Raw genomic sequence first — 57,671 nt, 5'->3', positions numbered from 1 at the left:
AATGGCGAAATACGAACTAAACGATGTACACCTACCTCAGCTTTACAATAGCCATAAGCATATGGACCTGTAAACTTAAAGGTAACATGCTTGATTCCCACTACCTCTCCATCTAAGCGATCCACTTCTTCTACTGCCCAACCTCTTGAATGCGCCCACCGGGTATACATACGCACAAGCATCATAGCCCAGTCACATGACTCTGTTCCACCTGCTCCCGCATTGATATTCAAAAAACAATTCGATGCATCTGATGGTCCTGATAACATCTTTTTGATTTCTACTAATTCTAATTTTTTATCTGCTTTATTAAGAAGATCGTCTAGTGCAGCACATAAATCTTCATCCCCTTCAGATAAAGCTTCGTCTAACAAAGAAGCCACATCTTCTATAATAACTTTAACTTCTTGATATGGGACTAGCCATTCTTTAAAAGAATTAGATTCAGCAATGACCTTCCTTGCATTTTCTGGGTCTTCCCAAAAATCAGGAGCCTCAGTAAGAATAGTGGTCTTTTCTAATAATATTTGCTTATTAGCTAAGTCAAAGATACTCCCACATATGTTGTAATCTTTTAGATAATAATTGTAATTTTTCTTTTAAATCATCTTTCATATCTACACATTTCCATATAATAACACTAAATATTGAGATTTTTTTCTCATCAGAAAAACTTTACCTTTCAAAAATCAAAAAGTCAAATAACAGAAATTTCTAAAATGTAAATTAAAAAAAATTCATACTTCAACTATCTGGAAATCTTTCTACCAGAAAAACTTCTGCTTGTTTCTCATCAAAAAAACCCAATTAGCTTTTTGAATTTGTTGCTTTTTATCAAGTATTTATTTAAAAATATTGCCTTTATCCACTAAATCTTTTAGTAAATGACAGTATTGTAGGATTTCTTTTGACGAGAAAACCGCATGAAAGCTAAAAGGATTCCCAAAGAGGAATTCTTTTTGTACTTTACTAGGAGAACACAATGACCCAAAAGAAAAAAAACAGCGCTTTCATGCACCCTGTTGAAATTAGCACGGATCTAGCCGCTATTGTGGGTGATGGACCAATGCCAAGAACTGAAGTTGTTAAAAAAATATGGGCTTACATCAAAGCTCATAACTGTCAAGATCCCATAAATAAACGCAATATTGTCCCTGACGCAAAATTAGCTAAAGTTTTTGGATCACCCAGTCCTATTGACATGTTTCAAATGACAAAAAAGCTTTCTATTCATATGAAATAAAAAGTTTTACAGCTTTTGTTCAACTTTCTAGAAAAGCGGCGCAGATATTTGCTCGCTTTTCTCCTTTATAGGTTGTATGTTTTTGAATATTTTAGATTTATGCTGTCTTACTTCAATTATTGGAATTTGGCCTCGGTTTTTTGCTCCCTATAGACTAAAAATATCCACTCATAAATGGCTTCTTTCTAAAAAATATGCTCATTTACATAAATTACGGATAGTCCATATATCTGATCTTCATTTTTACAACAAATTATCAGCTTCATTTTTACAACGTATTTCAAAAAAAATAAATCTCTTATCTCCTGATATTATTCTTTTTTCTGGGGATTTCATCTGTAGAGCTATCCTTCCTAAAAACGCAGATTTACTTAAAAATTTTTTAAATTCATTAACTGCTCCCTTAGGTTGTTTTTGTTCACTTGGTAATCATGACTATGAATCGTATGTTTCTAAAAATATAGATGGTATAGTTGCTATCAAACCCGCTAACCAATCTCTTCTTCCTTCTTTATGGGATAAATTTAAAATCCTATTCAGAGCTCCAAATAAAAAAGTATTTTTTTCTCCTTATATCAATAAATTAAAAAAAAATGCTCAGCTTGCTGCTTTACTTAAACAAACCTCCTTTAAACTTCTCCAAAATGAAACTATAGTTCTTCCTTGTGGCTTAAATATCACTGGCCTTGGAGATCTTTTTGCCAAAGATTATTTACCTGCTCAGGCATTTTCAGCATTTAAGCATGAATTTCCAGGAATTGTAATGTCTCATAATCCTGATACTATTCCTGATTTAATACATTATCCTGGAAATTGGATTTTTTCAGGCCATACCCATGGAGGACAGATTTATCTTAGTTTCCCTCCTTTTTTAAAGCGATTTACTGAAAGATTAACTGGATTAAGCAACCCTAAATTTATCAGAGGAACTTTTCGTCTTTCATTAAATAAAATTGCTCATATCAACGCAGGACTTGGTCATGTTTTACCTATACGCTTTAACTCTTGTCCAGAAATTAGCTTTTTTGAGTTTTATTACTCTCATTCTTCTTAAAGATTTAGTATAATTCTGTTCTATTTTAAATTTTATTAATCTTAGATTTTCATAATTATGAAAAAATATAAAATGACTCTCGCTTATGATGGGACCTTTTATGGAGGCTGGCAAAAACAAATCACTTCTACATCTATCCAAGAAACTTTAGAAAAATATTTATATACTATCCTTCGCTCTAAAACCTCTGTTATTGGAGCAGGAAGAACAGATGCTGGAGTCCATGCTACAGAGCAAGTTGCTCATTTTATCTCTGAAGAAATTAACACTTCTGCTCTTAAACGTTCTTTAAATCATCTGATGAAAAAGCATATCGTAGTAAAAAATTTAGAAGAAGTTTCTCTTGATTTTCATTCACGATTTTCTGCTCTAGAAAAAGAATACCGCTACTATGTTTGGTTAAATCCTACACCATGCCCTTTTAAACACCATTACCATTGGCATATCAATACAGATCTTTCTTTACCTCTAATGAAAGAAGCTCTTCATTCTCTTGTTGGCACACATGATTTTCTTGGATTTGCAAATTCTGGCCGCTCTTATACAAGCACTATTCGAACCTTGACAAAAGCAAAGCTAGAAGAAGAAGAAGAAGGTGGTTTTCATTTTGAATTTATAGGTAATGGATTTTTATATAAAATGGTAAGGAATATAGTTGGTATAGTTATCGAGATAGGAAAAAAACGCCTTTCTAGTTCTATTATTGAAAAAATATTGATTGATCCTTTTAATAAAAATAATAAACCAACTGCCCCAGCAAAAGGGCTTTTCCTTCATAAAATCACATACTAAAATAATATTTATGCTTTCTTTTTTTTATTACTTACTCTGTCTGCTATTCATGACTTTGTCTTTAACAGGATGCTGTCATTCTTCTTTTTGCAAAGCAAGCAGGCGCTATTGTCTGTCTGAAAGACACAATAATTGCACAAACTATCCCCCATCGCATGTTCCATTAAGATCACCTAATCCTTTTTGTGATGATCAATTATACAGAAGAAGCCCACTCATCACACAAAATTCTTTTATGTGCAAAGGCTCCTTAAACAATCCTTCTTTACCTCATTCACAGAATCATCTACAAGATTGTCAAGGAGGAGAAGCTCATGGATTTCCCCAGCACAATGGAAAAGAGTATATAAATCCTGAGCTGATTCTTCTTTTAAATCACATAAGATCAATTTTACAAACTGCTGTTACAATCATTGCTGGACACCAATGTCAAAAACATTTTGAATATTCCCAAAATGTTTCTGCCAATCTTCCTCACATTTTTGGTTCTGCAGTAATATTTAGCATAGATAAACCTTCTGTTACCCCTGAACAAATTTGCCAAACAATTAAAACTTTTTATAATTCTTCTCCAGATTTCTATACTAATACATTTACTGCTGACTCACCTTATCCAAATATGAGTAATTCTCAGATATCTGTATTATTTGTTAATGATACTGAAATCCAAAATGTAGCCCCTAATAACAAAGTTCTTGTCCAAATTGTTATGAAAAACATCCCATCCAACATGGAAATAAAATAACTTTTTTACAATGAAGGATTCTCATTAAAGATTAAAAGGGTTGGTATTATTCCTTTTCTTTATTATTATTCCTCTTTGCATGCCGGTGTGGCGAAATGGTAGACGCGATAGACTCAAAATCTATTCTTAGCAATAGGGTGTTGGTTCGAGTCCAATCACCGGCATTCATTTTTTAATATTTGAGTTTCTTCAAAAAAGTTTTTGTAAGCAAAAATAGTCAAGCTCATCTGCATTAACAGACAATTCTCATATTATATTTTTTTTCCTTACAGCATTTTGTGATTTTTTTTGTTGCAGTATTGCTCTCCTATTCTATTGGTTAAAAATAAAAAATAAATTTCAATTTTTCAAATATTAAACTTATTTAAAAATTGTATTTTTTAAACCTTGATAAAAAATATTCCCTGGTTATTTTTGTATAAAAATTAATATATAGATAAATGCATGAAAACTCATTCCTCTGATTTTACTATTTCTATATCAAAACTTCTTCAAGAAACTCATAAATTAGAGACATTACAAACACTTATTTCTACTAAATTACAACAAACCCGCAAGCTATTTGAATCTTCTCAACTACACCTAGAAGAACTTTTTTCCTATATGCCTGATGGAATTCTTTTTGTAACAAAGTCTGGTATGATCTCACTATCTAACCCTTCAATTGAAGAAACCCTTGGATTTCCTCATAATTTTTTACAAAATAAATATTTTTGTGATTTACTCCCTGATAGTATTTTTGGATTTTCTATTACTGACGCACTCTTACATCCTCCAAATCCACAAACTCTTATTATTACCCTTGGAAGAGAAAATGCTCAAGAGCATGAAATGGAAGTTGTTTTGCGTCCTATTCGCGCAGAAGGCCTTATGATTATCTTAAGAGATCGATCACATTTACAATGCTTAGAAGAATCTCTTCAAAGACATCAACGACTTTCTGAACTTGGACAAATAGCAGCTTCTTTAGCCCATGAAATTCGCAATCCTTTAGGCGGGATAGAAGGTTTTACTTCTCTTCTAAAACAAGATTTACATAAGCCCTCGCAACAGAGAATGTTAAATTCAATCATTGGAGGTGTTCAAACATTAAACAACCTTGTTTCTAATATTTTAGATTACACAAAACCTCTAAGATTACGTATGAAGCAATTTGATCTGATTGCTTTAATTAAAGACCAAATCCCTTTGATTGAAGCAGAACAGTTCCCTCGGGAATGCCTCTTTCACTCTTCTTTAAAAAAAATGTCCCTTATTGCAGATCCAGATCGTATGAAAACAGTAATTTGGAACTTAATACGTAATGCTTTTGATGCCTCTCCTTCTAACTCTTCTGTAGATATTCATATTGATCCTAATGGCACTATAATTATTACAGATAAAGGCAAGGGTATTTCTAAAGAACAAATTGATAAAATTTTTACTCCTTTTTTCACCACAAAAATTAAAGGTTCAGGATTAGGATTATCAGAAACTGTCAAAATCATTGAAGCTCATGGTGGCACTCTTCATGTTAATTCTGAAGTAAACAAAGGCACATCTTTCTTCATTAAATTACCCTTACCTAATGGATTAATATGGCAATAGATAGTGTCCTAATAATTGATGACGAACCACTTATGCTTGCCTTTCTTGTAGAAGCCTTACAACGTAAACATTACAATGTATTCTCTGCAAAAAATGGAAGAGAAGCTCTTCATTTTTTAAAATCTCAAGCTTTTGACCTAGTTATTACAGACATGAATCTTCCAGATACAACAGGTCTAGATATTCTAATAAAAGCAAAAAAAATCTCACCTTCTACTTTATTTATTGTAATTACTGCTTTTGGAACCGTTGAAAATGCTGTAGCTGCAATGAAAGCTGGCGCTTCTAACTATCTTCTTAAGCCATTTTCTGTAGAAACACTGGAAATGATGCTTCTAAAAACTCAAGAACATCTTTCACTAATTGAAGAAAATACTTTTTTAAGAAATCAAACAGACCATTCCTCTATTCCAGAAGCTCTTATAGCTTTTAATCCTTTAATGAAACAAACACTAGCACAAGCACAAAAAATAGCTTCTAGCCATGCTAGTGTATTTTTACATGGAGAATCTGGTACAGGCAAAGAGGTTATGGCAGGTTTTATCCATAGATCATCCCCTCGGGCTAAACATCCCTACATTAAAGTTAATTGCGCTGCTATTCCAGAAACACTTTTAGAGTCTGAATTTTTTGGTCATGAAAAAGGAGCTTTTACTGGAGCTGATAGTAAAAAATTAGGGCGTTTTGAACTTGCCCATAAGGGATCTTTATTATTAGATGAAGTCACTGAGATACCCATAAAACTACAACCTAAATTACTAAGAGCCATACAAGAATTAGAATTTGAACGACTCGGTGGAACTAAATCCATATCTGTAAATATTCGTATCTTAGCTACTTCAAATAGAAATTTAAAACAAGCTGTCGAAGAAAATATTCTACGCTCAGATCTTTATTATCGCTTAAACGTTGTTCCTCTTCGAGTTCCTGCTCTCCGAGAACGAGTTGAAGATATTATTCCCTTAGCAACAAGCTTTTTAAAAAAATTTTGTAAGAAAAATGGTAAAAAACAAAAAACATTTTCTCCCAGTGCAACTAATAAATTATTAAAATATCCTTGGCCTGGAAATATTCGAGAATTAGCTAATGTCCTTGAACGATGTATTATTTTAACTGATGATGAAGTAATTGAACAAGATGCCTTATTTATTGATTAATCTTATCCCTTCATTTTATAGAAACTCTTCCTTTTGAAGCTTTTCTCTTGAAAAGACTATGCATCCCTGATAAATTTCCTTCCTGGATCTTTTTATTCTTTTCTTAAGAAATGAATGTCCATGAATACATAGATATGCACTGATAGCTCAATAGGATAGAGTACCTGGCTTCGAACCAGGTGGTTGGAGGTTCGAGCCCTCTTCAGTGCGTTTTTTATATCTTTTCCTTTTCTTCTAATCTTCATCAAATTCAATTTTTATATATAATTATAATAGATGATTAAAAAAATTAGAAATAGAAAGGATATAGTTATGGAAACAAATAATCATAAAGATTTACCTGAAGAGAATCATCCAGAAGCTTCCTCTGAAAAAATTTCCTACTATTTTACAGGCCGTCATACTTCAATAACAGATAGTATTCGTTTTTTTGTAAAAGATCGCTTAAAAAAACTGCATCATTTGTTAAAAAAAGATCATCCCATCAAAGTTAATGTGATCGCAAGCTCTATAAAAACAGAATCTCATGCTCGGATTACAATTACTACACCTCACTATACAGATACCTCTACAGGCTCTCACAAAGAATTATATTCTGCATTAGAAGAAGCTTGCTCTAATCTACTTAAAACTCTTTCTCGTCGACATGAGCGATCTCGTGACCATCGCCATAACAGCTTATCTGTTAATGAAGCTTTGCTACAAGACCAGATCTCTTTTCAATATTCAAATGAGATATTAGAAAAAGAAATTGATGAAGCCATTGATACATCCTTATTTGATCTATTTCCAGGAAATATCATTCAAGAAAAGTCAGAGAAAATAAAGACCTTAACTACAAAAGAAGTTATTATAGACATGCGGCTTAATGATACTGATTATCGCATATTTAGAAACTCTGAGAATTCTTCTCTATCAATGATATATCGTCGACAAGACGGAAACTATGGACTCATTAAATTACAAGGATAACGATTCTGATTATCTTTATGATCCTGTACGGCAACTTAAAGTAAAAAATTCTCCTGAAGAAAAGGTAAGACAACATCTCATTTTATTGTTATCTAACAACTTAGGCTACCCTCTTTCCTTTTTTTCTATAGAGAAACAATTATCTACTCTTAAAAATTTGCCTCCTTCTTTATCTAATCAAAAAATTCCACTAAGAAGAATTGACCTACTAATTTCTGTACCTATACGCAATAACTTTGAAACTAAAATGGCTCCTTTTTTAATTGCAGAATGTAAGCAATCTTTGCTTAATTTTCAGGCTGAAAAACAACTACTCAGTTATAATTTTTTTATCCGTGCGCCCTTCCTTCTGCTTACTAATGGCTCTGAAATTAAAATTGGAAGTTTTGATAAAGACAAAAAAACTTTTATCTTTAAACCTGGGCTCCCTCCTCATTTTAATGAGGTATATTCCTCTACCATTGCTTGCACATAACCAATTATTTTTAATATGTTTATAACAATAGAAGCCATAGTCCTTAGCTCTTTACCTCTTAATGATCAGGATAGCGTCATTCTTTTATTTTCAGAAAATGGGTTATTTCGGATATTCGTAAAAAATGGAAAAAAATATCAATCAGCTCATGCCACAGCTATAACCCCCTTAACAAAAGGGCTCTACACATATCGTTACTTACCAGGAAAGATGATGCGGCTTGAAGAAGCAAAAGTTATTAACCATAACCTTCACTTAAGAAAAGATTTTGAAACTTTATCTACAGCCTTGAGCTTAACTGATGCTTTGAGCTCTTCTCAATTTCTAGGAAAACCTGCTCCCTATCTTTATCAATTATTCATCAGTTTTTTAGAAAAAATATCTCTAATTCCAGATCCTAGTATTCTAAAAACTACATTTTTATTAAAAATTATCAAGCATGAAGGCGCATTGCAATTAGAACCTATATGCTATAATTGCGAAAAACACACTTCTCCTACTTTTCGCTTCGCAGGATATATCTTTTGCAAATACCATGCCTTTACAGCATGTGTATCTTTTGAAAAAAATGAAGAGATTTTTTTGCAAACATTAGCTCTTTCTCGATCTTTTGCACAATTAGCTGACTTATCACTATTTAAAGAAAATTTATTTGATAAAGTATCTATACTGTTTGACCAAACTATTTCTAAAGAAAAAATTTCGTCCTCTTCTGATATCTCAAAAAAGCTTACTCAACATTAAGGAAAATGGTGCCTCCTTGATGACTTTCAAGATTAAAGGTCAATAGAATTGGAGAGCTCCCAACTAATTTATTTTGAAATGTTTTCCGACAAAGACCTCTACTTTTTTGCTGTAAGCCATTTAAAATCTTTACCTTTCCCTTCCATGACACTTTGGTATGAATAATAACTCCTACATTGCTTGGGCATGTAATGTGCATGTCTTGCTCTTTATTAGTGACTGTTATCAAACAATCACGCTGCCAAGGTGCTACAAAGTTAAGCTTCATTTCTGAAGAACCACAAGCAATCATTATTTTATTCAACAAAGGGAACTCTCCTGAAAAAGTTCCTTTCAATAAGCCAAAAGAACCTCGATATAAGATCTCTTGTAATGCTGGAAAATCTCCTGTTAAAAAAAAATCTACCCGTTTCTTTCGAATAGCATCTATATCAATAAATTCTAGCTCAGGATAAGACCCATCTAAATCTATATGTTCAATATATTGGCGTTCTTTAATCTGTAAACATCTTGGGTAAGAATCATTCTGAGGAAGAATATCTGTAGCAAAAGTAGAAAAAAAAGAAGAAAAAGTCATCAGGATGATAAAAATCCCCGACATTGAAAAAAAGTACATTGTGTTCTCCATAAAAGCATTGCGAAAGGGGGGAGTCGAACCCCCATGGATTGCTCCACTACCACCTCAAGATAGCGCGTATACCTATTCCGCCACTTCCGCGTCTTAGCTTGCAAGAAACTGTTCTGATTATAAAGACATAGAGGTTTCTCTCAAGAAAAAAATCTTCTTTAAAAATAATCCACCTGCAAAAAAAAAATCAGCTATAATGAGGTTTTAAGCATTATTTTTTTAAATCTTTATTATGCGCTGTGCTGTTTACTGTATTACATCTTCTTATAATCTAGCTATTCTTTTTGATTTTTTAAGAGATCATTATACCACTGAATTATATCAAGAAGTGATCTATATAAAAGACCCTAATAAAAAAAAATATGCAGAAGCTTGTTTTTTCTCTTATGGTATTGCTGTATTTTGGAACTGGACTATAGAAGCTGAATCTCAATTTTTATTCTCTTTGCCCTCAGAAAAGCTTCATAAACCTCCTCTAACAGCTATGAACACTTATGAATTTGACTATGCTCCTGAAAATAAATTTTATAGAGACAAGTTATTTATTCAAAATAATGATGCCCTTACAAAAATTGCTGTTTCTTTTGGATTATCCCAATCTATTAAGTTAGAAATTTTTGAAAATATGATTAGTCAAACTATTGAAAATTCAAAACAATTTCCTCTAGATTTAGCTAGTAGTGGTAAAATTTTCTTATCTCGTAAAGAACTTTCTAAAAAAATTGGACAACTTTTTATTGATAAAGCATTGGTAAATTTTCACTCTGATATTCTTGATGAACCTGATTTTTTTTGGGAACAACCTAATTATCATGTTGTTTACCAAAGCATCGCAAAAAGTCTAAGTATTCAGCAGAGAACTGATGTCTTAAATCATAGACTTTCTATGTTAGGCGATTTACTTGAGATTTTAAATGATCGATTAAATCATCAACATGCTGCAGCTTTAGAGTGGACGATTATCTGGTTGATTGTCATAGAAGTAACCTTAACAATATTAAAAGACCTTTTTCATCTTTTTTAAAGAAATTATTATGCAAAAATTTCTACAAACCTTAGCCATTTTTTTCGTAAGATTTTATCAAATTGGATTAAAATTATTTCTACCTCTAGGGTCCTGCCGTTTTCACCCTTCATGCTCTAGATATTCTATACAATCTTTTGAGATGCATGGTTTTATTAAAGGCTGTTTTCTTACCCTTAAAAGATTAATTAAATGTGGTCCGTGGCACCCTGGTGGATTTGATCCTGTCAGTCCAAAGGTATCAAAATCTTCTCTCCAAGTAGAAGTTTTTCTGAAGATCGATGATTAAAAATCATTAATTCCTTAACTGTTACTTTATATTTTTTTGCTATCACCCAAAGTGACTCACCTGAACGCACTGCATGCTCTTTATAATTTTTTCTTGCTACAGGCTTAGTTGCTGCAATAATTTTTTCTTTTGGGCAAATATATTCATTTGCTTTCTTTAATACATTATTACTTCTTAGCTCCCCCATCTTGATTTCTTTGCTAAATTTTATTGCTATTGGATCATCTAGGGGTAATAAATTTAAAATTTTTAAAACTTCATCATCTGAACAAATATGCACTGCATAATTAAAATCAGTAATCAAAAAAAATTGCGCAGCTTCTACTACTCCTTTTTTTATATAACTTAAGAAAAATGATTGCCTCTGCTCTTCATCTGACTTATTTTTACAAGATATTTTTTTAATATTTTCTTCAAATAAATCTCCTCCACCTTTGACTAGTATGTTTAATAGTTGCTCTCTACAATCTATTTCTGTCTTTTGAGATAATATTTTTAAGCATTCTAAAAACTCTTCTGTATTACAAAAACATTCTAGTAAATCTGAGGTACAATTATAGGCCCCAATAGTAGCAATTAACTCTAACATTCCTCTTACAGTATAGGGAAAGGCTTCTGTAGAAACAAATTTATGACATAACTGAAAGTCTGCTACTTTCATTCCAATAGGAAATAACCAGGTTTTATCCTTCCATATCATTTTATTATAAGTAAATGCACGCCCACATGCCCTTTCTAAATCAAAAAAATCTCGAGAGACTAAAATAGCTATAACAAGATCAGAAACCCTATATCCATGATAATAAGATTGCGTTTCAGATAAGAAATTCATAAGATCTGACGCAGGCAATACTTCTAATGCCTTTAAAGAGGTTAAAAAAGGCTTTTTTATTAACAACTCCCCTACTTCTAATTGTTTATTATTTTTTTCTTTTAAATTTTTCTTTATGAATAAATGTTGAAAAATTAAAAAAGACAACAAAATATTAATAACGCCACTTATTATTAACGCCTTAATTATTTTTTTTAATATACTTGCCTGCTTAGGAAATACTCCTGCATTTTGATTTTTCATAAAGATAAAACTTGTTGAAATCTCTTGTCAGTATAGGTAAAAACCATGTAAAATACCCCTCTAAAAAGTTTTCTTTTAATATGCGCTGTTCTCTCTCTACTCTTCAATTATATTTACAAAAAAAAATTTCTATTGATGATCTGCATCAATGGGTTGATCGTATTGGTATTGAAATTGAAAAAATCTCAGTCCCTACATTTACCTTTAGTGATGTCATCATAGCAGAAGTTATATCTACTACTGCACACCCTAATGCTGATTCATTATGTATAGCAACAGTATTTGATGGCCATGTTGAGAGGCAAATTGTTTGTGGTGCTTCCAATTGTCGCATGGGTATCCGTGTTGCTTGTGCTATTCCTGGTGCTATACTGGATATTGGGAAAGATCCTTTTAAAATCAAAAAAAGCAAGCTTAGAGGTATAGAATCTTGTGGCATGCTTTGTTCTCATGAAGAACTTGGACTTTCTGCAGACCTGTATGGTGTAGTTGGTGGCATTATGGAATTACCATCAGATGCTATTCTTGGAAAAAAAGTAGAATCTCTCTTTAGCGATCCTATTATTGAATTTGCGCTGACACCTAACTTAAGTCATTGTAATTCTTTCCTAGGACTTGCTAGAGAAATATCTTTATTTGCAGATAACGAGCTTGTTAAACCTTCATTTTTGTTAGATGAAGAAACTTCAGCATCTAATTTAGTTATAGAAGCAAACCCATTTGTAGTATCTAACTATGTATATCGCTTAATCACTAACGTTTCTCTAACTAAAACCCCTGAATCTTATGTAGTAGCCCTAGAGAATGCTGGGTTAAAAAGCATCAATATCATTGCTGATATTACCAACTTCGTAATGTTGGAAACAGGGCATCCCTTACATGCTTTTGACGCAGACAAGGTCACAGATCATAAAATCTTTATCCGACTTTCCCTTGAAGGTGAATCATTTACATCAATTAATGGAAAATTAGTGACCCTTCCAGAAGGCCTTCCAGTCATCTCTGATAGTACAAAAATTTTAGCTTTAGCAGGAGTTATTGGAAGTGCTGATAGCATGATTACAGAAAACACGCGCAATGTTTTATTAGAAACAGCAGTTTTTCCAGCTCGTCTTATCAGACAATCCTCAAAAAAAACAAATATATCTACAGATGCATCTTATCGTTATGTAAGAAATGTAGATGCCAAAGACAGTCTTTTTGTATCTGAACGAGCCGCATCCCTCATTGCTCAGCATACAAATGGAAAAATAGAAACAGCATCTACTTATCAAGATTATAAGCCTTTAGAGTGGACTGTATCTTGTAGAGTTTCTCGTCTAAATAAGATTTTAGGTACCTCACTTACTAATTTAGAAGTAATATCTCATCTAAATGATGCAGGATTCTCTATTATTGATGAACCAACAGATACCCTTCATGTATCTGTTCCTAGCTATAGACATGATGTAGCTATAGAAGCAGATCTAATAGAAGAAGTTTTACGCCGTATAACACTTAATAACCTTCCTACTGGCAACCCATACCCATCTACTCACTACACTATACCTGAAGACAAAAATATTCTTGTAAAACGTAAACTGCGATCTTTACTATTAGAAGAACGATTACAAGAAATCTATACATGTGACCTTATTCAAGCAAAAGAAGAGCAAATTCTCCAAAAAGATATAATATTGGGAGAAACTATCCCCCTATTAAATGCTTCACATGAAGATTCAATGATTCTTCGCACATCATTACTGCCATGCATGCTTAAAACAGCATCTTACAACATCTGCCATAAAAATAATTCCTTAGCTATATTTGAAATAGGAACCACCTATCTTCAAAAAGATAAAGCATTTGTAGAAACAACCAAACTAGGAATTCTTCTATCTGGGGATTACTATCAAGCAAATTGTTTTAATAAAACTGATTCATTTTCATTTTTTCACCTAAAAGGATTTCTAGAAAATATTTTCAAAAAAATGAATCTTAAATCAGCTCCAATTTTCAAAAAAAACGATCTTCCTTATTTACATCCTTTCTCTCAAGCAGAGATCATTTTTAAAAATAAACTCCTGGGAATGATAGGTGAAGTACACCCTCTAGCATTAAAAGATTATGATCTTAATGTCCCTATATTCTTTGCAGAACTTAACTGCATGGAATTTAGCAACGACCTTCTTTCTATAAAAAAATTTTCTCCTATTAATCCTTTCCCTGCTTCTGAAAGAGATCTCACTCTTTCTGTAAAAAATACACTCCCGGCAGGATTAATTTTAGAGTTAATTAAAAAGAAAAAAAGGAAGAAGCTTGAAAATGTTCGGTTAATGGGTATATATCATAGTGATACCTTGAGATCTGGGATTAAGAATGTTTCTTTAAGAATGACCTACCGAGAAAAAGAAGGGACGCTTTCTGCTCAAGCAACTGACGAAGAACATAATGCCATCATTCATAGCATTACTGAAGAACTGAAAAAACAAGACTTTATTTAAGGAGATGTCATGAGAAAAGTATATTTTTTGATTATGGCCCTAAGCGTCTTTTCTTTAAACCTTACAGCACGCTCACGTTGTCAAGAAAATGTCATTAAAGAAACCTATACGCACAGTTATGGCATTATTATTGGTAAATCTGAATGGGTTCGTAGAGGAAGAGATGGAACTATATGTTCTTTAATGAAAGATGGTTCAACCATCCTACGCTCTTTTAATAAAGGCCTTTTAAATGGAGTCACTACATATTCTTTTCCATATTCCTCAGTAGTATCTGTGACTGAAGGCTATGAAAAAGGACATTTAATCTCCCGAAAACATCATTTTACAAATGGCCTTCCAGAAAGACAGGAACTTTTTAATGAACTAGGAGAGCGCTCTAAACTGACTACTTGGTATGAAGATAGCAGTCCTGCTTCTGTAGAAGTTTTTGAAAAAGGACTTCTTATCTCTGGAGAATATACTAATCCCTTCGGAAAAGAAACTACTCATGTAGTAAATGGAAATGGCATTCGTTCCTTTTTTTCTTTAGAAGGTAATCTTACTGCTCAAGATAATATCACTGCTGGACTAATGGTAAAAACCATTACTTTTTACCCTAATAAAGACCCTGCCACCATCACTTCTTATGAAAATGAAATGGTACATGGCTTACGTCATACATTTTTTCCTGGTGGAGTTCCCTCTACCCTTGAAGAATGGCGTCATGGTCGTCAAGATGGCACCACGATCATTTTCAAAAATGGACAAAAAGTCTCTGAAATTCCATATGTTAATGGAGTACGTCAAGGTGTAGAAGTACGATATAATGATCGTGCTGAACTTGTAGAAGAGATCTCTTGGAAAAATGATCTATTACATGGTATTCGCAAAATCCATGCAGCAAATATTGCTAAGATTGAATGGTATCACATGGGAAAACATGTTTCCCGTACAACATTTGAAAGAATGAATACTACTGGGTAATTCATGATTTTTCATATTATCAGCCCTATAAAACGTTAATATTGAAAAAGCGTTTTTAGGGTTTTTTTATTGAAATAAAATATCTATCTTAATTTTTACTTTTAGGATCATATGCTTCCTGCAACCCATCACCTATCAAGGCGATACAAGCTAGAAAAATAGTTAATACTATAGAAGGCGGCCATAACAAATAACTTTCTCCAGGAAATACTGAAATAGCTTCATGCATCAAAACACCCCAAGATGAAGACCTTTCTTCGCCTAAGCCTAAAAAAGAAAGGGTATTTTCTGTACCTATCTTCGTCATAATCATAAACGGCAACATAGCAATAGTTGGAATCATAGCATTAGGTAATACCTGAGAAATCATAATTCTAAAATTACTATACCCTAAACTTCTAGAAGCTAATACATAAGGCCACATTCTTTGCTTTAAGGCTTCCGCACGAATAAAACGAGCAATACCAGTCCAACCAAACACTCCAATCACCATAATGCTAATAAACAATGACTTATTTTGACAAAAAGCAATGAGCATCAATAACATAAAAAAAACAGGCATTGTGTCCCAGATTTCAATAAATCTGAAAATAATCAAGTCAGTACGACCTGAAAAATATCCTGAAATCAAACCTAAAGGCACTCCTATCATTAGGGCTATACAAATAGTAGAAACCCCTACAATTAAAGCGACCCTAACTCCAAAAATCAAACCTGGCAATAAACTTTTTCTATTAATACGGGTTAAATTCCACCATGGAACTACTTTATTAAAAGATTGACTCCCTCCTGCATCTTCTTCCCAGTGAAAATTAGATAATAATGGTCTAAGAGTAAAAGATACCTGTCTTAATTCTTGATCAATCCAAGCATTCCTATCTTTAATCATAGTGAAAGAATCAGAGATCTTTTGATAATTTTCTTTTATCTTTTGAGCTTCCTGAAAAGCATCAATTACTGCTTTATTAGTTTTTTTATATTCTTCTATAGATAATTGTATTTTTTTATACTCTATAGAATTAGTGATTATAGAAAGCTGTTCATCTAATGATTTTAATTTCTGCGCAACAGGCAGATAATTAATTAATAACTCTCCCCAAATCTTAGATACATGCTGATAAGAACTCTCTAATTGCTGTTTTTCCTCTTGCAAACGCTGTAATCGATCTGCTTCATTACGTTTTTCTGTATTCCATAATGTAGGCATTAGATCGATATCAAGATCTGGACGAACAGCAACATATTTTTGTATTTTCTGATGCTGAAGAAGCTTATTCTGTCGTCTTACTAAAATTTGTAATTTTTCATACTGCGTCATGTGCTTAAGTTCAAAATCCCATAATCCTTTACGGGGAAATAAAGCTTCTTGAGTCATCTGAAAATCAGTAAATTCTTTATGATCATACTCAGCTTTAGCAAATCTTAAATGTGGATTACTTCGGGCAGGATCTTTAATAATTCCTTTAGAAATAATAGAGAATCCCAAAAATTGAACTACTACAGAAGCGATTATCAACCATTTCCACATTTTTCTATTTATCAGAAAAGATGACACTATCCCGATCAACAAAACAAACATAAACAAATTAAAAAACAGATCAACAGGTTTAGTATAAAAACCAGTGTAAAAAAGATAACGAAACCATGGAAAAAAGAACTTTCCCTGCCACTTGATAACCAATGGTTGAGAAGAAGCAAAAATAGGCGCATATATACCTATGATGCATAAAGTAATAAAAAGCCAAACGCCTAAAAGTCTAATTTTTTGTAGCTTAAATGATTTCCATAAATTGCTAAAAAAGCCCCTTGGCAGTTTAGCATCTTCTTCATTTTCATCACTCATAACAGCTTCTCATCAAAACGAATACGTGGATCTAGCAATGCATAGCATACATCAGCAACAAAACATCCTATTAGGGTAAGCCCTGAACCTGTCAGTACAGAAAAGAAAATAACATTATAATCTCGATTAATCACTGCTTCATAAAAAAACTTACCCATACCATTAATCTCAAAAACAGTTTCTATGACAATAGAACCACCTAAAATAGCACCTAAATAAGATGTCATTCCAGTAATAATAGTTACAAAAGCATTTCTACCAATATGCTTACGCCAGACATCATACTTTGATAACCCTTTAGCTCGGGCAGTTCGGACAAAATCCTTATCCATAACTTCTAAAAATGCTGTTCTAGATAACCGTGCTTTGACAGCTACTAACCCATACATAGCTGTAATAACAGGTAATAATAAATGCCTCAAGATATCTCCTAAGCGTTGAAAAGAACTCATTTGGCTAAAAACATCTTGAGAAGAAGATAACCCTGTATATGGGATAGGGACATGTGTAAAAGGAAACGTTTGATGTAAGGCCACCTTTTCTATAAGTAAAGGCGCTGCAACAAATGTTGGAACTGAAAATAAGATTAAAAAACAAAAATTTAATAAACGATCTGGCCATTTATTTTGCCATGCTGACATGATCATTCCAAAAACTAAAGAAAGGAAAAAAGCTAATAATAAAGGGATTACAGAAACAGCCAAAGAGTATTTTAAACGTTTTGCTACTTCTCGAATTACTGACTTATTATTATCACTTCTTAATGTACCAAAATCTAAGGCAAGTACTTTGCTAATATAACGGTAAAAACGAGTCTCTTTAATAAAAATTCTATATTTATCTCTAGAAGTAAATATAAAAGCTTCTCCTCCACCTTGTTCAGCAAGCCATTCATGAGCCTTAATCAATTTTTCATTAAAAATTTCTTCATTTAGCTGCGCAGGAAGACTCAAGGTATTTAAAAAAGCATTACTTTTAGCAATAAGCTTATTTCTTTCTTTTTGCTCTGAAGAAAGTCCTGCTCCAATCATTCCATGCTGTTGCCCACCTCTAATAAAAAGGCTTAATGCATAACGCCGAATATCTAATGAATTTTCTATATTTGAAGATTCATTTAGAAGAAGAGGCATAACATACCTTGCCTTATCTCCCCACTTAAGCCTCAACTTACTAAAGCCAATGCCTCCTTTACTCATTTCAATTAAAGCATCCCTAACTTCATCTTGTGAGACTAAAGGTCGTGTATTAAACAGTACTGGTAATGTTAGTCCAAAATGCTCTCGAAACTGTAGATACTGATCTGCATCTTGAACAGCACAGGTATCTGTGTCCCGACCTCCATCACCAAAAGCATCACTTCCTCCATACTCTACAAAATCTCCTGGAGCCAAATTGATAATAATAAAATTAACTAGCAATATTACGAAGAGAGTAACTGGCAATAAAAGTAATCTTTTAAAAAAATAACGTATCATGGGGCCATCCATATAGAACGAATATCTACATCATATTCTTCAGAGCCTGGAAATAAATCTTGTTTCATAGCAGGAACAAAAATATTTTTAATAGATTCTCTGTATACAATATCCTTATTTTGAGAAAAAAGAAAGGTATAGGGCGCCTTCTGATGAATCAATCTATGTAACTTATGATAATATGTTTGTAACTTCTGAAAATCTTCTTCATAATTAATTAATTCTATTAATCGATCTGCTTCTGGATCTATAAAGCCACACATATTTCCAGAACCTTTAGCAAGCGCTTCTTTTGAATACCAGTATATTCGAGGATTTAAGGGATCTCTACGTAATTTCCATGAATATAAAATAGCATCAAATACCTTATCATCAAAAACACGATTTATATCAGCAACATCTAGACCATAGGGTTGACAATCTACACCAATTTTCCAAAATGCTTCAGATAAATAGTCTGCTATTACACGCATTTGCTGATTTTTAACCAAATATGATAACCGAAAAGAAAAAGGTAGTAATTGTCCATCTACTATTTTTGTTCGAACACCTGTTTTAGGATCTTTAATCCATCCTTCATTTTCAAGCATAGCTTGAGCACGATCAGTATCAAAAGGCCAATCTTGTACAGTAGAATCTGCGTAAGAAGAAGCATGGAAAAAAGGCCCTGTTACAGGCACCGCTTGCCCATTTAAAAAAGCATTAATAATTTTTTGCTTATCCACTGCCATAGACAATGCTTGTCTAATAACTTCAGAGCTAAAAAGTGGGTGCTGGCAATTCCATCCAATATGAGTAAAATTTCTATCATAACAATGAAACTGCTCGATAGCATGCCCAGCTTCTTTTTGAGCTTTATACTCTTTACTTTGCATAAATTCTTTTAATCCAGCCTTACCACCAGGCAATAACGCAATATCAATCTCTTCTGCTTTAAAATCAGTAAATGCAGTTTCTGCTCCTTCTCTAATACGGATAATACGTTTTTCTACCAAAGCTTCTATTGGATTAAAATAATAAGCATTGCGTTCTAATACAATTCTATCATCACTAAATTCCCGAAAAACATATGGCCCACAACTCACAACATAATTTAAAGCCCAATGCATGGTCATATGTTGAGCCCATACAGAATTTGTGCAATAAGTATCTTCTTTGTGATCATCTTCAATAATTTTTGTTCCATCTTTATTGTAAGCATAAATAAAAAATGGAATTGGTCGTATAGCCATAGTGACATGTTCTGCCATAAAGTTAAGACGTTCTACTATGCTTCCATCTTCATCTTTTACTTTATGTGCCTTCCAACGAACAATGATCTTATGATTATCAATAACCTTAACAGCCACTAAATCTTTACAAAAGGCTCTCCACGCAGTAGCCCTTCCCCCAAAAATATTAGGATTAACAACACAGTCATAAAATAATTTGTAATCTTGAGCTACAACAGGATGTCTTTTAAAAAAAATAGGCGCAGGCATTGCATAACTGGGAAAACATTTTGGATTTAATGGTTCCCAAAAAAGATCTTTTCTTAAATAAACAACAAAATCAATGCATCCTGGTTCTTCAGAAATATGCCTTTCTATTTTTAATGCTCCTTCTGAAGTATAACGTGCTCTACAACCTCTTTGTACCTTACCTAATTTAACTCCACATAATTCATATAATTCATAAACATGCTCTGTAGCTCCAAAAAAATATAAATTATCTGGTCTATAAGGAATAGAAGTACGCAAGACACCTTTTGGATGAAAATTATTTCCTAACAAAGAAGGCAATATATTAGAAAAAAAAGGATCTTTTTGAAGTAAGTTAGGGTAAGTAGGATCTCCAATATCTTGAGATTTTATCGGTAATGCCCCTATTGTTATTGGCTTATTGTCTATAAGGATTTTTTCTAACTTATCATGAATCCTTATGAATGAAGCTTCTGCTTTTTGAAAGCGTTGTTCTGTTTTTTTAATAAATGAATAAGTAAATATTAGGCATAGAACACTCATGCAAGAAAAGATGAGATAAAAAAGACGCTTCATGCAGACAAGACCCTAAAAAAAAGCATTATCTAAAGGCATTCTTTTTGCGTCAAACCAATTAAATACTTAAAGCTGCTAAATAAAAAACAATCAAAATTTCTTAATTTCTTTCTATCCATATAGATTCATCATCTACCTGATCATCTTCAGCACCTGGAATAAGATCTTGTCTTTCTTTTGGAACAAAAAAATTCTTAATATATTCGCGATAAACCATTGGCAGCTTTCGCTTAACAAGAAATGTGTAAGGAGATTCTTCCACAATTAATTTATGTAACCGATAATATAATTGTGTTCTCTTAGCCCTATCAGTTTCGTAACTCAATAACTCTATCAGCATATCTGCCTCCTGGCTAACAAACCCAACAAAGTTTAAAGACCCTTTCTGGGTAGCTCCTTCTGAATGCCATATAGGCCTTGGATTAGGATCCCCTAAACCAAAAGTCCAACCTAGTAATAACGCATCAAATGTTCTATCTTCTGTAACCATGCTTAAGTCAGTTCTACCTACTCCATAAGGTTCGCAAACTATCCCTATTTCTTTAAAAGCTACTGCTACTGTTTCAGCAAGGTTTTTATTTGTTTGGCCTTTATTATAGTAATGTAATCTAAAACGAAAAGGGACCCTTTTCCCATCTATCATTTTATCCCTAATGCCATCTCCATCAAGATCTATCCAGCCTGCTTTATCTAATAGTCTTTTTGCTTCTTCTGGATCAAATGGCCAATTTTTTATAGAAGGATCACAAGCATAAGTTTCTGAATAAAATGGTCCATTAACCACTTCTGCGGCATTATTTAATACGCTTCTTACAAGTCCTTCTTTATCTATAGCTAAACAAAGAGCTTGGCGCACTAATTTTGATTCAAAAAATTTATTTTGCATGTTCCATCCTAAATAATTATAGGATCTTTGGCTTATATTTTTTTGAAATATAGCTTCTTGTTGGGCTTCTTGAGCTAGATATTCTGCACTATTCATAAATTTTTCAAGAGCTTCTTGGTCATTATAAGGCAAGTACATGACATCATTTTTACCCATCTTGAAATCATGAAAAACGCTCTCCTGACTATCTTTAATATGATAAATTCGTCGATTAATCAGAGCTTTTTTCTGATCAAAATAATGAGGATTTCTATCTAATATAATTTTATCCCTAGAAAAAGAATTAAATATCCATGGACCACAACTAACAATATACTGCCGGGCCCAATGGCTACTAAAATTTTGAGCCCAAATAGAATGCTTTCTATAGATGTCTGGATCTATATCATCCTCTATAATTTTGCTGCCATCAGAAAAATAACGAAATACAAAAGAAGGTAATGGGGAAAAATATAATGTTGTCTTCTTAGCATCGTGTATCACTTTTCTTATAGGATTACCATCTGTATCAATGGTATCTTTAGGCTTCCAGCGAATGATAAATGTATAGTCATCAACAACATGAATAAACTCAATATCTGCATAATATGCTTTAAATCCTATCGCCCTTCCTTCTACAACATAAGGATTCATGATAGCATCATATTTAAACTTAAAATCATGCGCTGTAACAGGATGTTTTTTCATGAAAAAAGGTGATAACACCATTGTATTTGGAAAAGCTTGAGCCCGTAAAGGTTCCCAAAAAATATCTTTTCTTAAATAAATATGAAACTCTCTGGCATCAGGATTATCAGCAGGAATCACCTCTTCTATCTTTCTTGCTAATCCTGGAGCAAAATCTGAAGATTTACCTTTATGTAAAATTCCTAAAGAAGGCACACATAAGCTGTAAAAATCAGCAACATCTGAAAAAATACTAAATGGATGTAAATGATCTGGCTGGCCCATCGTAACTAAAGAATATGTTCCTTTAGGATGAAAATTTTTAGGTAAAAGTTTTGGTAAAACTTCAACAAAATAAGGGTCTGGAGTTAAAATGTTAGATAATTCTGGATTACCTAAAAGATTATCTTCAGAATTCTCTATAGGCAAAGCACTTATCTGTTGTCCTGAATGAATATTGGTCTCTTGTTCAGATAGTTGAACACAAACATTTTTTACCTTTTCTTCCAAAGCTACTAATGTTGATGTTAATACCTTAAGATCTTTATTGATTAATTGCGTAGACCAAAAAACCATCCCTAAAAGTAGTAAAAAGACTACTTGGAAGACACGAATAATGTTATTATTTTTTTTCATATCCTAATTCCATCTAAGGAAATATTTTTTAGCTACACTATCAATTTGAATATTCTTTTGAAACAAATTAATCTATCTCAACAATTACTTATTTTCTGTAATCCATAAAGATCTCATATAAAGATCTTCATCACTTGCTTTTGGAATAATATGCTTATTATCAGCAGGGACAAAAATATTTTTTATAAACTTTCTATGTAATAATTTCTTTTTTCTAGTAAATAAAAATAAGTATGGAGACTCTTCATGAAGCTTTTGATGAATTTTATGATAGATACCTTCTCTATGAATCAGATTTTTTTCATACAATAATTGGTCTATCCAAAGATCTACATCTGGATTTTGAAATGAAACTCCATTCAAAGAGCCTTTTTCTTCAGCAAAATCAGAATGCCAAAATGGCTTGGGATTCTGAAACATATTCCCTATCTTCCAACTAGTCATAATGGCATCAAAACTTTTCTCCTGCCAAGCAAAAGAAAAATCAGCTAAATCTAAGCCAAATAAACGACAATCAATCCCTATTTCTTTTAAGGAAAGCGCTATGTGTTCACAAAGATTTTTCATAAAGTGACTTTTTGCAAAGTAACATAATTTAAATCTAAATGGAACACGCTTTCCATCAATAATTTTTTCTCTAATGCCTGTTCCCTCAGTATCTCTCCACCCTTGCTGATCTAGTATCGCTCTTGCTTCTTCTGGAGAAAATGGCCAATCTTTTACTGATTTATCATATTCTAAAGAACCATGAGCAAAAGGACCTGTTACTGATATAGCTGTTGAATTAAGTTGTTGCTCTATCAACCTTTGCTTATCAATTGCCATTGCTAAAGCTTGTCTAACTTTTTTATCATTAAAAAATTTGGAATTACAATTCCATCCAACATAATAATAAGAATGCTCTTTAGCATATATGGTTTCTATGCCCTCTCCTTTAGCTTCCTGACCTGCATACTCGCTACTTTTAAAAAATTCTTCCATTTGTGCTGTATGAGTAGCAGGCTCTAAACATAGATCTATCTTACTATTTTTAAAATCTTGCAACAAAGCTTCTAGATTTTCTTTAATAAAAATAATTTTTTTTTCATATAAACATGCGTAAGGAAAAGTAGTATTTTGATTTCGCTCAAAACAAATTCGATCATCTAATATTCCAGAAAATACTAATGGCCCACAACTTACAATATAATTACCTGCCCAATGAGACATGAAATTACGAGCCCATTCAGAATGAAGCTGATAGTTCACCTCTTCATCATCCTCTACGATCTTGTCCCCATTAGCGAAATATTGGTAAACAAATACAGGAAGAGGTTTCATCGCATATAAAGCGTCATACAAAGATGCTGATAGATTGAACTCTGTCTTACCTTGATTATTTTTGACCTCATGAGCACGCCAAAAAATACTAAAAGTAAAATCATCTATCACCTTAAATTCAGCAATATCTGAATATGTTGCTCTTAAAATAGTAGCCTTTGTTTTAGAAACATAAGGATTCATAACAGCATCATAAGCAAATTTAAAATCATGAGCTGTAACAGAATGCTTTAAAAAAAACCATGGCGATAGATTAAATTTTTCTGGAAAACAAGCTACATTGAGTGGTTCCCATAATATATCCTTTCTAAGATATATCCTCATTTCACGCAAAGAAGGGTCATGTTTAACAGAATGCTCTTCTATCTTAGAAGCTAACCACCCTGTCCATAAATTCTTACTTCCAACATGAAGAGCCGCTAATGATGGTACGCTATACTCATACTGATCCACTACATTTTGAAAATTATTAAAAGGATGTAAATCATTTGGACGTCCAACACATCCAACGCGCAATACCCCTTTAGGAACAAAATCTGGGCTAAGTAATTTTGGTAAATAATCTGTAAGGTATGGATCTGAAGACAGTAAGTTGATCTTGGAAGGATCTCCTAGATCTATTTCTATAGAGCTGGCCTCTTGTTTATCAAGTGCTACATCTACTACAGTAGTTTTTGAGTTTTGCCATATTTTGTCTTCAAAATCATTAAAAACACGCTCTAGCTTATATGAAAACTGTAGCATTCCTTTGATCTTTCTTTCCAAGTGCTCAGAACGCATATAAAACATCAATGACAAAAAAAATAATAAAAACGCAAAAAATAAAGAAAATATATTAGAGCGATTCATTGAAAATTCTCCACAACATAGGCTAGATTATTCATTGCTATAAAAAATACTACTATGATTACTATAAGATCACTTTGAGGACAATATGTCTTTCTGTAGATCAATTAAAAATGACTTAAAATCTAGTTAATTTTTAAAAATTTTACCTAGGACTAAGTGACTTTCATATATAGTTAAGATGGGCATATCTTAGCCTTTTATATCTTTATATTAACTATTTTTAATAAATAGCGATATGCCATAAAAATCACATTTAATTTTTTCATTTTCTAGACAGAATTATATTTTTATTAGAAGGAATAGCCTTCTTAGGTAAGTTTTCAAAAAATAATGCTCCTTGATACAGATTAGCACTACTAGCACCTGGAATATCTTTTTGATTATGATAAGGCACAAAAATATTTTTTATAGGCTCCCGATAACAAGTTTTTATTGTTCTGGTAAATAAAAAAAGATATGGCGCTTCCTCATGAATAATTTGATGAAGCTTATGATAAATACCCCTTCGTTGTTGAGGATCATTTTTACATGTTAACAAATCAATCAAGCCATTTACTTGACTGTTACTAAAACCAACTACATTTTCTCGATTATTTTGAGAATGAGATGCAGACGAATACCATGCATCTCGTGGATTTTGCAGGCCAAAAATAGATGGAGAACACATAAACATCGCATCAAAATTATGTTCTTCCCAGTACTGACTAAGATCTGCCATATCAAGACCAAAAATTTGACAATCAATACCGATTTTCCAAAGTGATAAGCTTATATATTCACAAATATTTTTCATAAAAAGGCTCTTAGCATAATAAAAAAGCTTAAATGAAAAAGGCTCCCACTTATCATCTATTTTTTTATATCTAAAACCATTGCCCTTCTGGTCTATCCAACCTTCTTGGTCTAAAATCTCTTTAGCTTTTTCTTGATTAAACACCCAGTCTTTTACCAAGGGATTATATGCTGAAGAATTTAATGAAAAAGGACCTGTTACAGATAAAGCAGCTCCATTTAATATTTGCTGAATGATAATTTCTTTATCTATAGACATGCAGATAGCCTGTCTCAATTGCTTATTCTCAAAAAATCTTGAACGACAATTCCAAGCTATATACATATACTTATTGTCTTGGCTAATGATGGTTTGTATCTTTTTTCCTTCTGATGCTTGAATAGCGTATTCATGGCTCTTCATGAATTCTTCTACCCCATCTACCTGACTTACTGGCTCAACACAAATATTTAAATCACCAGCTTTAAAAGCTTGAAATGCTGATTCAATATTATCCTTAATAAATATATTTTCTTTTTTGATTAAAGATGCGTAAGGATCAAAAAAATCATTATTTCTTTCCAAGGATATTTTTTCATCTGTAGAACCTTTAAAGATCATAGGACCACAACTTACTATATAATTGTTTGCCCAATGAGTCCAAAAATTATGAGCCCATTCTGAACTAATTTGGTATGTATCAATATCTTTATCATCTTCTATAATCTTTTCCCCATTAGAAAAATATTTATAAACAAACGATGGTAAAGGAGACATCTGCAACATGCTAGCTCTAGAAAAGCATGAGCTACATTTTTGCAGCTCTCCTTGCTCATCACATAGCTGGTGTGCTTTCCATCGAACAATGAACGTAAAATCATCAATCACTCTAAAATCAATAATATCTGCATATTCTGTTTTTAAAATATCTGCTCGCATTCCCCTAACATAAGGGTTCATAACTGCGTCATAAAAAAATTTAAAATCATGAGCTGTAACAATATGAGATTGTAAAAAATGATGATCTAATTTTAATTTTTGAGAAAATAAATCTGGAGATAATGGATGCCAGTAAACATCTTTTCTTAAATGTACGCGATACTCTATTCCTTCTGGCAATACTGTTTCTTCTATGCATATAGCAAAATTAGGGGCTCTTTCTTCATTTTTTCCTACATGGGGAACTGTTAATTTTCCCACACATTTATCATACAAATCTTGAACTGCTATAAAGCCATTGAAAGGATATAAATTATTTGGTCGTACAACACAGGAAGTATTAAGCTCTCCATCTGCAACAAAATTTGATCCTAGTAACTTTGGCAAATATTCCATTTTATAGGGATCTAACCTTAATAAATTAGGCTTTAAAAATAGATCTGGATCATAATTAATAGCCATTACATCATGATATTTACCTATACTAGATGCATTATCATTCAAATTTTTAGATGAAGTTTGAATAAGTTCTTTCTCTAATTTTTCAAAAATTATATTTATTTTTTTAAAATTTTTATTAACATGCCAATAACTAAAAAAAGAACCCATCAGAACAACGACAAAGACAATAACCCCATAGATAATGTTATATTTTTTGCCTTTCATATAACCTTTTCCATGTAATAACCCAATCTATCAAGATATTCTGAACAAAAAAAAACGCCAAGGAAAATCCCTTGGCGATGCCAGTGTTTATTCAATATTTATGAACAACAATAATATTAAAAAAACATTTCTTTAACTATTTAAGCCATGGAAATTTTGGCATTGGTGCTACTTCTGGAATATCTTTTAAAATTTCTTCTTCAGTTATTACAACATCAGAATCTTCTTCAGTAATCTCCAGTGTAGCTGTTTCTTCTGTAACATTCGCGCTCATGCGTAACATTGATCTTATGTCTACTACAAGATCTGCACCATTTGCATCTAAGTCATCTGAATCTAAATCTAAATCATCTAAATCATCTAAATCATCTAAATCATCTAAATCTAAATCATCTGCATCTAAATCATCTGCATCTAAATCTGAATTAACTTCATCTGATACATCATCAGCATCTGTTTCATCTAATTTAAAAAAATCTTCTAACTCTGTTGCAGGAATGCTTTTGAAATCACTTCCTAACTCATCAATAGATTCCTCTTCTGAAGTTACTTCTTCTTCAATAATTTCAGCATCTTTATCCCAAGGCATTTTTAAAGCATCAGTCTTTACTGTTACTAGGCCCTTTAGGGAGAAGCGACAACCTTGAGTAGAATCAGTTACTTCAACTTCTTCTACTTTATCACCTTCTTCTTTTTCTTCTACTGGATTAGAAAAATTTTCTTCAGCTTGTTGTACTTGTAAAACAAAACTGGAAGGGCTAGCTTGAATAGTTTGAGGTGCTGCAGCGTAAACAATCATGGATGCAAAACCACTAAGCAAAACTGCTGTCATGAATTTTTTCATTTTTTTCTCCTGGTTATAAATATCCCTGGTAGTCTTTTCTTTAGATTGAAATACAATCTATAATAAAAGATCCACTGAACGGGCAAGGCTATTGTAACATATACTAACTCTTGAAAGCAAGCAAGTGAGCGCCCTCTAACACCCTTGGAAAGGGTTTTTATAAATAACTAGAAATCTCTATTTCTAACTAACACTTTATCTCTATGAACGCTATCTCAGGCGCGCTAAATCTAAGCTCATTCTCAGATATTTTTGAAAAAAATCTTTTTTAAGCAAAAAAGAAGAGAAAATTTTTACTTTTAATTTAGCTCATTAAGATTTTTTTTTGATTTGAGATAGCTTCACCCATCTTTATAAGCCTGCTTGCACAATCACAAAAAATTGCTCTTTTGAGTCAATTAATGAAAAATTTTCTTTTTTCTTTGCCTCAATATTTTTTGTGCTTTTTTGTTTTTTTGACCTTTCTAGCAAATGCGACAACCATCTTTCGTCTATAGATGAATTATTTAACTGGCCTTCTATATCAAAAAAAGCCTTCTTTAATCTTAATGGGCGGCTCTTGCTTGCTTTGCCCTTCTCATCCTTATCTATCGTAAATGATTTTGCACCATCTTGAAAAACAGGTTTTTTAAACTGATGATTAATTAACTGTTCTAAAGAAAAAATAATCTCTTCAACTGAGCTCATTGTTGATAACGAGAATGTTTGGCAAATATCTGGAAAATCTTCAATAAACCACAACACCTCTTCTATACCTGGATTAGTAACAACAAAAGTACATTTGCTTCCAGAAAATAATACCCTAACATCTCGATGATCATTATCTTGATCCACTGAAGAAAAATTTTCTTCTTCCTGAAGAAAATTCCATGGCTCACTCGATACTCTTTTACGAGAATGATTTTGGTTAGTCTTAGTTAAATTTTTCTCAAACCAATAGCAGTGTATATCTTTTTGACATGCTGATCTCATCATTGTATTACAAAACTCATGTTCTACAGCAAAGCTTTTGTAAAAAAATATATATGTTGCCCAGACAACTATCTTTAATAGTATTTTCATAAATCTTCCTAGCAATCTTTTTTTTTAAAACGTTGCTACAGCTTAGAAAAAAAAACTATACAATGAACCAATAATTCCTTTCTACCACAAGACCTTATATGATAAAAATAAATTTTAAAAGAATACCTAAACTACAATTAATAGCTTTTTAGGCATATGAAATAACCCTAGTAATATAAGAATAACTCCTCCCGAAGTGAACACAATTGGTAATACCAGTCCTGTGTCTTTAATCAAGTTACTTAAACCCCATCCAATACTTTGAATAAAAGATAAGGCTTCAGGGCCTCCCCTTGACTGTAAACAAAATCCTATAATTGCTAAAAAAGAAAATAATAACATCCCGATCCCAATAATAATTACTGTGCTCATGACTCTTCTAACAATGATTTGGTTCTTTGGTAATATGAAATCAGATTTATAGGGCAATAAAGCAATTGGTTCTATTGATGAAGATCGAGAATGACCTTTTGATTCACCATGAGCCTGCATAGATCCAGACCAAGAAGAAGATGATGAAATAACCATTTTAATATGAATATTAATAATATGAATTAAATAATATAACAAAATTTATTAATATTCAACTAAAATTCATGCATATATGAACCATAAAAATTAATTAATTTTTTAGCTTTTTGAGAATGAGTTCTTTTTAATCTTTCATAAATACGCAATCCTTGAGCATTCATCCCTTGACGAAAATACAAAACACCTAATTTAAAAAGAGTATCTTCATCCCCTGGACGTAATTGTAAAACAATTTCATATTCACGAATCTCTTCTAAAGGCATCTGTAAGTCATGATAACTATAAGCTAACTGCACATGTACCCAAGGATTACCTGGAGCATAATCATTAAGGATTTTAAATTCTTCAATTGCACGCTCTGCAGTGAAGCGAAATCGTTCTTTCATTTCTTCTGAATATCTTTCCTTAGGCACCCATGTAGCACCCTCTCCTTCAAGCTCTTTTTCAGGATAGGCATATAACCCTGAAAGCATAACATAAGCATTAGCCAGTGCTGCATGTGCTCCTAAATCTGTGGGTTCACATTGTACAACTTTTAAATGTTCTTCAATAACAATACTAAATAAGAATTCACGCCCTATATAGATATCTTTCCAGTGTAACAATCCACTGATTTTTTTTATCATCGAAGAAAATACCTTTAAAAAGGTTGGGGGAGCATAATAACCATATTCTTTTTCATTCAGTACAATAGCAAATCGATGCGCTGCATTAGCTAAAGCCATATAATGCTCAGGCACATCTTCTTTATATTTTATAATATGACGACAGCGCTCTAAATATCCTTCAAATATAGATCTTAACCGAGCAGATTTTGTACTTTGCCAATACACCCGCATTAAAAGAAAAGAAAAGATGGACATGAAGAAAGTTGCAGCCATCAATAATGCTAACACATTATTTTTAAAAACAAAAAAAGCAGAGATAAAAGTAATAATTTCACTCATAAACAGAGTGATAAACAAAAGATTTACTAAAGTATAACCACACAGTAATTTACTAATTTGTTTTAATACAGGACTCCATAAAGACATTATCTTTGCTTGATAATGCTTCTTGTCCATCATACTTTCTTTTGAAGCAACTTTTTGAAAAGCATTCATGATATGATTCGTAATGAGCTAGCATTATGTTGATAAACAACTATAGACTTTGCTACATAAGCATAGTCTTTCATAAAAACCCTCTTATTATCACCTGTCAAAGGCTTACAATGAGTAAGAATCTCATCCTCTAATGCTATTCTTTATAGATCTATGATTTTCTTGGCAAAAAAAATATTACTCATTGACTCATCTACTTACTTGAGCATATTTTTTTTAAAAAATAATTGAAACAAATTTTATGATTATTAATAACTTTAGAAATCTATAACAAAAAAAAATTTCTTTTTATTTGAGCTAAACTGCCATTTCTTTTTCTAAATTCTTTTTGAAGAAATAAGTCAAACGCTTCTATTAAATCATTATGAGTATCTTTCAAAGTAATTAAACGGACCCCTTCATCAGTTAAAGGATCTGTAACAATCTTAATTTCTTTAGCAAATTCTTTCTGGATTAGTTGCTGCGCTTCTATATAAGGTAATAAAATACCATCATAACGTCCTTTTAAAAGCTCTCCAATAGCTACCACTGGCTTTTCATAAAAACTAATAATAATATCTGGAACAGATGCAATAATAGATATGGAAGAGTCTGCTTGATTCACTGCCATAATTTTTTTTGAAAAATCCATGATATTTCTAAAAGAGGAATCAGAACGAACAACTAAGACTGGACCTGTCAATAAAATAGGTTTAGAAAAATGATAGCGTTCCATAGATTCACGCCCTACAGTAAGCATAGAAAACGCTGCATCAAATTTTTTACAGTCTAAACCCTCTCTTAAAGTTTCTGCATCTGCTGATACAATAAGCAACTCGCTTTTCATCTTTGCAGCAACAATACTTGTCACCTGATTGATTAAACCATTAATATTAGACGTTTGCACACCAAAGTTAAATGGTAACCAATCTCCATCTCTTGCGATAGTATAAGTGTTTTTTCTTTTATAACATCCTGAACAACATAGACAAAGTAATATAAAAATCCCTAATTGATATTTTAAATATTTATTTAAGATTTTTTTCATCTTCCCTTTCTTTCTCTTTGACGCAAAGAAAACATTGATCTTATAAATAAAGGCTCTTCTTCAACACTTCATACCTATAAAGCCATTGCACTACACATTAGCTCTTAGACAAGTAATATATAAACATTTTTTATCAAAATATTTCTAATTAGAAAATACTTCTTCTTTATAACGATATTCAGCTAAGAGAGCAGAGCCTGCTTTTCGCATACTACGTAATTCAAGAACATCACTCCCCACAGGTGGAGTAATTCTATCTCCACTTTCAAAAAATAAAACACCATTTGGAGCTAAAATTTTAGCTCCAATAATTAACTCAAATAAATCTTTATAAGCTCTTGGTCTTTCTAATATCTCATATGGAGGATCAACATAAATGAAATCAAAAGTCCCTCTAAAAGAAGTCTTTAATAATGGGAAAACATCTTTTTTTACTATTTTAACTGACGCTTTTTCGCCCAATAACTCCATATTATTATAGAGAGAACGAACCCCTAGAAAAGACTTTTCAACAAAAATAACAGAAGCAGCTCCTCGACTAAGAGCCTCAAAACCAATAGCACCACTACCAGCAAAAAGATCTAAACAAGCAGCACCAACGATTTGATCTTGGATGACATCAAAAACTTTTTGCCTTAACGCCTCTGTAGTTGGCCTTATACTATTTTTCCCTAACACTCCTAAAGCACGACCTTTATGCTTGCCTGCGGTAATACGTAAAACCATGATTCCTCTTTTTTTGTTATCCATTGAGCAAATTAAAAAGAATTTCCATTTAAAATGGATAAGATAAGATATTATAACCTAGATAGGTGCTAAAAAACATCTGACTAATTATAAATAATATCTTTTTTGAAGATTTATAAAATTTTTAAAGGCTGAAAAGAAAGATAATCAGCAGCTACAAGAAAATATTTTGTCTCTCCTGCTACTTGAAAATGTGCTGTTGGATAACGCACATTATGCAAATGACCAAATACACAAATAGAAACACCATAATCTTCAAGAATTTGAGAAATAATCGTTTTTTTACCATCTGTTCCAATAGGTGGATAATGAGTCATCACAATTTTTATACGATCATCAGAAGGTAACTGCTGTAATACCGCCTTTAATCGCTCTATTTCTCTTTGAAAAATTTTTTGATCTTGTTCTGTTTCTTGATATTCATAATCAAAATTTACATTCTCATAAATATCTCTATCTATATGAATAGCTGAGGATTCCCACAAACGGGTACCTGTTATGACATATTGATCACTAAAATATACAGTTTGCTGAATAGGAATAATACTTGTAGGAAAAACTTGCTTCATCTTAGCTAGAGAACTCCACCAAAAATCATGATTTCCTTTAATCATAATTTTAGTTCCTGGTAAAGCATCTATAAAAGCTAAATCTTTTTCAGCTTCCTCTAGCTTTCCAGCCCATGAGATATCCCCTGCTAATAACACTAGATCTTCATCTTTAACAAGAAAAGACCAATTTTTTTCTATCTGAGCCATATAGTTATCCCAGCGTGAACCAAAGATATCCATACTTTTCGCTGCATTCCCATTACAAAGATGTAAATCTGCTATTGCCCAAACATTCACTTAATAATCTTCTTATTACAAAACAAAAACCCTGAACTTTATCAAAAAACATAATTGTTTGGAATGACAGTCCCTCTAGGAACAATAACTACCCCATCCCTAACTACAAGATAACCATTTGGGCAATCATATTCTTGATGCCCCTGTTTATTAACCAACTGGACACCATTCCCTATAGAAGCATTTTCATCTATAATAGCTTTTTTAATATAACAATCTTGCCCAATACCTATAGATGAATAAATAGGAGATGCTGAGTAACTTCCATTACCTAAAATCAATGAATTATGTATTTGTGAATTTTTTCTTACCACAGAACGTATTCCAACAATACTATCACATACTTCTGCTGTTTCAATAACACTACCTTCACATAATAAAGAGCTCTTAATAATAGCATTAGAAATCACAGCTCCTGGTAAATGATGATGCTTACTAAAAATCATGCCTTCTTCATTATAACAAGAAAATGCATCTATATTGCTTTGTGGATGTGTAGTTAAAGCCATATTGGCATTATAATATGATTTAATAGTGCCAACATCTGCCCAATATCCATTATGGATATAAGCAAACACATTATTTTTTTGAATCTGTGTTTGAATAAGATGCTTACCAAAATCCTCTCTATCATCCTCAGCTAGTAAATCCTCTAACACATCTTTTCTAAAAAGATATATTCCTAAAGAACCTAGAAAAGGCTTGTCTGCAAAGGTATTATTTTGATCCTGAGAACGATACTTCTCTAAGATAGCTGGATCTGTAGGTTTTTCATAAAAAGAACATATTTTTCCTTTCTTATCTGCTATAGAAACTACTCCCATACGAGTGGCTTCTTTTTCCGTAACTGCTTGAGTTACAATCATCATCCCTACATCTTGTTCTTTTGCACGCTGAATCATCTCTTGGAAATTAATATTATACAACTGATCTCCAGAAAGAATAAGGACATATTCTACCCCAGCAATATCTAAATGCTTCATATTTTTCCTAATAGCATCTGCTGTCCCATGATACTCTTTCCCCTTACCTTTTTCAGGAACCAATAATTTGATCTGATTTTGAGAAATTCCTGCAGAAAAATAGGTCTTATGTAAATGTTCTTCTAAGATATTAGAAAGATATTGACCTATGACAAAAATATGAGATAACCCTGAATTTATTGCATGAGAAATTGGGACATCTATCAAAGTATAACGTCCTCCGAATCCCATTGCAGGCTTACAACGACTTTTAGTTAAAGGAGATAATCTCTTTCCTTCACCTCCACCCAAAATAACCACAACAACATTATCCTGAACAGATTTCTCTGAAATATTTTGAGGCAAAAAATAATTTTTAAAGAAGGATTTATTAGAATGCATTGAATCCCTTTTTATTGTCATTTTTAAATAAATAAATAAATAAAACAACTTCTTTAAAAACATTATTAAATAAAATTAATAATTTTTTAAAAGATCTTTATAAGCATTCCATCCTTCTTTTCGGTAATACATAACCTCTTTTAAAGGATCTGTAGCAGCATAAATACCCTTACCCACCAAAATAATATCTGTTTGTTTTTGTTTAATAGCCATTGATGGAGTTATATAAGATTGAAATTCTGCATCTCCTACAGTACAACGATGAATCCCTGGCGTAACATGAATAACACCTGGAAGAAAAGACAATCTCCGAGAGCAAATAAAACCGCATACAAAATTGGGATAAGCCTCTGCCCATCTAATAGCCTCTCTAATATAACTTTCATCTGATAAAACACCTGAGCTTGACATCTCTGCTATGACTAGCAACCCTCTTTCATGATCACCTACTGCTTTTTGTAAATTTTCTATTACCTTTGATCCAGGAAGAGCATGTGTATTAACTAGATCAGCCCACTCTACAATATGATATAGACCTTTTCCATATTGCAAAGTCACAACATCTCCCAACTCAGAAAATTTCCGATCTTCAAAGATCAAAAAACGATGTTTTTCAGCTAATTTTTGTAATTTTTGAGCAAATTCAGGAGTAAAGTCTTCTAAAATATCTATATGTGTTTTAACCAAAGCAATATGTGGACCTACTTCATCAAGTAAGTTGAGTAATGGTTGACACTGAACAATATCAGCTGAAAATCCAATATTTGTTTGTTTTTCAGCCATTAAACGAAAAAGTTTTTTTCCAACTAAATTAACTGTATGATCTACTCGCATCTCATAAGAAATATTCATGCCTTTTCCTACTATAAAGTCTTTTCGTTTTCATTATATTTTTTAGCATCTACCCTAAAATCAACTGCATAGATGTATTTCAAAAGAAAAGTCTCAGATAATTTTTAAGAAAATCACTTAATTATCATACCTAACGAGCTAGTGGTAACTTCAAATACAACAAAAATAGAGAGATCATTACAATAATTTTTTCTCTAAATAAAAAATTATTGTGATGATTAAACCACCTTTTTACTATGAAACCGAGCTGCTAATAATGGATCCCAAATCATTCCTGTTCCGGAAAGCGCTATATCTGCTCCAGAAATAAGAAATTCATTAAAATGATGAGCTTCTACTGCGCCTCCCGCAGCAAACAACATTATATCTAATTTTTCTTTGAAAATAGTATATGCTGCTACTCTTACAAAAGCCAATGCATCCTTTCTTAAGAGACTTCCACTAATGGGCATTTTCAAAAAATTTATATTTTGAGAAGAAGAAATTGTTTTGCTTTTCACCTTTTTTGTAAGAGTATTTATTCCACAAATACCTCTAACTTTAAAGCTTGCTATTGTCATGATGATCTCTTTCAATTCAAATGGATTAGGACAATATGGTAATTTTACTATTAATGGAATTTTTTGAAATTTTTTATGAATATGAAGCAATACTCTTTTAACCAACACTTTATTCCATATTTTGCTCGTGATTAGAGCTGGATGAGCAAAATTTAACTCTATAATATCTGCTCCACCTTCATATGCTATGCTACTAGTATAAGAAAAATCTTCAATTAACTCTTTTTCTGTGTTTCCCTCTCCTTCAACAGATGCCACTAAAACTTGCCCTTCATGCAAATAACTTTTAGCCTTCTGTAAGTCTTTTAATAAAAATTCTTTATCCTTACATGGAGATCCAAAAGCATGAGCAATAGTTAAATCATTAATAGATGAAGAAGATCTTCTTATCTCTTCCATAGAAGAAATTGCTGCTATCTTTTCTAAAGATGATGCAGGGTCTATATAATATATATTAGGAAGAGGATCTGCTAAATTACTTTTTTTATAAATAGGCCTATAAGTCAGTATGTCAAAACCAAAATCTGATGCAAATTTTACCCATTTACTATTAAGCAAAGGGCCTGCTGGGACACCTATTCTTGATGCAATGGGCAAGTCAAAGATAGTTGGCCATAATTCTTTTTTTATTGGCAATCGTGCTGGAGGTTTTATATTACAAAAAGGTCCTTGAGAAAAATTTTCTTCATAGCTAAGCGAACAATCATAAATAGGAGGAGTTTTTGGCCAACAAGATGGAAAAAACCTTTTCATAAAATCTCCGCTTATCTTATTTAAAGAATATGTCTGTTGTATTATTCGTTGGTGTACCAATAACTCATAAAAAATTTATTTTACAGCTTTCTCTTACAAATGAGTTTCAACTTATAGAAGAAAAATCTGCTACATTTATTGGATTTTATCTCCCATCTAATCCTTGTCCATATGAGATTGTGTTAGAAGAATCTAATCGCCTTCAAAAACTGATATGGAAACATTGTAAAGAGATAAAACTTTTAAATATTGTCCCTCAAGTCATTACACAAACTATGCCTTCCATGTTTTTCAGCAGTTAATTTTAAAAATAGTCATGGCAAAAAAAAGCCATTTATTCTTGAATATAAGAATAAATGGCTTGTTATCTAATTAAAGATCAACCATATGTAATTAATTTACTCCTTTAAAGAAAGCAAAAATTCAGCATTACTATTTGTTTTCTTCAATCGTCCAAGAAGTAAATGCATAGCATCTACCGCTGTTAAATCAGCTGTAGCCTGTCTAAATAGAAAGACTTTTTCTAATTCACCAGGATGATAAAGATATTCTTCTTTACGAGTACCACTTTTAATAACATCAATAGCAGGGTAAACACGTCGATCAGCTAAACGTCGATCTAAGACTAATTCCATATTACCTGTGCCCTTGAACTCTTCAAAAATGACCTCATCCATCCGAGATCCTGTATCAATTAAAGCTGTAGCTAAAATTGTTAAGGAACCACCATTTTCAATATTACGAGCTGCTCCAAAAAATCTCTTTGGCTTGTGTAAAGCACTTGCGTCTATACCACCAGTTAAAATCTTTCCTGAATGAGGTTGAACTGTATTATAAGCACGAGCTAGTCGTGTAATAGAATCTAACAAGATAACAGTATCATGCCCATATTCTACCAACCTTCTAGCTTTTTCAATAACCATTTCAGCGACCTGAATATGCCTTTCTGGCTGCTCATCAAAAGTAGAAGCTATAACTTCTCCTTTAACCTGCCTAATCATATCAGTTACTTCTTCAGGACGCTCATCAATGAGGAGCACTATCAAAACAGCTTCTGGATGATTTTGAGAAATTGCATGTGCAATACTTTGTAAAATAACAGTCTTTCCAGATCGAGGAGGAGCAACAATTAAGCCTCTTTGTCCTTTTCCAATAGGTGCTGTTAGATCTAATACTCGTTCAGCTATTCTATCTCTTGTTGTTTCCATAACAATACGTTCATTTGGATACAAAGGAGTTAGATTTTCAAAAAGTACTCTCTCACGCGCTTTTTCAGGCAAACAATTATTAATTTTATCTACTTTTAGCAAAGCAAAATATTTCTCTTTTTCTTTAGGGGAACGAATAGTTCCCATAACAGTATCACCTTTTTTAAGATCAAAACGACGAATCTGTGCTGGAGAAACATAAATATCTTCTGCTGAAGGCAAATAATTGTATGTTGGAGAACGTAAAAACCCAAATCCATCAGGCAATACTTCTAAAACACCCTCTCCTATCAAAAGCTCATCTTGTCTTTCGGACTTTGATTTAACTATCTCGAAGACCATTTGAGATTTTGTTAGTGATCCAATGTTCTTTATACCATAATAACGAGCCATTTGGTTGAGCTCTTCAATGCTCATCCGCTGAAGTTTAGATATTTTGGTAATAGTATGAACTACTGGTTGCTGCGACTCTTTTTCTTTAAAGCGTGCAGGATTAGTGGCTTTCAGTCCCTCTTCGGAAACAACGTTTTCCGGAGGAGTCAATATAGCAGGCTGTTTTGCCTGAGCTTTAGATGAGACCATAGAAGATTCTTCTTCGTTCATGGCGTCTCCTTTAAAAAATTAAAAATGTTTAGTACATGAGAACGTAAATTCGCCATGCTACCGTTATTATCAATGACTATATTTGCCAAATTACAAGCATCCTTGTCTGGCATAAAGCGTTGAGCACGTCGCTCAAATTCGCTAAGATCTTGTTGTCGATTTAAAACAAATCTTTTTTTTCTTTCTGTTTCTGTAGTAGAAACATATATACCCGTATCATACCAATCAGCATGCCCACTTGTGTAAAGAAATGGAATTTCAACAACAAATAAAATTTTTTTGTTTGAGCTTACTGCTTTTAGATACATTTCTTCTATTGCTTCATGAACTTTTGGATGAATAATCTTTTCTAACTCATCTAAAAGGCAATAATCCGAAAAAACCTTATTAGCAATAACCTTTCTATCCAATTTATCATCTTTTACAATTTCAGGACCCAATAATTCAATAATAGTTTTACCTAAATCAGTGTGGGGGGACAGAAGATAATGAACAATTTCATCAGAAAAGACAACAAAAGCGCCTAGCTCACGAAAAATTAAATTGACAGAAGTCTTTCCTGAAGCTAGACCGCCAGTAATAGACACCTTCTTCGACCTTAACATTCTGCCCAATTTTTGCCAACTGATGTATTAGTCTTAAGAGGTATCTTAAAAATTTTTACTGTTTCCATTATTTGCGTAACCTCTAAAATTAATTTATCTTTCTCTTGAAACGTTGTTTCAAAAATTAACTCATCATGTACTTGTAAGATCAATGAACTTTCAGGAAAACGTTCTTTCAATATTTTCTTAACATTAATCATCGCTGCTTTAATTAAATCAGCTGCAGTGCCCTGTAAAATGGTATTTACTGCCAATCGTTCTGCTAAAGCGCGTTCAAAAGATTTTGGAGAATCAAATCCTTTAATAACTCGCTTTCTTCCCCATAAAGTTGTTACAGAAGAAGTTTGTCTAGCTAGTTCAGTACATTCTTTAATAAATTCTTTAACACCTGGAAAACATTCAAAATAAATACGTATCATTTCTGCCGCTTCTGACACACTTATTCCAAGCTGTTGAGATAATCCATAAGCTTGTTGGCCATAAATAATACCAAAATTAATTGCTTTAGCTTTTTGCCTCATTTCTTTTGTTACTTGCTCAGCATCTACTTTAAAAGTTTTTGATGCTGTTTGAGTATGAATATCCTGATCATTTAAAAAAGAAGAAAGTAAAACTGCATCTTCACTAAAATGGGCTAACATTCTTAATTCAATTTGAGAATAATCCACAGAAATAAATATATTTTCAGATTTTCTGGGCTTAAAGGCTTGGCGAATGGCCTTACCTTCTTTAGAATAATGTGGAATATTTTGTAAATTAGGTTTTTGACAAGCTAACCTACCTGTAACAGTAACAGCTTGGGAAAATGAAGGATGAATACATCCTGTCTTTGGATTCATTTGTTTTGGCAAAGAATCGATATAGGAAGATCGCAATTTTTCTAATGACCGGAAAGACAAGATAACAGGAATGACTTCATGTAAAGATTGTAACTCTTCTAAAATAACCGCTCCAGTAGATCCTTTTTTATTATTTGGAAGCCCTAATTTATCAAACAAAATATGAGATAACTGCTTAGCGGATTTAATATTAAACTCTTCACCTACTAATTCATAAATTTTTAATTCGAGTTCTTTTAGAGAATTAGTGATTCTCTTTCCTATAATAGCAAGCTCATCCAAATCAAGAAAAATCCCTACTTTCTCCATATCAAATAAAATTGGAACTAAAGGTAATTCAAGCTCTTCTAGCAATGTCTGAAATCCAGATTCTCTAATCTGTTTATCTAATACAGGCTTTAATTGAAAAATAGCTTCTGCCTTAGAGCAACAATTAAGATATATATGATGCTCATCAAGCTTTTCATTCTTTTTTGGCTGATGTAGTGCAATACCTAAATGATGTAATGATAAATCTTCAAGGGACCTTTGTTTACTTGAAGCATCAATTAAATAAGCTGCCAACATGATATCATAAAATTGTTCTGGAAACTTTTCTTGACCAGCTTGCCGCCATTCATCTTTAGAATTATAAAAATATACAATCAATGAATAAGTTAATTTATAAAATAACTGCTCTGTTAAATCTGGATGGAGAGAAAGAATTTCAGAAGAAAAATAAAAAGTCTCCTTTCCTACAGATATAGCTACACTAAGATTTACTACATCTATATCAGAAAAAGCACAAGATACCTCTTTGAATTGACTTAACATCATTAATATATTTTGAAAAGATTCAATTGTTTCTATTTTAGAATAATGATCTGTGGTATTTACATGAGAAGTCCCCACACTATCAGAAGCGTTATTCACTAAAACTTCTTTAAGCAATGATATAAATCCATATTGACGATAAAATTTAGCCAAAGCTTCATGATCTAAAAATGGATTACACAAATATTTACTTAAAACGATCTCTCCAAGTATATCTTGATCAATTGTTGCTAATTTTTTACTCATAATCAGTAAATGTTTATTGTCCTTAAGCAGTTGCTTCTTCTTATCTCCTTTAACTTGATCTAAATTGTCTATTAAAAATTCTAATGAACCAAAAGTTCGTAACAATTCTGATGCTGTCTTTGGACCTATCCCAGGAACACCTGGAATATTATCAGAAACATCCCCTGTTAAGGATAAAAAATCTGTGATAGAAGATGGAGGAATACCATAAATTTTTTCAACTGCTGCTGTATCTAATATAAGATTATCTTTCCATGGATTTAAGACATAAACATGGTCTTCTACTAGTTGACACATATCTTTATCAGCACTACAGATATAAACATCACAACCTAATTTCTTACTCTTAGCTGTCATACTTCCTAGAACATCATCAGCCTCTACACCATCAGAAACAATCACTGGAATTCCAGCTAATTCACAAAATTCTTGAGCAACTTGAAATTGAAAAGGCAATTCTGGATATTCTTTTGTTCTATTTGCTTTATAATCAGCATAAATAGCTGTACGGCTTTTTTTATTATCTGGCCCATCAAACACTACTACTAAATGCTGTGGGGAAAAATCTTTAATTAACTTATTAACAGATCTAATAAATCCATACACACCTTGAACAGGATGTCCCTTTTGGTCAGTCATTTCAGGCAAAGCAAAATAAGCTCTAAACAAAAAACCTGTACCATCTAATAAAAAAATATTGTCAGACATTAGGAAATGTATCTATATGAACATGGAAACATATTCTTTTCTATATTTACTGAAGAACCTAAAAATTGCGTGAATAAATTAATAGAATTTTTTGAAGAGTATCTTTCTTTTAACATTTTTTTCCAAAGACCATTTTCAGCTAGACCTAAGACAATATAATTATCTTCAATCCCCTTTTCTTTGACCAATTTAGCTATAACATCCCGAGGACTCTCTACTACTTCATCTACAAATCCTGCTTCTTGAGCTTTATAAACATTTAATACTTTAGCTCCATAAACATTTTTTAAAAGATCGTTAGTTATTAATGGTCTATTTTTAACTACTATATCAACAAAAACATCATAGAAAAAATCTACCATTTCTTGTCGACTTGCAGTTTCATTTTCTGTCCATTCACGGAAAGGATTCATATCATCTTTATGATTCCCTGCCTTAATTGTAGTAGCATTTACTCCTATTCTCTCTAAAAGATCAGTAACATTAAAAAAAGGAGGCCAAGAGACCACTCCTATAGAACCAACTAAAGATGTTGTAGAACCAAAAATTTTATCTGCTCCGCAAGCAATGTAATAACCTCCTGAAGCACATACTCCATTAGCAAATACATATACAGGCACATTTAATCGTTGTTTCATATCACATATTAATTGATAAATTCTATGTGTTTCAGCTACATCTCCACCAGGACTATTGATATCAAGTAATACCCCTGAAATATTATTTTTTAAATCTATGTCATTTAATATATAACTAAAAATCAGTTCAAGACGATCTTCTTTAAGTAAACCATTACCAATAATACCCTCTAAAGACAAATGCAAAATAGAAGGTACTTTTTTAGAAGATTCTCTAATCAAACCTTGAGCATTTGGAAGAGATTTTAATTTAATATTAGGCTTTGACATCTCTGAAGAAGACACCGCGATCATCAACAAAAAAATCACCATAGTAATTCCTAAAGCTCCACCCAAAATAGCGCAGAAAGCAGTTAAAAATCCTTTTAACCATGTCTTCATTTAATATTCCCCAGAATAAATCCCATACTATGGGTTAAGAAAAAATATTTATACAGTCTATAAAAATAAAAAACATCTAAGAAAAAACATCTAAGAAAAAACTAAACTGTAAAAGTTACAGATGATGAATCTGTAGATTTGTCTTTAGGTTCGCCCACATTCAATGAATCTATTCCTTCATCATGTAAATTTTCTCCTGTTGTACCAGAAGTCTCAAGAAATACATCAAAACGTTTACCCAAAGCAAGTATAGCTAATAACCAAATACCTACAGCTACAAAAAAGATAACAGCAATTAGTGGTACCATTGATGCTAGACTTGAAAATATTAAGAAAAACACCTGTAAAAAAAGAGCTGCTGCTGATTTTCCACATCTAGAAAAAATGCCATCTATCAAGGCTTTACCTTGCATCTTGGCTTTTTCTGACAATGGAACAAACGCCATTTCTTTCGTAGCATCAAAAAAAGAATACTTTGCCACTCTTGTTAAAATATTCTGTACTCCACCAAAAAATACAACTAACGCTAATGGCGAAGCAATTACTCCACTTAATACCCCTGAAGCAAAATTCATATTTTTACAAAATAGCAAAGTGAAGAAAAAGCATACCCCAGTAAATAAACATACTATTGGTGTTACCAAAGCCCCAAATCTCCAACCCCATTTTCTAATGGTTTGGCCAGTAATCAAACAACAACACAATCCAGATAAAGCGCCTGTAATCGAAGATACATGCCCCATATACATATTAAAAGAGACAGGATCAGGATACAAAGTTCTTGCTTGATCTTTCCATAATACTTCAACTAAATGAATAACTAAATTATAGGACAATACAATGCCTGATAAGCATAAAAGATATTTAGAACGAAACATCGCTTTAATAATATCTTTTATCTTCATTTTTATTTTTGATTCATCTGCTCTTTTAGTGAAAAAACTTTTTGATTTAGAGTTAGATGCTTCTTGAAATGCTTTGGCTTTATCTTGAGGACCAGAAAAAAAGTTCATACTATAAATATGTCTATAGACAAAGACAATTACTATCCCTGCCATAGCCATTAAAAGTGTTAATCCTATAATCACTCCATGCCATGAACTTGTCGCAAAAGGAAAAAATAATTTCTCTCCCCTATACTGAGAAGCCCATACAGTTACCTGCCCAGCTACGACAGAAGATAAACTCAAAGACAAATGCAACATTGCATAAAAACGTGGAGCTTGAGAAAAAGTCGTAATACGATTAGCAAAGCCCCAAAACAACATGGATAAGATCGTGGAACTCCATAGCTCTGAAATAACATAAAACAGAGTAAAAGACCAAAATCGGACTAATGCAAGAAGACCAAACAATCCCTTCGGAAGACGAGCAGCTAACCAATCAGCAGTTTTATGTAAATTCAATGCCTCATTGTTTGGATATATCCAAAAAGCAAAGATAAGAAAGAAGGTAATAAAAAAACCTACCATTAAATAAAAGACTATTTCTTGCCTAAATTTACTGCTTAAAAAGCCATAAAACATAGTAATTAAAATAGCACCTGGAATCATCCCCCAGACTTTTAAAAATGGTAAAACTTCTGCGCCACTTCCTTTAGCTGTAACAATAAGAGCATCTTTCAAATTTCTTAAAATACTATAATTAAAACCAATAAAGAAGGCCAATAACAACATCGGCAAAAAGTTTTTTAACTCAAAAACATGAATAGGCCAGAATAAAGCCCTTAGAAAAGAAAATTCTTTCTTATTCGTAGTCACACTATCCTCACAAAAAAATTATAAGGAGAGAAGAACAAGGATAATGACATAGGATTGACTAATTTTTCCTCGATTAGAAGCTACACTGTAAGCAAAAAACTCATATAAATACAAGTATCACGATCATTCAAAAAAAGAAATGATTAATCATCTCTGTTAAAAAAAATTCGTTTGAATTATTTTTTTTAAAATAAGATTTTTTTTATTTTTGCTTTATACAAATTTGAGAAGATGAACAACGTGCCAATCGTTCTATGAAAGAACCCACGCCTAAAAGAAAGAAAAAAGAAAATATAAAAGATGGGAAAGAGCAGCCAATGATCATTAAAACAAGCGCTGTAAATTGTAAAAAAGTTGTTAACTTTCCAACCATCATAGCTCTACAATCGTAACCACGCCATGCTTTATTGAACAATAAATAACAACAAAATAAAAATAAAAAGAAATCTCGCGATAACAGGGCGAGCAAAGAGCATGCTGACAAGGCCCCTTCTTTGTATAAAACACCCCCAACAAATGCAATAAATAATTTATCCATTAGAGGGTCTAAAATTGCCCCTAATTTAGTAGGACTAAACACTCGTCGTGCTAAATATCCATCTAAAAAATCACTAATCATAGCACATGTAAGCGCTATTAGCCTTGCATATGCACTTTCTTTCAAAAAAATTAACGCAAAACCTGCGCGAGAAATTGAAAGAATATTGGAATAATTAAACATAAACCCCTTAAACAGGTAGGGAATATTACCCTTGTTACGAGCTTTTACCAACACCTATCTTAACAACAAAGCCACCATATCACAGAGAATTGATCAAAATCAATGATAAGGCCTCATCATAAAAAAATAACATGCAAGCTAAACTAGTAACAGAATATTTTTTATTCTATTGGCATGGAAAAAGAGGGATTCGAACCCTCGGTGCCCTTTAAGAGGCACGCGTCCTTAGCAGGGACGTGCTTTCGACCACTCAGCCATCTTTCCATAAAACTTAAGCGCCTAGGAAATGAAGAATATCCTAGGGAAACAATTCTTATACACCTCTTTTTGATTTTGTTTCTGCAAAAAAAAATTTTTTGTCATTTCTTTTGAGTTTTTTTAGCAATCAACCTTGCCGGATTTTGATGAATTACGTAAATTCAGATTCACCTTCCCATGCAGATTCGTAGTTTTATGAGCCTTACAGAAAAAACCTCTTCTACTTCTTCAATTCTAAAAAAAGGAAATCCTCCTTCATCTAAAGAATCTGAAATGATGGTCCTTGGATGCATGCTATCTGGTATAAATGCATTAAACACTGTTTCTGAACTTTTAGAAGAAGATGATTTTTATTACCTAGAACATAAATTAATTTTTAGAGTTTTAAAAACTGCTTATAAACAAGATAAACCTGCAGACATTCATTTAGTAGCTGAAGAACTTAAGCGACTAAATAAATTAGATGTAGTAGGCGGTATTTCCTACATAACTCTTTTAGCTCAATACGCTGGAACATCAGCATATGTTGAAGAATATGCTGATGTTGTAAAATCAAAAGCAGTATTACGCAACATGATTGGTGCTGCGCAAACAATTGAAAAATTATCTACTGAAAACACAGTTGAAGTTAAAGAAATTCTTGAAGAAGCCCAAAAATTATTTTTTCAAATTGGGCAAAATGCATCTCGCCAATCTGGATTAACCATTACAGAATTGTTACAAGGCCATGGTAATCATTTATCCAAAGCTTATCTCCATGACCTGCAAGCAAAACAAGAAGAATTCCGCATTCATGGTAAAAATCGTTCACGCATTACAGGAATTCCTACCTATTTCAATGATTTGGATCAATTAATCAATGGAATAAATAATTCTAATTTGATGATTTTAGCAGCTCGACCTGCTATGGGAAAAACTGCTTTAGCATTAAACATCGCTGAAAATATTTGTTTTAAACATAACGTTCCTGTTGGTATTTTCTCATTAGAAATGACAGCTGACCAGCTACTTCATCGAATAATTTGTTCTCAATCAGATGTTGAATCTAGAAAAATTAGTATTGGTGATCTTTCTGGATCAGATTTTCAAAGAATTGTACAAGCTGTGGGTGAGATGCAAAAGCATGTCATGATTATTGATGATCAACCTGGTTTACGAATATCTGACTTAAGAGCTCGTGCTCGACGCATGAAAGCTTCTCATGACATTCAATTTCTTGTGATCGACTACCTTCAATTACTTTCTGGTTCTGGATCAGCCAGAATGGCTGAAAACAGACAAAATGAAATTTCTGAAATTTCTCGACTTTTAAAAACACTTGCTCGCGAATTAGACATTCCTATTCTTTGCTTATCTCAGCTCTCAAGAAAAGTGGAAGATCGAGCTAATCATCGTCCTATGATGAGTGATTTAAGAGAAAGTGGATGCTTAACTAGAGATACTGCTATTCAAGTTGGTGTAGACGCATCTCATCATATTCCCATGGAAACATTAGCAGAAAATTTTTCAGGAAAACCTTCTTCTTCCTTTACTTTGACCTCAAATCTTTGCTTTAAACCTTCTTACATGACAAATATTTTTTATTCAGGAAAAAAAATAGTTTTTAAACTCACAACTGAAAATGGATTTGTTATTCGAGCTTCTGGAAATCATCCTTTCTTAACTCCTTTAGGTTGGCAAGCACTTGAAACACTCCAGCCTGGTCACTTTCTTGGGATAGGCCCTGCTAATCATTTTCCAATTTTACAATGGGATCAAGTAAAAAGCATTAAAGAACAAGGTATTGAAGATGTTTATGATGCAACTGTACCTGGCTCTCATAATTTTCTAGCAAATGGATTTGCTGTTCACAATAGCATTGAACAGGATTCTGATATTGTTATGTTTCTGCTTCGGCGAGAATATTATGACCCACATGATAAGCCTGGTATGGCTGAATTGATTGTGGCGAAAAATCGACATGGTGGCGTTGGTAATATATCTTTAACTTTTGAAAAAGAATTAGCTCGTTTTCGCAACTATACCCCTATGGCTATGGAATTTTAATTTTGTAACCTAAAACCTCTTTGCTTTTTTTCAACTTTTCTGTTAGGATTTTCATTCTTTAGCTCAATTCAGTTGAATCATGTCATCAGTAAAAAAGAAACGTCGCTATAAGATCGCAAAACATAAACGCAAAAAGCGTAGACGTCGTGATCGGCACAAAAATAAATAGTAATAGCTAGTTACCTGGCTTTTTGTCTTATGTGGCTTTATCCATTTGTCTATGATATCATTGTGATTGGAGCTGGCCATGCAGGCTGTGAGGCTGCTTGGGCAGGTTCCAAAACAGGTCTTCGAGTTCTTATGCTATCTTCTAATTTAGATAGCGTTGGAAAGATGAGCTGTAATCCTGCCATTGGTGGTGTTGGAAAAGGACAATTAGTTTGTGAGATTGGTGCTTTTGGTGGCATTATGCCTAAAGTAATTGATCAAACAGGTATTCAGTTTCGCATGTTGAATGCCTCTAAGGGCCCTGCTGTACATTCTCCTCGAGCACAAGCTGATAAATATGCTTATGCTCAAAAGATGAAGCGCTGTCTAGAAATGATCCCTAACTTAGATCTTTTGGAAGGTACTGTTGAATCCTTTACCACCAAAGAAAATAGTATTACTGGGGTTATTACTAAAGAGCACGTCCATTATAGAGCTAAAACTGTCATTATTTCTTCTGGCACATTTTTAAAAGGAATTGTTTACGTAGGAACTTCTGGTTCTTCTGGTGGAAGAGCTGGTGAACCTGCTTGTAAAGGCCTTTCTGGCTCATTAAAAGAGCATGGTTTTTCTTTAGGTCGATTTAGAACTGGCACTCCTCCTCGCATAGATAGAAAATCTGTTAATTTTTCCGGAATGGCAGAACAAAAAGGAGAAGAAGGCATTCAATTTTCTTCTTACTCTAAACCTATCAACCGCCTTCCTCAAGTATCCTGTTGGATTACTCGTACCACAAAAAAAACAAAAGATATCATTCTAAGCAATGCTCATCGTTCTTTAGATTGCAGCATTCAGTTATCAGGAAAACGCCCTCGTTATTGCCCTTCCATTGATGATAAAATGACTCGTTTTGCTGATAAGCCTGATCATCAAGTTTTTATAGAACCAGAAGGCTTGGATACAGATGAACTTTACCCAAATGGCCTTTCTACTACCCTCCCCATTGATGTTCAGTGGGAATTTATGAGATCTATCCAAGGTCTAGAAAATGTTAAAATCCTTCGTTCTGCATATTGCATTGAATATGACTATGTCATCAGTGGTCAACTACTTCCTTCTTTAGAAACAAAATCAATAGAAGGTTTATTCTTATGTGGCCAAATTAATGGAACAACAGGCTATGAAGAAGCGGCTGCTCAAGGATTAATAGCTGGAATTAATGCATCTAATAAAATTTTAAATAGACCTGCTTTTGTACCCTTAAGCCATGAAGCATATATAGGGGTAATGTTAGAAGATTTAACATCTAAAATTCAGGAAGAGCCTTATAGAATGTTTACTAGCCGTGCTGAACATCGTCTTACCTTACGTCAAGACAATGCAGCTATAAGACTAGCTCACTATGCCTATGACCTTGGGCTAATAGATAAAGAATTTTATCAGTCTATTGAATCTCAAAAACAAACCATACAAGAAGAACTACAACGTTTTAAAAAAACTTTTGTTGAAAATAATCAAAAACAAATAAGCTTAAGTCAGCTACTTTCCCATCATGATGAATCATACTCTTCCCTAATGAGTCGATTTCAACATAAGATGAAAGATCATGGAAAGAAAACAAATTCTTTAATTGAAACAGAAATTAAATACGCTGGTTACATTGATCGACAAAAAAAAGAAATGACCCGAGTTCGAAATGCTGAGAAGATTCTAATCCCTTGTAATGTAAACTTTTCTGCTATTGATGGCCTTTGCCAAGAAGCTAAAGAAAGTTTAATGCAATTTCAACCAGCATCTCTTGGACATGCTAGTCGTTTAGCTGGAATTACAGTATCAGACCTACAAGTGTTAATGATTTACCTTAAAAAACATGTCTCTTCCTAACTGTTTTCACCTACATCTTTCCTGCTCTGTAAAAGAACAATTAATAATAGAAGAATTACTATTACATAATAGTACAGATAATTGGTGTATCATCAACAGTGAATCTCCTGCAACCATTGTAATGGGTATTACAGGAATAGTTGACACCCTCCTTTTCAAGGAGCCCCTTAAAAAAGATCATATCCCTATTATTAGAAGATTTAGTGGTGGGGGGACAGTATTAATTGAACCTGACACTGTTTTAGTGTCATTCATTCAAAATACTGATGGTCCCATGATATTTCCAGAAACCTTAATGAAATTTACAAAAAATCTCTATGCCCCAATCTTTCCTATTGGTTTTGATATAAGAGAAAATGACTATATTATTGGAGAAAAAAAAATAGGAGGCAATGCACAATACATCCGTAGACATAGATGGCTACACCACACTTCCTTCTTATGGAGTTTCAATCAAGACAACCTAAATAGATATCTAAAAATTCCTCCTCAACAACCTGTTTATAGAAAAAATCGTCCTCATGCATCTTTTTTAACGTCATTAAATATCTGGTTTCCTAACAAAGATTTATTTATTCAAGAAATCATGAAAAGAATAAGAGAGCTATGGACAATAAGAACTATTGACCCTACTTCTATCCATGCATTATTTAAAAAAGATGCAAGACAACACACTGTATCAGAAATAATTCTATAGCTAAAGTTAAGCGATTTCCATTTTGCTAAAGAAAAATGCTATTTCACGAGCAGCACTTATATCTGAATCAGATCCATGCACAGCATTTTCCCCTAAAGAAGCAGAGAAATCAGCTCTAATAGTCCCTGCTGCTGCGTCTTTAGGATTAGTAGCACCCATAATATCTCTATTTTTTCTGACAGCATCTTCAGCTTCTAAAACCATGACCACAACAGGAGAAGAAATCATAAAGTCAACTAATTCTCCATAAAATGGTCTTGCTGCATGCTCTAAATAAAAATTTTGAGCTTCTTCTTGAGTCATTTGTATCATCTTCATAGCTTTAATACGAAGGCCTGCACTTTCTAATCGTGCAATAACTGCACCCACATTATCTGCTTTCATCACATTAGGCTTAATGATAGACAAAGTTTGTTGCATAGTCATTTCTATATCCTTAATTTTTTATTTATATCTTTTTGTTTTCTAAGTTAGAACTAACTAAAGAACACACAGTGAGAGTACGAAAAAAAATAAAAAACTAAAAGAAAAACAGATTTATCTATTTTTCTAAATTATTATTTTTAAGACTTATGTCTTAAAGCAGCACCTATTAACTCTGAAACATCACTAGTAGATGAAACAACTTCTAAAGTTTGCCTCATCATTTTTTCAGACTCTAACCGAGAATAACCTAATTTTACTAATGCTTGCACAGCATCAGACACATTATCAGCGTTAGTATTGGATGCATAAACCACAGGACGTGTTTTGCCCTTTAAATCTAATAATAATCGCTCTGCAGTCTTTTTACCTATTCCTGGAACAGATGATAAAGCACTAACATTCTTTCCAGCTAATATACTATCTAAATCACGCACAGAAAAAGTATTTAAAATAGCCAATCCAATCTTTGGACCAACTCCTGAAACAGTAATTAAACTTTCAAAATAATCTCTTTCCTCACGATGAGGAAAGCCATATAGAAACCATCCATTTTCTTTAACACTTACTGCAATGAATAATGATTTTTTTTCAACTATTCCATGTAAAGATAAAGCTGTTCTTTCTGTAACAGCAACACGATACCCTATGCCATTATTTTCAATAACTACCATGCCTTTTTCAATAGCACAGATTTTTCCTATAATAAAATCGTACATTATCCCTCTTTATAAACAATTATAATCTATTCTACCTGTGTCTATTCATAAATATAAAGTTAACACTATAGTAGCTATAATATTTATTAATTCTTTTAAATCATCTTTTATTACAGAAAGATTTTTTTATATTATGAAATTGATTCTTTATCTGCAGCTATAAATGCTCTCTTATACTGTAAGCGTTAGAAGACCTTTTAACGCCTCTCTTTCTAATCAAAGTTTCAATTCATTACCCCATAACACTAGATACATATAAAGCTGTCGACGTTATAATCATTTCTTTAGCATTTTCAGACACTGTACCTCCCTGAATTACTAAGGAAGTCATAAGTATAGCAGATCCTAATCCTAATAAAAAATTAAGAAATATTGAACACAGTTTTCCACAATTTGAAATATTATTAAGAATATTTCTTTATATCTCTACACAAGTTGTGGCAGATGCCGTCCTGCATAACAACACAAATACTGATTAGAGATCCTAAGCCCTTAGAAAATCCATTTTTATCACAAGCAATGATAATCTGTTTTACCTGCAGTCCATGAATAGGCATAACATAAAGCTAATGCAAGAGCATCTGTAATATCTTCAGGCCCCTCTGGGGCCTGTGATAACCCTAACAAACGAGTTACCATCATCTTGACCTGTTGCTTATCAGCTTTTCCACTTCCAGTCACAGCTGCCTTAGCCCGACTTGGAGTATATTCAAAAATGGGAATATTTTTTAAAGAAGCCGCTAGAACAGCCACTCCTCGAGCCATACCTAACTTGATCGCAGTTTGTGGATTTTTATCTACAAACTGCGTTTCAATAGAAAGGGCCTGTGGAGAATAGGTCTCTATTAGCTTTTCCAAATCTTGAAAAATAATCCGATACCGCTCACTGAGACTTAAAGACGCCTTAGGACGAATAATTCCATAAGTTATGGGAAGAAAAACACGTTTTTTACTAGCTTTAACAATCCCATACCCAGTAATCACTGTACCTGGATCAATACCCAGCACTACAATCTCTTCATTACTACAAATTACCTGCTCTACTAACAAGATATATTTTCCACTTTTGCATTGATTCCAGCATCTCTCATCTCTTCTTCACCTAATTGAATTAACAATCTTTTTATCTTAGAAAGAGAAGACTCTTCTATTTTTTTATCTTCTGTAGAAGACAAATCATTCTCTCCTAATGCTAGCTCCATTTCTCTTAAAGTATTTCTAAGCTTAATAATCAGATTCTTTTGCTTACCTGCAACATCTCTTAATATCGCAGCTTCCCGAATCTTCTTTACTAAATGACTATGAGCAGTATCTGTAACTAGTAGATCATGATCTTCAGTCGTATCCCATGAAGCATCTAAAAGATGTTCTTCTTTATGATCTATCAATGAAGACGACTCTAAAGTACTATCTTCCATAGATATCTGAATAGGACTTTTTAAAGATTTACGAAATACTTGATTAGCAGCTAAATAAGCATTTTCTTCTTTATATTGAATATTTTCTTTACGCAAGAGAGCTAAACCTTTTTTTAGATCTAGAATTTCAGCTAACGCTGTTGTTAATAAATTCTCTTTTTCTTCAATTAAACGAATGTAATTTACTAAATCCCCTACTGAATGATTAATATATGTTTCAATTTTTTCTATTTCTATAAATGTTTCATGAGGCAGTATCTTTAGGCCACTATCTTTATCCATGTTTTGCATCACATCCTCCAAGCCATTTGCACAAAAATTTTCTGTACTTCTACAATACTAGTTACTGGATTCTTTTATAAAATACGATGATATTTTATAGGTCATTACCATACTTAGCCTAAGGCTAAGTATGTAACAAAACTTTCTTATTTCTAATTTTCTAAACGAATTTCTAGGAATCTTTGATAATGCCCATACTTTCTAACATAGCTTTTGCAACTAACTTAACTGTATTAATAGCGACACTATTCCCTAATTGTTTAAAAGCTTGACACTCAGAAACAGGAAACTTAAATGTTTTAGGAAAACCCATTAATCTTCTTGCCTGAGACAGTGTAAGCCTATGCTCTTTTCCATTAAGATCATAAGCATCCCAATTTCTACTATCATTAATACCAGAACCCCTTCCTCCTACACGAACTGTATAACCAATCTTTCTAGGACACTTACCTCTTAAAAGCTGTGACATAGTAAAAAGTAATGGGACTGGTTCTGGAAAAGAAAAAGGCTTTTTCAATTTTAAACTCTTTTTAAAACAAGGGATATATAACCTTGGTCTAAAAGTTGGCAATCCATAATGACAAGCCTTTAATACTTGAAAATGACAATCATAATTATGCTTATCTAATATCTCCTTCATATAACCAAAGGTACGTCCATTATCATGGCTTAACAGATGACTAACATTCTCAAGAAGCAAAGCTTTAGGAGAAGCTTTCTTTATAATATTAATAATATGAAAAAACATTAAGCCTCTTTCTTCCTCAAAGCCCTTTTTTAGACCAATACTACTAAATGGCTGACATGGAAATCCTGCACACAAAATATCTACATTCTTTGGAATTTTTACTATTTCTGCCTCATCTGTAACATCATTTAAAAACAGACCTTTAGAAAAAAGATCTGGGCATAGAGGCGAAAAATTAACTTCGTAAGTAACTCTTGCTTGCTTATTTATCTCTACAGCACAAACACATTTCCCCCTAAATGAATGCATAGCAATATGAAAACCCCCAATGCCTGCAAATAAATCTATAAAAGTAAAAGGAGCATTCATTAATAAAGATCCATATTTTTGATTAATTCTGACTTAACATCATAATGATATAAGCTTAGACAGACCTCAAGAATTTTATCTATATAATTAAAAAATAATACCAATTTAATAAAAAAATATATTTATACTCATTCATCAATATTATTTTATTAAATGGATAAAAGCATGAAAAAGTATCTGCTTCTGAAAAAAGCAATATGAATAAATAAGAAAGATTACATGAAATAGTAATCCTTCCTATCTTATAAGATTTAACAACTAGAAGTACTTTTAAAAGGATCTTTTAAAGGATTCATAACCAGAATTTCTGAATTAATTGATGTCGTTTCTGACTCTACACCTTCTTCTGTAGAACTAGTAATACAATTTCTTAATAATCGAGTAGATGCACTAGCTATATAAAGAACTGTTGATGCTGTAACTACCTCTTTACCAACTGGACTACATGGATTTGCTAAAGAAAGCGCAAACACACTAGAACCTAATCCAGAAGCACTTATTAATAATCCTTCTTGTAAAGATAAAGCTGCTAACCTCACACCTTTTTTAGAAGTCTTTAAAGCTGTGGCTCTATATTGCTTATAGATTGTTCCAAGCGTTGTGAGTATGACTGCTATACTTCCAACACCAAAAGCTATCATCATGCCATTACATGTATTACAATCATAAGAAACTATTGGGTTTGTGCATGTAGTATTAATAAAAAATTTTTCAAATTTTTTCTCAATGTCAGTATTATTATCCCAACAATCTATATCTTTATCTCTAAGCTGTACTTCTTCTGGTGTAACGAAGCCTGTTGGATGGCTATGATCACCCTGACAGATCCTGCTATTCTGCAGAACATCTTTATCTTTTCCAAGCGCTGAAGAACCTACAGTAAAATCCAAATCATACATACAACTTATATTTTTAGAAACTGTCCATACACCTTGTTTCCAGGACATAAATACAGGAGCATCCTTATTAAGCAAACCAGTATATCCACAGATAGGTAATAACGTTTGAGGAAAAGATTTTTTATAATCATATGTTCTTAAACAATTTATTGTCTCATTAGCATTTAGATCCATCTCTTCTCCTGTACATACTCCAAAATTGCTTATGTTCCATGAAATAAAGGTTTTTTGATTTTGTGAAAGTAAATGATCTTGTTTCTTAAAGCATAATACGATGTTTTCATAACCTAAAGGAAGAGTAGTAATAACTTCCAACATATCTTTACCTGCGCAAACAGATGCTGTAACTAAACCTAATACTCCCATAGAAACTGCTAAACCTAATGAAGAATCAAGAAAAGCTGTACATGCTTTTGCACATGTTCTTACATTATTAGATACATTAGCCTTAACCTCTGACCAACTAACTGGACACCTTCTTCCTGTATGTCCCAAAAAATTATTATTAAAACGCTCTATCCCTGAAGAAAATCCATTTCCTATTCCTGACATATTACCTCTTTATTACAAAATTAATTTTTTTTTATAAAATCTATATTAAAAAATTAAACATGTCATGGACATTTTTTTTAACTATAAATACATTTTTTTAATAAAAATAAGAATTTGATAAATGATAGGAACGACTATAAGAATTACTTGTAGAGGGCTCTTTTGGATTATTCAAAACTATAATTACTTAATAATCTAAAAGCAGCACTAGTCCAATAAAGAACTACTGATAGCATCACCTCTTGCTTACTACTATTATCTATAGGATCATAAGGAGGTAATAAAATATATATAAGCGCCTCTATCATAGCTCTATAAATATATTTTTGTTACTAAGAAACAAATTGATTAAATAAAAAAATTAGAAAAGAAAAAGATTTGATTAACAACAAAAAGGATTACATGAAATAGTAATCCTTCCTGTCTTATAAGATTTAACAAGCAGTAGTTTTCATAAAAGAAACTTGAAGACTCTCCATGTCCACTGATACTGAACTAATTAGTCCTTCTTCTTCATGCTCACCATCAGTTACAGGATCAGCAGCGTCTTCCTCTGAATCTATACTATCGTAAAACGTTGAACCTGCTGTTTTTGGACTAGTAATACAATGGCTTAACAAGCTAGAAGCAGCACTCGACCAATAAAGAGCTGTTGAAGTCATCATTACCTTCTTAGTTCCTGCATCTATAGGACCACAAGGTGATATTAAAGAAGCTGCTAAAACACCGGTACCTAATCCAGAAGCTGCTAACAGTATACCATCTGAGAAAGTACACGCTGGTAATTTTCTTGCGCTTTTACATCCTTTTTGTAAACTTTTTGCCATATATTTATTATAGACGATTTTTCCCACTGTAGCTGTTAATACCAAAGCACTTCCTATACCAAAGGCGAGTGTCATACTTTGACACCTATCAGCAGCCTCTCTAGGGGACCAACAATATACAGGTATATGACTCATTGTATGATTATCAAAATGATTCATTGTATAATTTTCGAAATTATCTATATCATCAGAATCCCAAGTTGTCACATCATCAGAATCATCTCCAAAACTTGTTATACCATCAGAATCATCTAGATGACTTGTTGTATCATTCTCAAAATGGCTTATTGTATAATCAGGAATACACTGTGTATGATTTAAAAATCTAGAAGTCTGATTCTCATGACCATGTCTGTGTGCATTAGCAAATATTGTCGTATTAGATGTGCATATTGCATGTTGTGCACTAACCCATACTCCTTCTGTAAATTTTATAAATACATCCTCAACTAGACTAGAATTACAAACTGGCAATGAAACTCCATGGACAACGTGATGATGAGACCTATCTACAACAGAACAAAACATTGTATGATTACCTGTTACCCTATCATTACAAACGTCAAAGCCAGTTGCAGTCCATGAATCAGAAGATTCTTCTTGCGTATGATTTTGACCACCATAATTATAACATAATGACATTGATTGATTGTCTTGTACTGTAGCTACAATAAACCCAGTTAGATCTTCTTGTAGACATACAGAAGCTGCTGCTAAACCAAAAACTCCCATGGAACATGCCATACCTAATGAAGAATCCAGAAAAGCTGTACATGCTTTTGCACATGTGCTTATATTTCTTGATATATTAGATTTAAGCTCTGACCAACTAGTAGGACACTGCCTTCCTGTATGCACAAAAACATTATTATTCAAAGATTGTATCCCTGAAGACAACCCATTACTTATTACAGACATAATTATCTC

General features: G+C 32.5%; 51 protein-coding genes and 4 tRNA genes (1 of these 55 running past the window's edge). 20 read left to right on the top strand and 35 right to left on the bottom strand.

The features are described from left to right. Positions 1-615, bottom strand: a protein-coding gene (prfB, locus tag CLAVI_RS03410; RefSeq protein ID WP_228547636.1) for a peptide chain release factor 2 whose coding sequence is annotated in 2 segments (ribosomal slippage) — positions 1-564 and positions 563-615 — 1,107 coding nt in all (it extends 490 nt beyond the left edge of the window). Because the reading frame shifts where the segments join, the coding sequence is not laid out codon by codon here. A gap of 367 nt (positions 616-982) precedes the next feature. Here prfB and CLAVI_RS03405 point away from each other — a divergent pair. The 11 genes from CLAVI_RS03405 to recO all read left to right on the top strand — a co-directional run bounded on the left by CLAVI_RS03405 (position 983) and on the right by recO (position 8,769). Further along, the gene (locus CLAVI_RS03405) at positions 983-1,243 is read left to right on the top strand and encodes an SWIB/MDM2 domain-containing protein (RefSeq protein ID WP_194844195.1); all 261 of its coding nucleotides are present in this window, start codon (positions 983-985) and stop codon (positions 1,241-1,243) included. A 76-nt stretch (positions 1,244-1,319) separates the two neighbouring features. Beyond that, positions 1,320-2,297: a UDP-2,3-diacylglucosamine diphosphatase LpxG gene (gene lpxG, locus CLAVI_RS03400; protein ID WP_194844194.1), complete on the top strand. Its 978-nt coding sequence runs from the start codon at positions 1,320-1,322 to the stop codon at positions 2,295-2,297. Between the two features lie 72 nt (positions 2,298-2,369). Beyond that, complete coding sequence (truA, locus tag CLAVI_RS03395; RefSeq protein WP_194844193.1) at positions 2,370-3,089, top strand: tRNA pseudouridine(38-40) synthase TruA; 720 nt, start codon at positions 2,370-2,372, stop codon at positions 3,087-3,089. A 49-nt stretch (positions 3,090-3,138) separates the two neighbouring features. Next, positions 3,139-3,834, top strand: a complete 696-nt coding sequence (locus CLAVI_RS03390) for a hypothetical protein (protein WP_194844192.1) — start codon at positions 3,139-3,141, stop codon at positions 3,832-3,834. A gap of 81 nt (positions 3,835-3,915) precedes the next feature. Continuing rightward, positions 3,916-3,998 (top strand) — tRNA-Leu (locus tag CLAVI_RS03385). A 280-nt stretch (positions 3,999-4,278) separates the two neighbouring features. Beyond that, positions 4,279-5,421: a two-component system sensor histidine kinase NtrB gene (locus CLAVI_RS03380; RefSeq protein ID WP_194844191.1), complete on the top strand. Its 1,143-nt coding sequence runs from the start codon at positions 4,279-4,281 to the stop codon at positions 5,419-5,421. Beyond that, on the top strand, positions 5,412-6,578 hold the full coding sequence (locus tag CLAVI_RS03375; protein ID WP_194844190.1) for a sigma-54-dependent transcriptional regulator: 1,167 nt from the start codon (positions 5,412-5,414) through the stop codon (positions 6,576-6,578). The genes CLAVI_RS03380 and CLAVI_RS03375 overlap by 10 nt, the downstream gene beginning before the upstream one ends. Positions 6,579-6,714: 136 nt before the next feature. Continuing rightward, a tRNA-Arg gene (locus tag CLAVI_RS03370) sits at positions 6,715-6,788 on the top strand. A gap of 102 nt (positions 6,789-6,890) precedes the next feature. Further along, complete coding sequence (gene hpf, locus CLAVI_RS03365; protein WP_194844189.1) at positions 6,891-7,550, top strand: ribosome hibernation-promoting factor, HPF/YfiA family; 660 nt, start codon at positions 6,891-6,893, stop codon at positions 7,548-7,550. Next, positions 7,525-8,025: a type I restriction enzyme HsdR N-terminal domain-containing protein gene (locus CLAVI_RS03360; protein ID WP_194844188.1), complete on the top strand. Its 501-nt coding sequence runs from the start codon at positions 7,525-7,527 to the stop codon at positions 8,023-8,025. The genes hpf and CLAVI_RS03360 overlap by 26 nt, the downstream gene beginning before the upstream one ends. A gap of 15 nt (positions 8,026-8,040) precedes the next feature. Further along, entirely contained in the window at positions 8,041-8,769 is a 729-nt protein-coding gene (gene recO, locus CLAVI_RS03355; protein WP_194844187.1) for a DNA repair protein RecO, read from the top strand. Here recO and CLAVI_RS03350 read toward each other — a convergent pair. After that, complete coding sequence (locus tag CLAVI_RS03350; protein WP_194844186.1) at positions 8,756-9,385, bottom strand: hypothetical protein; 630 nt, start codon at positions 9,383-9,385, stop codon at positions 8,756-8,758. The genes recO and CLAVI_RS03350 overlap by 14 nt on opposite strands. A 20-nt stretch (positions 9,386-9,405) precedes the next feature. Then, positions 9,406-9,487: transfer RNA gene (locus tag CLAVI_RS03345), tRNA-Leu, on the bottom strand. A gap of 142 nt (positions 9,488-9,629) precedes the next feature. On the opposite strand from CLAVI_RS03345, the gene CLAVI_RS03340 reads away from it, so the two are divergent. Continuing rightward, positions 9,630-10,421, top strand: coding sequence for an RMD1 family protein (locus tag CLAVI_RS03340; RefSeq protein ID WP_194844185.1), 792 nt, complete (start codon positions 9,630-9,632; stop codon positions 10,419-10,421). Between the two features lie 10 nt (positions 10,422-10,431). Next, entirely contained in the window at positions 10,432-10,710 is a 279-nt protein-coding gene (gene yidD / locus CLAVI_RS03335) for a membrane protein insertion efficiency factor YidD (RefSeq protein ID WP_194844184.1), read from the top strand. Here yidD and CLAVI_RS03330 read toward each other — a convergent pair. Continuing rightward, on the bottom strand, positions 10,649-11,785 hold the full coding sequence (locus CLAVI_RS03330; protein ID WP_194844183.1) for a LysM peptidoglycan-binding domain-containing protein: 1,137 nt from the start codon (positions 11,783-11,785) through the stop codon (positions 10,649-10,651). The two genes, yidD and CLAVI_RS03330, sit on opposite strands and share 62 nt — an antisense overlap. A gap of 80 nt (positions 11,786-11,865) precedes the next feature. On the opposite strand from CLAVI_RS03330, the gene pheT reads away from it, so the two are divergent. Then, positions 11,866-14,268, top strand: a complete 2,403-nt coding sequence (pheT, locus tag CLAVI_RS03325) for a phenylalanine--tRNA ligase subunit beta (RefSeq protein ID WP_194844182.1) — start codon at positions 11,866-11,868, stop codon at positions 14,266-14,268. Positions 14,269-14,277: 9 nt separating this feature from the next. Then, complete coding sequence (locus CLAVI_RS03320; RefSeq protein WP_194844181.1) at positions 14,278-15,234, top strand: toxin-antitoxin system YwqK family antitoxin; 957 nt, start codon at positions 14,278-14,280, stop codon at positions 15,232-15,234. A gap of 88 nt (positions 15,235-15,322) precedes the next feature. Here the strand turns inward: CLAVI_RS03320 and CLAVI_RS03315 are convergent, their stop codons facing one another. The 16 genes from CLAVI_RS03315 to CLAVI_RS03240 form a co-directional block, all read right to left on the bottom strand. Then, positions 15,323-17,077 carry an ABC transporter permease gene (locus CLAVI_RS03315; RefSeq protein ID WP_194844180.1) on the bottom strand — a complete coding sequence of 585 codons (1,755 nt, stop codon included), beginning with the start codon at positions 17,075-17,077 and terminating at the stop codon, positions 15,323-15,325. After that, positions 17,074-18,552 (bottom strand): ABC transporter permease, encoded by a 1,479-nt coding sequence (locus tag CLAVI_RS03310; RefSeq protein WP_194844179.1) that lies wholly within the window; start codon positions 18,550-18,552, stop codon positions 17,074-17,076. Before CLAVI_RS03310 ends, CLAVI_RS03315 begins: the two co-directional genes overlap by 4 nt. Next, on the bottom strand, positions 18,549-20,588 hold the full coding sequence (locus tag CLAVI_RS03305) for an ABC transporter substrate-binding protein (RefSeq protein ID WP_194844178.1): 2,040 nt from the start codon (positions 20,586-20,588) through the stop codon (positions 18,549-18,551). Before CLAVI_RS03305 ends, CLAVI_RS03310 begins: the two co-directional genes overlap by 4 nt. Before the next feature lie 100 nt (positions 20,589-20,688). Continuing rightward, complete coding sequence (locus CLAVI_RS03300; protein WP_194844177.1) at positions 20,689-22,776, bottom strand: ABC transporter substrate-binding protein; 2,088 nt, start codon at positions 22,774-22,776, stop codon at positions 20,689-20,691. A gap of 84 nt (positions 22,777-22,860) precedes the next feature. After that, positions 22,861-24,876, bottom strand: a complete 2,016-nt coding sequence (locus CLAVI_RS03295; RefSeq protein WP_194844176.1) for an ABC transporter substrate-binding protein — start codon at positions 24,874-24,876, stop codon at positions 22,861-22,863. 331 nt (positions 24,877-25,207) lie between these two features. Beyond that, the gene (locus tag CLAVI_RS03290) at positions 25,208-27,322 is read right to left on the bottom strand and encodes an ABC transporter substrate-binding protein (RefSeq protein WP_194844175.1); all 2,115 of its coding nucleotides are present in this window, start codon (positions 27,320-27,322) and stop codon (positions 25,208-25,210) included. 136 nt (positions 27,323-27,458) lie between these two features. Continuing rightward, a complete protein-coding gene (locus CLAVI_RS03285) occupies positions 27,459-28,166 on the bottom strand; it encodes a hypothetical protein (RefSeq protein WP_194844174.1) in 708 nt (235 codons plus the stop codon). Between the two features lie 351 nt (positions 28,167-28,517). Continuing rightward, a complete protein-coding gene (locus CLAVI_RS03280; protein ID WP_194844173.1) occupies positions 28,518-29,228 on the bottom strand; it encodes a hypothetical protein in 711 nt (236 codons plus the stop codon). 126 nt (positions 29,229-29,354) lie between these two features. Continuing rightward, positions 29,355-29,756 (bottom strand): hypothetical protein, encoded by a 402-nt coding sequence (locus tag CLAVI_RS03275; protein WP_194844172.1) that lies wholly within the window; start codon positions 29,754-29,756, stop codon positions 29,355-29,357. A gap of 59 nt (positions 29,757-29,815) precedes the next feature. Next, positions 29,816-30,862: a tetratricopeptide repeat protein gene (locus CLAVI_RS03270; RefSeq protein WP_194844171.1), complete on the bottom strand. Its 1,047-nt coding sequence runs from the start codon at positions 30,860-30,862 to the stop codon at positions 29,816-29,818. A 265-nt stretch (positions 30,863-31,127) separates the two neighbouring features. Continuing rightward, entirely contained in the window at positions 31,128-31,889 is a 762-nt protein-coding gene (locus CLAVI_RS03265) for a substrate-binding periplasmic protein (protein ID WP_194844170.1), read from the bottom strand. A 144-nt stretch (positions 31,890-32,033) separates the two neighbouring features. After that, positions 32,034-32,615, bottom strand: a complete 582-nt coding sequence (gene rsmD / locus CLAVI_RS03260) for a 16S rRNA (guanine(966)-N(2))-methyltransferase RsmD (RefSeq protein ID WP_194844169.1) — start codon at positions 32,613-32,615, stop codon at positions 32,034-32,036. Between the two features lie 134 nt (positions 32,616-32,749). After that, a complete protein-coding gene (locus CLAVI_RS03255) occupies positions 32,750-33,484 on the bottom strand; it encodes a metallophosphoesterase (RefSeq protein WP_194844168.1) in 735 nt (244 codons plus the stop codon). Between the two features lie 41 nt (positions 33,485-33,525). After that, complete coding sequence (locus CLAVI_RS03250) at positions 33,526-34,848, bottom strand: sugar phosphate nucleotidyltransferase (protein ID WP_194844167.1); 1,323 nt, start codon at positions 34,846-34,848, stop codon at positions 33,526-33,528. A 75-nt stretch (positions 34,849-34,923) separates the two neighbouring features. Then, positions 34,924-35,700 carry an orotidine-5'-phosphate decarboxylase gene (gene pyrF, locus CLAVI_RS03245; protein WP_194844166.1) on the bottom strand — a complete coding sequence of 259 codons (777 nt, stop codon included), beginning with the start codon at positions 35,698-35,700 and terminating at the stop codon, positions 34,924-34,926. A 218-nt stretch (positions 35,701-35,918) separates the two neighbouring features. After that, complete coding sequence (locus CLAVI_RS03240) at positions 35,919-37,013, bottom strand: beta/alpha barrel domain-containing protein (RefSeq protein WP_194844165.1); 1,095 nt, start codon at positions 37,011-37,013, stop codon at positions 35,919-35,921. A 29-nt stretch (positions 37,014-37,042) separates the two neighbouring features. Here CLAVI_RS03240 and CLAVI_RS03235 point away from each other — a divergent pair, with 29 nt between their 5' ends. Then, complete coding sequence (locus CLAVI_RS03235; protein WP_194844164.1) at positions 37,043-37,315, top strand: hypothetical protein; 273 nt, start codon at positions 37,043-37,045, stop codon at positions 37,313-37,315. Positions 37,316-37,411: 96 nt separating this feature from the next. Here CLAVI_RS03235 and rho read toward each other — a convergent pair whose 3' ends face one another. The 7 genes from rho to CLAVI_RS03200 form a co-directional block, all read right to left on the bottom strand. Next, complete coding sequence (gene rho, locus CLAVI_RS03230) at positions 37,412-38,803, bottom strand: transcription termination factor Rho (RefSeq protein WP_194844343.1); 1,392 nt, start codon at positions 38,801-38,803, stop codon at positions 37,412-37,414. 17 nt (positions 38,804-38,820) lie between these two features. Next, a complete protein-coding gene (gene coaE / locus CLAVI_RS03225) occupies positions 38,821-39,411 on the bottom strand; it encodes a dephospho-CoA kinase (RefSeq protein ID WP_194844163.1) in 591 nt (196 codons plus the stop codon). An 11-nt stretch (positions 39,412-39,422) separates the two neighbouring features. Beyond that, positions 39,423-42,035, bottom strand: a complete 2,613-nt coding sequence (gene polA / locus CLAVI_RS03220) for a DNA polymerase I (RefSeq protein ID WP_194844162.1) — start codon at positions 42,033-42,035, stop codon at positions 39,423-39,425. Beyond that, positions 42,035-43,054: a S49 family peptidase gene (locus tag CLAVI_RS03215; protein WP_194844161.1), complete on the bottom strand. Its 1,020-nt coding sequence runs from the start codon at positions 43,052-43,054 to the stop codon at positions 42,035-42,037. The genes polA and CLAVI_RS03215 overlap by 1 nt, the downstream gene beginning before the upstream one ends. A gap of 101 nt (positions 43,055-43,155) precedes the next feature. Then, complete coding sequence (locus tag CLAVI_RS03210; protein ID WP_194844160.1) at positions 43,156-44,814, bottom strand: Npt1/Npt2 family nucleotide transporter; 1,659 nt, start codon at positions 44,812-44,814, stop codon at positions 43,156-43,158. Positions 44,815-45,016: 202 nt separating this feature from the next. Beyond that, positions 45,017-45,535, bottom strand: a complete 519-nt coding sequence (locus CLAVI_RS03205; RefSeq protein ID WP_194844159.1) for a CDP-alcohol phosphatidyltransferase family protein — start codon at positions 45,533-45,535, stop codon at positions 45,017-45,019. Positions 45,536-45,710: 175 nt separating this feature from the next. Further along, positions 45,711-45,799: transfer RNA gene (locus CLAVI_RS03200), tRNA-Ser, on the bottom strand. A gap of 189 nt (positions 45,800-45,988) precedes the next feature. Here CLAVI_RS03200 and dnaB point away from each other — a divergent pair. From dnaB to CLAVI_RS03180, 4 genes are all read left to right on the top strand, one after another. Further along, positions 45,989-47,839 (top strand): replicative DNA helicase, encoded by a 1,851-nt coding sequence (gene dnaB / locus CLAVI_RS03195; RefSeq protein ID WP_194844158.1) that lies wholly within the window; start codon positions 45,989-45,991, stop codon positions 47,837-47,839. Between the two features lie 79 nt (positions 47,840-47,918). Continuing rightward, positions 47,919-48,008 (top strand): AURKAIP1/COX24 domain-containing protein, encoded by a 90-nt coding sequence (locus CLAVI_RS05640; protein ID WP_194844157.1) that lies wholly within the window; start codon positions 47,919-47,921, stop codon positions 48,006-48,008. Positions 48,009-48,037: 29 nt separating this feature from the next. Beyond that, positions 48,038-49,870, top strand: a complete 1,833-nt coding sequence (mnmG, locus tag CLAVI_RS03185; RefSeq protein ID WP_194844156.1) for a tRNA uridine-5-carboxymethylaminomethyl(34) synthesis enzyme MnmG — start codon at positions 48,038-48,040, stop codon at positions 49,868-49,870. Further along, positions 49,857-50,567 (top strand): lipoate--protein ligase family protein, encoded by a 711-nt coding sequence (locus CLAVI_RS03180; protein WP_194844155.1) that lies wholly within the window; start codon positions 49,857-49,859, stop codon positions 50,565-50,567. The genes mnmG and CLAVI_RS03180 overlap by 14 nt, the downstream gene beginning before the upstream one ends. A gap of 6 nt (positions 50,568-50,573) precedes the next feature. On the opposite strand, the gene ndk is transcribed toward CLAVI_RS03180, so the two are convergent. The 8 genes from ndk to CLAVI_RS03140 form a co-directional block, all read right to left on the bottom strand. Then, positions 50,574-50,987, bottom strand: a complete 414-nt coding sequence (gene ndk, locus CLAVI_RS03175) for a nucleoside-diphosphate kinase (RefSeq protein ID WP_228547640.1) — start codon at positions 50,985-50,987, stop codon at positions 50,574-50,576. A gap of 143 nt (positions 50,988-51,130) precedes the next feature. Further along, positions 51,131-51,709 (bottom strand): Holliday junction branch migration protein RuvA, encoded by a 579-nt coding sequence (ruvA, locus tag CLAVI_RS03170; RefSeq protein WP_194844153.1) that lies wholly within the window; start codon positions 51,707-51,709, stop codon positions 51,131-51,133. A 510-nt stretch (positions 51,710-52,219) separates the two neighbouring features. Further along, positions 52,220-52,759, bottom strand: coding sequence for a crossover junction endodeoxyribonuclease RuvC (gene ruvC / locus CLAVI_RS03165; RefSeq protein ID WP_228547633.1), 540 nt, complete (start codon positions 52,757-52,759; stop codon positions 52,220-52,222). After that, positions 52,753-53,409, bottom strand: a complete 657-nt coding sequence (locus CLAVI_RS03160) for a hypothetical protein (RefSeq protein ID WP_194844152.1) — start codon at positions 53,407-53,409, stop codon at positions 52,753-52,755. The genes ruvC and CLAVI_RS03160 overlap by 7 nt, the downstream gene beginning before the upstream one ends. 172 nt (positions 53,410-53,581) lie before the next feature. Then, positions 53,582-54,466, bottom strand: coding sequence for a DNA cytosine methyltransferase (locus CLAVI_RS03155; protein ID WP_194844151.1), 885 nt, complete (start codon positions 54,464-54,466; stop codon positions 53,582-53,584). A 251-nt stretch (positions 54,467-54,717) separates the two neighbouring features. Next, on the bottom strand, positions 54,718-55,917 hold the full coding sequence (locus tag CLAVI_RS03150; protein WP_194844150.1) for a hypothetical protein: 1,200 nt from the start codon (positions 55,915-55,917) through the stop codon (positions 54,718-54,720). Positions 55,918-56,084: 167 nt separating this feature from the next. Continuing rightward, entirely contained in the window at positions 56,085-56,225 is a 141-nt protein-coding gene (locus CLAVI_RS03145; protein ID WP_194844149.1) for a hypothetical protein, read from the bottom strand. Positions 56,226-56,351: 126 nt separating this feature from the next. Next, positions 56,352-57,671 (bottom strand): hypothetical protein (locus CLAVI_RS03140; protein ID WP_228547632.1); only part of this gene is annotated, 1,320 nt, incomplete at its 5' end.

This window comes from Candidatus Clavichlamydia salmonicola (genome assembly GCF_015356765.1).
Classification (GTDB): Bacteria; Chlamydiota; Chlamydiia; order Chlamydiales; family Chlamydiaceae; genus Clavichlamydia; species Clavichlamydia salmonicola.
Note: the sequence above shows the minus strand (reverse complement) of the source record. Positions and strands in the feature narration are given on the sequence as shown.

Bases quoted from the DNA above. Each gene is read 5' to 3' on its own strand.
- CLAVI_RS05640 (WP_194844157.1), top strand. From the start codon at position 47,919: ATGTCATCAGTAAAAAAGAAACGTCGCTATAAGATCGCAAAACATAAA.
- CLAVI_RS03265 (WP_194844170.1), bottom strand. From the start codon at position 31,889: ATGAAAAAAATCTTAAATAAATATTTAAAATATCAATTAGGGATTTTT.
- mnmG (WP_194844156.1), top strand. From the start codon at position 48,038: ATGTGGCTTTATCCATTTGTCTATGATATCATTGTGATTGGAGCTGGC.
- CLAVI_RS03275 (WP_194844172.1), bottom strand. From the start codon at position 29,756: ATGGTTATTTCATCATCTTCTTCTTGGTCTGGATCTATGCAGGCTCAT.
- CLAVI_RS03340 (WP_194844185.1), top strand. From the start codon at position 9,630: ATGCGCTGTGCTGTTTACTGTATTACATCTTCTTATAATCTAGCTATT.
- CLAVI_RS03330 (WP_194844183.1), bottom strand. From the start codon at position 11,785: ATGAAAAATCAAAATGCAGGAGTATTTCCTAAGCAGGCAAGTATATTA.
- truA (WP_194844193.1), top strand. From the start codon at position 2,370: ATGACTCTCGCTTATGATGGGACCTTTTATGGAGGCTGGCAAAAACAA.
- CLAVI_RS03180 (WP_194844155.1), top strand. From the start codon at position 49,857: ATGTCTCTTCCTAACTGTTTTCACCTACATCTTTCCTGCTCTGTAAAA.
- rsmD (WP_194844169.1), bottom strand. From the start codon at position 32,615: ATGGTTTTACGTATTACCGCAGGCAAGCATAAAGGTCGTGCTTTAGGA.
- CLAVI_RS03150 (WP_194844150.1), bottom strand. From the start codon at position 55,917: ATGTCAGGAATAGGAAATGGATTTTCTTCAGGGATAGAGCGTTTTAAT.
- CLAVI_RS03360 (WP_194844188.1), top strand. From the start codon at position 7,525: ATGGACTCATTAAATTACAAGGATAACGATTCTGATTATCTTTATGAT.
- CLAVI_RS03205 (WP_194844159.1), bottom strand. From the start codon at position 45,535: ATGTTTAATTATTCCAATATTCTTTCAATTTCTCGCGCAGGTTTTGCG.
- pheT (WP_194844182.1), top strand. From the start codon at position 11,866: ATGCGCTGTTCTCTCTCTACTCTTCAATTATATTTACAAAAAAAAATT.
- CLAVI_RS03295 (WP_194844176.1), bottom strand. From the start codon at position 24,876: ATGCGTTCTGAGCACTTGGAAAGAAAGATCAAAGGAATGCTACAGTTT.
- CLAVI_RS03215 (WP_194844161.1), bottom strand. From the start codon at position 43,054: ATGAAGACATGGTTAAAAGGATTTTTAACTGCTTTCTGCGCTATTTTG.
- CLAVI_RS03375 (WP_194844190.1), top strand. From the start codon at position 5,412: ATGGCAATAGATAGTGTCCTAATAATTGATGACGAACCACTTATGCTT.
- CLAVI_RS03380 (WP_194844191.1), top strand. From the start codon at position 4,279: ATGAAAACTCATTCCTCTGATTTTACTATTTCTATATCAAAACTTCTT.
- CLAVI_RS03235 (WP_194844164.1), top strand. From the start codon at position 37,043: ATGTCTGTTGTATTATTCGTTGGTGTACCAATAACTCATAAAAAATTT.
- CLAVI_RS03250 (WP_194844167.1), bottom strand. From the start codon at position 34,848: ATGCATTCTAATAAATCCTTCTTTAAAAATTATTTTTTGCCTCAAAAT.
- CLAVI_RS03320 (WP_194844181.1), top strand. From the start codon at position 14,278: ATGAGAAAAGTATATTTTTTGATTATGGCCCTAAGCGTCTTTTCTTTA.
- ndk (WP_228547640.1), bottom strand. From the start codon at position 50,987: ATGCAACAAACTTTGTCTATCATTAAGCCTAATGTGATGAAAGCAGAT.
- CLAVI_RS03305 (WP_194844178.1), bottom strand. From the start codon at position 20,588: ATGAAGCGTCTTTTTTATCTCATCTTTTCTTGCATGAGTGTTCTATGC.
- polA (WP_194844162.1), bottom strand. From the start codon at position 42,035: ATGTCTGACAATATTTTTTTATTAGATGGTACAGGTTTTTTGTTTAGA.
- CLAVI_RS03405 (WP_194844195.1), top strand. From the start codon at position 983: ATGACCCAAAAGAAAAAAAACAGCGCTTTCATGCACCCTGTTGAAATT.
- CLAVI_RS03300 (WP_194844177.1), bottom strand. From the start codon at position 22,776: ATGAAAAAAAATAATAACATTATTCGTGTCTTCCAAGTAGTCTTTTTA.
- CLAVI_RS03155 (WP_194844151.1), bottom strand. From the start codon at position 54,466: ATGAATGCTCCTTTTACTTTTATAGATTTATTTGCAGGCATTGGGGGT.
- CLAVI_RS03310 (WP_194844179.1), bottom strand. From the start codon at position 18,552: ATGATACGTTATTTTTTTAAAAGATTACTTTTATTGCCAGTTACTCTC.
- lpxG (WP_194844194.1), top strand. From the start codon at position 1,320: ATGTTTTTGAATATTTTAGATTTATGCTGTCTTACTTCAATTATTGGA.
- dnaB (WP_194844158.1), top strand. From the start codon at position 45,989: ATGAGCCTTACAGAAAAAACCTCTTCTACTTCTTCAATTCTAAAAAAA.
- hpf (WP_194844189.1), top strand. From the start codon at position 6,891: ATGGAAACAAATAATCATAAAGATTTACCTGAAGAGAATCATCCAGAA.
- yidD (WP_194844184.1), top strand. From the start codon at position 10,432: ATGCAAAAATTTCTACAAACCTTAGCCATTTTTTTCGTAAGATTTTAT.
- CLAVI_RS03285 (WP_194844174.1), bottom strand. From the start codon at position 28,166: ATGAAAAAATTCATGACAGCAGTTTTGCTTAGTGGTTTTGCATCCATG.
- CLAVI_RS03270 (WP_194844171.1), bottom strand. From the start codon at position 30,862: ATGAATGCTTTTCAAAAAGTTGCTTCAAAAGAAAGTATGATGGACAAG.
- CLAVI_RS03390 (WP_194844192.1), top strand. From the start codon at position 3,139: ATGACTTTGTCTTTAACAGGATGCTGTCATTCTTCTTTTTGCAAAGCA.
- ruvA (WP_194844153.1), bottom strand. From the start codon at position 51,709: ATGTACGATTTTATTATAGGAAAAATCTGTGCTATTGAAAAAGGCATG.
- CLAVI_RS03145 (WP_194844149.1), bottom strand. From the start codon at position 56,225: ATGATAGAGGCGCTTATATATATTTTATTACCTCCTTATGATCCTATA.
- rho (WP_194844343.1), bottom strand. From the start codon at position 38,803: ATGGTCTCATCTAAAGCTCAGGCAAAACAGCCTGCTATATTGACTCCT.
- CLAVI_RS03160 (WP_194844152.1), bottom strand. From the start codon at position 53,409: ATGGATAAAGATAGTGGCCTAAAGATACTGCCTCATGAAACATTTATA.
- CLAVI_RS03290 (WP_194844175.1), bottom strand. From the start codon at position 27,322: ATGAAAGGCAAAAAATATAACATTATCTATGGGGTTATTGTCTTTGTC.
- CLAVI_RS03315 (WP_194844180.1), bottom strand. From the start codon at position 17,077: ATGAGTGATGAAAATGAAGAAGATGCTAAACTGCCAAGGGGCTTTTTT.
- CLAVI_RS03240 (WP_194844165.1), bottom strand. From the start codon at position 37,013: ATGAAAAGGTTTTTTCCATCTTGTTGGCCAAAAACTCCTCCTATTTAT.
- CLAVI_RS03350 (WP_194844186.1), bottom strand. From the start codon at position 9,385: ATGTACTTTTTTTCAATGTCGGGGATTTTTATCATCCTGATGACTTTT.
- recO (WP_194844187.1), top strand. From the start codon at position 8,041: ATGTTTATAACAATAGAAGCCATAGTCCTTAGCTCTTTACCTCTTAAT.
- CLAVI_RS03280 (WP_194844173.1), bottom strand. From the start codon at position 29,228: ATGAAAATACTATTAAAGATAGTTGTCTGGGCAACATATATATTTTTT.
- pyrF (WP_194844166.1), bottom strand. From the start codon at position 35,700: ATGAATATTTCTTATGAGATGCGAGTAGATCATACAGTTAATTTAGTT.